Source organism: Streptomyces sp. NPDC049040, assembly GCF_043197715.1.
In the GTDB taxonomy this organism is placed as follows: Bacteria; Actinomycetota; Actinomycetes; order Streptomycetales; family Streptomycetaceae; genus Actinacidiphila.
This window is the reverse complement of sequence record NZ_JBICTO010000002.1, coordinates 57672-113002: the sequence shown is the minus strand read 5'-3', so window position 1 is coordinate 113002 and position 55331 is coordinate 57672. Positions and strand designations below refer to the sequence as shown.

Here is a 55331-nt window from a genome sequence, read left to right as displayed (position 1 = left end):
TGGGCGCGGCGGGCGAAGGCGGCCGGGTTGCGCCGCTTGAGCACCCGGTAGCCGGCCGCGAGCGCGGCGAACCAGATCGGCACCCCGTACAGCGAGATCCGCGCGTCACCGTCGGCGCCGATCAGCACCAGGACCGCGGCGAGGAAGGCCAGTGCCGCCCAGCTGGCGGCGGCGCCGCCGGGCGCGGTGAACCAGGCGGGGGCGGCCCGCCCGGCGCGCACCGCGGCCCGGTAGCGGATGTGCGAGCCGAGGATCACCCCCCAGGTCCACACCCCCGCGACCGTCGCGAAGGCGGTGATGTAGGTGAACGCGCCCGCCGGGTCGACGTAGTTGATCCACACCCCGATGCCCATCACGGCGACCGAGGCGAGGGTGCCGACCGCCGGGGTGCGGCGCCCGGTGAGCCGGCCGAAGGCCTGCGGGCCCTGGCCGTTGACGGCCAGGTCGCGCAGCATCCGGCCGGTGGAGTACATCCCGGAGTTGCAGGACGACAGGGCGGCGGAGAGCACCACGAAGTTCACGATGCCGGCGCCGAAGGGGATGCCGATCTTCGCGAAGGCGGCCACGAACGGGCTGACGCCCGGCCGGAATTCGGTCCATGACACCACGCAGAGGATCACCGTCAGGGCGCCGACGTAGAAGAGCACGATGCGCCAGGGCAGGGTGTTGATGGCCTTGGGCAGCGTCTCGCGCGGGTTCTGCGCCTCCCCCGCGGTCACCCCGACGAGTTCGACCGCGACGTAGGCGAACATCACGATCTGCAGGGTCAGCAGCGAGCGCCCGACGCCGTTGGGGAAGAAGCCGCCGTCGTGCCACAGATGGCCGACGGACGCGGTGTCACCGGCCGCGGACAGCCCCAGGGTCAGCACGCCGACGCCGATCAGGATCATCCCGAGGATGGCGGTGACCTTGATCATCGACAGCCAGAACTCGACCTCGCCGAAGAGCTTCACCGAGATCAGGTTGGCCGCGAAGAGCACGAGCAGGAAGCCGCCCGCCGCGCTCCACTGCGGCACCTGCGGCCACCAGTACGCCAGGTACGTGGCGGCAGCGGTCACTTCTGCCATCCCCGTGACGACCCACATCAGCCAGTACGTCCAGCCGGTGACGTAGCCGGTGAAGGGGCCGAGGAACTCGCGGGCGTAGTCGGCGAAGGAGCCGGACACCGGCCGGTAGGTGAGCAGTTCGCCCAGCGCGCGCATGATCGCGAAGACCGCGACCCCCGCGACGGCGTACATCAGGATCAGGCTGGGGCCCGCCTGGTGGATGGCGCGTCCCGCGCCGAGGAAGAGCCCGGTGCCGATCGCCCCGCCGATCGCGATCATCTGGATCTGCCGGCTGCCGAGGCCGCGCTCGTAGTCCTCGTCGGTCCCGGCGTCGGGCGCCGCGTCCTTCACGTCCGTCATGCCCGGATTCGTACCACGTGCGGGCGGCGCCGAAATCCGCGCTGCGCCACCCGGGGGTTCCCCGGCCGCGCCCTACGGGATCAGCGTCTCGACCAGCGACTCCTGGAGGGCGCCGAGCCACAGGTAGCCCACGACCATCGGCTTGCGCTCGTCGTCGTCGGGCAGGTGGTAGAGCCCGTTCTCGTCGTCCTCCGTGACGTCCAGGTACGCGCCGATGGTCAGCCGCAGGTCGTTGATCGTGCCGAGCCACTGCCGGGACTCCTCCGGCGTCAGCTCGATCACCGGGCCGCCCCGGTCGAGGCCGTGCACCATGGCCAGCGCGTCGTCGCGCTTGCGGGCCCGCAGGTCGTTCTCGGTGAAGCGGCGGAATTCCGAGGCGTCGGCCTGCTCCTCGTACGCGTCGGGGAAGAGCCTGGCGAGGGCCGGGTCCTCAGGCGGCTTGCTCGGGCCCTCGGTGAACAGCTCGGCCAGCGGGTCGGCGTCCGCGTCGGCCGCGCCGGGGCCCGGCCCGACGAGTTCGAGCAGCTGCACCACGAAGGAGCGCAGGATCGAGATCTCGCCGTCGTCGAGCGCGATCGTGGCGCCGCCGCCCTTGGCGGCCTCGAAGTAGCCCGAACGGGCTCGCCGGCGTGCCATCAGCGGTCCTGCGAGAGGGTCGCCCACAGGCCGTAGCCGTGCATGGCCTGCACGTCGCGCTCCATCTCCTCGCGGGTGCCGCTGGAGACCACGGCCCTGCCCTTGTTGTGGACGTCCTGCATCAGTTTGGTGGCCTTGCTCTTGGAGTAGCCGAAGTACGCCTGAAAGACGTACGTCACATAGCTCATGAGGTTGACCGGGTCGTTGTGGACGATCGTCACCCACGGAACGTCCGGTTCGGGGACCGCGGAAGGCGCTTGGCTCGACTCGGTGCGTTCGGTCTCGACGGGCTCGACTGGGGCGACACTCACAGGTTCCATGCTGCCGCCCTTGTGGGGTCTCGCACAAATGGGCGTGCCCGTAAGGGTGTGAGCGCGCGCACAGCAACGACATCTCGTCAGTTTGACGAGATAGGGGGTAGCATCCCGGTCATGAGCACAGGAGAGCTGGGACTGCCGGTGGACGTGCCGTCCACCGCGCTTTTCACCGACCGCTACGAGCTGACCATGCTGCAGGCCGCGCTGCGCAGCGGCGCCGCACAGCGCCGATCGGTCTTCGAGGCCTTCACCCGCAGGCTGCCCGAGGGCCGCCGCTACGGCGTCGTGGCAGGCACCGGCCGGGTGCTCGACGCGGTGGAGAACTTCCGCTTCGACGCGCCCGTCCTCGACTTCCTGCGGCGCGAGGACGTCGTCGACGAGGCCACGCTCGAATGGCTGGCCGGATACCGCTTCTCCGGTGACATCTGGGGCTACCCGGAGGGCGAGGTCTACTTCCCCGGCTCGCCGATCCTGCGGGTCGAGGGCACCTTCGCCGAGGCGGTGGTGCTGGAGACGGTGATCCTGTCGATCCTCAACCACGACTCGGCCATCGCCGCCGCCGCCTCCCGGATGGCCGTCGCGGCCGGCGGGCGCCCGCTGGTCGAGATGGGCGCCAGGCGCACCCACGAGCTGGCCGCGGTCGCCGCCTCCCGGGCCGCCTACATCGGCGGTTTCCGTACCTCGTCCAACCTTGCGGCCGGCTTCCGCTACGGCATCCCCACCGTCGGCACCAGCGCCCACGCCTTCACCCTGCTGCACGACACCGAGCGCGACGCCTTCACCGCCCAGGTGGAATCCCTCGGCCGCGGCACCACGCTGCTGGTGGACACCTACGACGTCGCGACCGCGGTGAAGGCCGCCGTCGACATCGCGGGGCCCGAGCTGGGCGCGGTGCGCATCGACTCGGGCGACCTGCTGCTGCTCGCCCACCGGGTGCGGCAGCAGCTCGACGACCTCGGGGCGAAGAACACCAGGATCGTCGTCACCTCCGACCTGGACGAGTACGCGATCGCCTCGCTGGCCGCGGCCCCCGTCGACTCCTACGGCGTCGGGACCTCGCTGGTCACCGGCAGCGGGCAGCCGACCTGCTCGATGGTCTACAAGCTGGTCGCCCGTGCGGCCGACGACGGCTCGCTGGTGCCGGTGGCGAAGAAGTCGATGGGCGGGAAGACCAGCGTCGGCGGCCGGAAGTGGGCCGCCCGCCGGGTCGACGAGGACGGGGTGGCCGCCGCCGAGGTGATCGGCAGCGGCCCGATCCCCGAGGACCTCGTGGGCCACCAGCTCCTGGTGCCGCTGGTGCGCGGCGGCGAGGTCGTCGGGCGCGAGCCGCTGGAGGCCGCCCGCCTGCGGCACATCGAGGCCCGCGCCGGGCTCCCGGTCTCCGCGACCCAGCTCTCCCGCGGCGAGCCGGTGCTGCCCACGGACCTGCTGTGAGTGGTTTCCGGGCGGGGTCGGAAGCCCTACGCTCGGGTCGTATCCACACCTCCGCCGGAAGGGCAAAATGCACCGCGCACTGATCGTCGTCGACGTACAGAACGACTTCTGCGAGGGAGGCAGCCTCCCGGTGGCCGGGGGCGCGGACGTGGCCGCCGCGGTCACCGACCTGATCGGTGAGACGGCCGGCAGCTACCGGCACGTCGTGGCCACCCGTGATCACCACATCGACGCCGGCGACCACTTCTCCGCCGAGCCGGACTACGTCACCACCTGGCCCGTGCACTGCGTGGCCGGCACCGAGGGGGTCGGGTTCCACCCGAACTTCGCCCCGGCGGTGGCCTCCGGCGCGGTGGACGCGGTCTTCGACAAGGGCGCCTACACGGCGGCCTACAGCGGCTTCGAGGGCCTGGACGAGAACGGCGAGGGCCTCGCGGACTGGCTGCGCGGGCGCGACGTCGCCGAGGTGGACGTCGTGGGCATCGCGACCGACCACTGCGTACGGGCGACCGCCCTGGACGCGGCCAGGGCCGGCTTCACGACCCGGCTGCTGGTCGGGCTGACCGCCGGGGTGTCGCCTGAGACCACGCGGCGGGCGCTGGAGGAGATGCGCGCCGCGGGTGTGGAGATCGTCGGGGACTAGGGCCTGTCGTGTGGATCTCCGCGACGCCGCGACGCCCGGCACGCGCATCTTCCCCCTGCCTTCGGCGCGAGGTGCCCCCGGCGTTGTCGTCGGTCGACGACGCTCATACCCGGTTCAGGGTTGAGATGGGGTGCCAGGGGTCCGATGTCCTGGCGTGGTGGTCCCGCCAGACGAGCCCGTCCGGGTGATGCAGCACCGCGGTGATCTCGTCAGGCGTGGGGGGCTCCGCGTTGCCGGTCAGGCGGGCGCCGCGGAAGCCGAGGTTGCTCAGCCGGGTGAGGGCGCGCTGGCGGTTCAGCGCGTGCACCACGACGCGTACCGCGTGCGCCGGGTCGGCAGGGTGCGGCAGCACGAGCGCCACCACGACGGTGCCGCTCGGCAGCTTGGTGAAACCTCCGACCGCCATGGTCACATCATGGGGCGTCCGGCCGCCGCCCACCAGCAGGCGACGGCCGAACGCGGCATTACCGCAGGTCGAACAGCATGCGACGTCAGCGGTGCGCAGGACCGACCTGGACGGTCATCGTGCTGCCGCTGAGCGGCTCCGCGACGATGGTCAACCGGGTGTTGGTGTCCGGCACCTTCACGCTGCCGTAGGGGTTGCTGTCGTACCAGTACGTGCCGTAGTGGTCGTCGAAGACCGGCGTGCCGAGCTTCGCGCCGACCTTGGCGGCGACCCCGTTGTTGTGCAGGGTGAGGCCCTGCGTCGGGTACCAGCTGAAGGTCGAGTCGTAGGCCTGGATGCGGTTGCGCATCAGCGAGCCATCCGACCATTTCTCCGGCTTGGCGTGGGCGTCGACCGGCAGGATCTCACCGGAGCCCGGGTGCGCGCCGACGTTGTTGTCGGCCTGCGAGGTGTCCCAGAGCCACACGAGCAGCCCGTTCTGGTAGGGGAAGTGCTCGACTTGGGAGGGCTTGCTGTTCAGCCAGCCGAAGTTGTACGGGCCGGTCTTCAGCGTCTGGTCGAAGCTGACGTACTGCCGGTTCTCCGCGATGTAGAACTCGGGGTAGTCGTTGGTGAAGGACGCCCCGATCCGGGTGAAGCCCTTGGCGGTCCAGCCGTTGTCGTCGGTCTCCGCGCCGTCGCTGAGCACCGCGGCGCCGTCGGCGGTCACCGTGATCGCGTCGGCCGTGAAGCCCTTCTGCGCCACACCGCCGTCGGTGAGGTAGCGGAAGCGCAGCTGGATCTGCTTGCCCGCGTAGGCGTCCAGCGGGAAGGACAGGTCCTCGTAGGCGCCGCTGGTGCCGGTCAGCGCCGGGGCGTTGCCGCCGTCACGGGGCAGCGACTTGCCGTTGGCGGTGCCGTCCAGCGCGGTCCAGCTGGCGCCGCCGTCCGCGGAGACCTCGGTGTAGAGGAAGTCGTAGTTCTCCTCGATGTCCCACCACCCCTTGAGGGTGAGCGACGCGGACGACTTGCCGGTGAGGTCCACCGAACGGGTCAGGGTGTTCGCCAGGTTGTCACCGCTGCCTGACCACCACTGCTTGCTGCCCTCGGCGGGCGCGGTGATCGTGGTGGTGACGGTCTTGTCGGGCAGCGAGACGATCAGCGCCTGCTTGTCCTTGGTGTTGTACTCGGCTACGCCCAGCTTGGTGGTGGAGCGCGTCGCGGCCTGGGCGGTGCCGTAGTTCAGCCAGCCCAGCTGCAGCTTGTCCCAGGCGTTCATGTCGTCGGGGCGGTCGCCGATGGCGTTCTTGCCGGTGCCCATCCAGGAGCCGGACGACATCAGCGTCCAGAAGGCGGTGTTGTTCTCGCCGATGTACGTGGTGTCGTACTCGTCGGGCAGGCCGAGGTCGTGGCCGTACTCGTGCGCGAAGACGCCGAGGCCGCCGTTCTCCGGCTGGAGGGTGTAGTCGCCGACCCAGATGCCGGTGTTGCCGATCTGGGTGCCGCCCGCCTTGTTCGCGGCCGGTCCCGTCCGGCCCGCGTCGGTGCCGTACGCGTACCAGCGGTGCGCCCACAGCGCGTCGGTGGCCTGCGCGCCGCCGCCTGCCGACTCGTCCTCGCCCGCGTGGACGATCTGGAAGTGGTCGATGTAGCCGTCGGGCTCGTTGAAGTTGCCGTCGCCGTCGTAGTCGTAGCGGTCCCACTGGTCGTACTGCGCCAGGTCGGCCGCGACCTGCGCGTCGGTGCGTCCCTGCGCCTTCTGGTCGGCGACGTAGGCGGTGGTGGCGTCCCGGATGAGGTCCCAGGCACTGGAGCAGATGGTGCTGCCGCAGTAGTTGGAGCCGTAACGGGCCTCGTTCCAGGGCACCTTGACCCAGGCGGAGACCTCGCCGTCGACCGAGTAGCGGCCCGAGGACTGCTTCTCGTAGTAGGTGGCCAGCGAGTCCTGGCCCGCCTTGTGTGAGAAGTACAGGTCCTTGAAGTGCGCCTGGTTGTAGTCGGCCTGCCAGGCGGTGCTGTTGTCGGTGGCCGGGTCGGGCTTCTCGATGGTGTTGTGCGCCGGGCCCGCGGTGCCGCCGTACTTGGTGACCGGGGCCTCGGGCCCGTCGGGGCCGTCCGGGTCGTAAGTGGTGGTGCTGTCCACCTGGTCCCCGAACTCGGCGAGGATGGTGAAGATCTTGTCGGTCTTCTCCCGGCCCAGCTCGACGTACTTGCTCTTCTTGCCCTTGCCCGAGCCCAGTTGGACGACCTTCGAGGCGCCGATCTGCTGGACCGTCGCCTGTCCGGCGACGACCTGCTGGATGGCGGCGGAGCGCTCGGCCGACTGCTGCTTGCTGAATGGGCCCGGCAGGTCGTGCGCCTGACTCTCCGCCGGATCGTGCGACGAAGCCGCGGGTACGGTGCCGGGTGCCCGGTCCGGCGCCCCCGCGTACGCACCCGCCGCGGTGGCGGTGGGAAGCACGCCCAGGACGGCGACTGCCAGGGCCAGGGCGGCGGGTTGGGTGATCCTCCGCTGATATCTCAAGATTACTTGACCTCCCCTTGGGAAAGGCCATTGCATCGGAGTGGCGGGTGAAAAAACAGACCTTGACTTGAGCATGGCAGGACAGTACGTTTACCGGTTTCGCGGCTCCGCTGACCGGACGTCAGGCCCCGCGGGCGTCCTCGCGCCGCAATTGCGCCGACGGAACCGGACGCGCGTGCGACCCCGTGCGCCCCCTCGTGCACCGCACCACGGGTTAGGTCATGCTTACCGGGTGTTCGCCCCGGGCATGTCGAACACGAGCCACCCGTCAGCGTGCCCCCGCTTCGACGTACCCGAGGACGGTTCCCCCGATGCCACGTCCGACGACCGCGCAACTCGCCTACGGTTCCCTGACCGTTGTCCTGTCCACCCTCGCGACACTGCTGCTGTCCGACGTACGCTCCGGCGCCGCCGTCGTCGCCGTGGCCGCCGGCGGGCTGCTGCTCGGGCTGCTGGTCGCGGTGACCGTCACCATGCCGGCGACCGCCCGCCGCCGCTCCTCGCTCGGCCCCGCGCCACTTCCCCCGGCCGCCGTCCCCGTCCCGCGCTCCCGCGTGGCGAGCGGCGCGGAATCCCGGGTCGGAGAGCGTTCGCTGCGGCGCTGAGCCGCGGATGCGCCCCATCAGACGGCGGTCACGACTACGGTCTTGGCCGCCTTCTCATGCAGCCCCTGTTTGTACGGCTTGTCGATCAGCACCGTGATGCCGATGATCAGGAACCAGAAGCAGCTGCAGCAGAAGGCCGGCAGCCACAGCACCGCCGCACGCGCCGCCGAGGCGTTCTGCGTCGGTACGCTGCCGTCGGAGAGCATCGCCGCCCGCAGGCCCATCAGCTTCTTGCCCACCGTCTGGCCGGTGGACTTCGTCATGTACCACTCGTAGACGAAGCCGAGCACCGCGGTGAAGACGCCGCCGACCGCGGAGCGCCCGGCGGTGAAGTCGTCGCCCTGCACACCGCCGGCCGCCCAGTCCAGCAGCCCGGCCGGCACCAGCACGATGATCACATCGATGATGCGGGCCAGCAGCCGCTTGCCGGACGCGGCCAGCGGGGGCATGCCCTCCAGCGGGTCCCGGCCGCCGCCCGTTCCCCCGCCGTAGCCGTATCCGGAGTCGTAGGGACTCCCCCCGCCCGGTGGCGGGCTCCCGAACGGGTTCCCTGCGGGCGGCTGCTGCGGGGGCGGCTGATCACTGGTCATGCCCCGAGTCAAACCCGGGAACTGACGCTCCGCCCGCTGCCAAGATCCATCCGGGCGACCACCGCCCCGGCGGCCGGGCGGGAGCCGCGACCGGCCTCAGCCGGCTGCCTCAGCCGGCGGCCACGAACGTCCGTGCGGCCTTGTCGTGCCAGCCCTGGCGCCACGGCCGGTCGAACAGGCACCAGGCCACCCCGACCACGCCGACGGCCAGGACGTTGAGCGCCGTACGCGTCAGCCAGCGCCGCAGGCTCGCACCGAAGCCGGGCGGCTGCTGCGCCTCGATGTCGAGGACCTTGAGCCCGACCAGCTTCTTGCCGAGCGTGCGCCCCCACCTGGCGGTCGGCACCACCTCGAGCAGGACCCCGGCCAGCAGTGCCACCAGCAGGATCGCGGCGATCTCCGCGCCGGTCGTGGCGTCCAGCAGCCACACCCTGACCGTCTCCCCGGTCAGCTTGGCCGCGTCCACCTTGTCCTTGGCGTGGTGGTAGGCGGCCGAGCCGAGCGGCACCGCCGCCGCGCCGGTGACGGCGGCGAAGAGCACGGTGTCCACCACACCCGCGGTGAACCGCCGCAGCATCCCGCCCGGCCGGTCCAGGGCGCGGGCGCTGCCGAACGGGTCGGCGGCGACCGGCCGCCAGGGCGTGACGCCCTCCCTGGCCAGCTCGTGCACCTGCTCGGCCCACGGTGCGGGCGTCTGCGCGGGCACCGCCGCTTCGCCGTGCGGTGAGGGCTGGGACCAGGCCGGCGGGTCGGGCGGCGTGGGCTGCGGTGTGACGGTGGGCTGCCGGTACGCCGGCCGCTGCCCTGCCTCCTGCGGGGCTTGCGGCGCCTGCGGGGCCTGGGGCGCCTGGGGCGCCTGGTCGGCCGCGGCCCCCCAGGAGATGGGCGGCAGCCCGCTGCCCGGCGGGCCCTGTGCGGGCACGGGCCAGGCCGGCGGCTGCTGCGCGGCGGGAGCAGGCGGCGGCGGGGCGACCGGCGCCGGTGCGGCCGGGGGATGCGCGACGGGCGCGGGCGGCCGGGCCGGCGCGGGTGCCTCAGGGACGCCCTGTACCGCTGCGGGGGCCGAGGGGTCGGCGTCCAGGAACATCGGGCCCGACTCGTCGAGCGCGGGCGGCGCGGGCACGTGCGGCGCGGCCTCGGGCGCGGGCCTGCTCGTGCCCGGCACCCACGCGGTGCCGTTCCAGTAGCGGATGTAGTTCGGGATCGACGGGTCCGGGTAGTACCCAGGCGCCGGGGACGCGGATGACGAAGAACCGGGGGAGCCAGAAGGAGGTGCGCTCATGGTTCACAGGTTCCGTATCTTCTCGGCCGGGGTGTGCAGCGTCCAGAAATACCAGACCGGCGGACCCGACGGGGCCGCGCCGCCGCACACCACCCTCTCTGACACGTCCTTACCCCCGTACGGCGCCGCGCGCCCCCTGTTCCGGAAATTTGAACCGAATCCCGTGAAGCCGCGTAATGGTGGGAGAGGCACGCGCTCTCTCCAGGTGCAGGCCCCGATCGCGAAACCCGCCAAGAGGGGCCGCCGCGCCAAGGAAAGGACGTCGACTCGATGCAGACCGTGGTGGAACGCGAACTCGAAATGCAGTTGGTGCTGTCGCCCGAGCGCAGCATCCCGGTACCGGCCAGGCTGGCCTACCGCACGGACGACCCGTTCGCCGTGCACGTCACCTTCCATGTGGGCTCCGACACGCCCGTGAACTGGACGTTCGCGCGGGAGTTGATCGTGGAGGGCGTGTTCAGGCCGTGCGGGCACGGCGATGTGCGGATCTGGCCGACGAAGGTCAACGGCCGCAGCGTGCTGTGCATGGCGCTCAGTTCACCGGACGGCGAGGCGCTCCTCGAGGCTCCGTCCTCGCCGGTCGCGTCCTGGCTGGAGCGCACCCTCCGGGTGGTGCCGCCGGGCAGCGAGCACGAGCAGCTGGGCATGGACGACGGGCTGAGCCGCCTGCTCGCCCCCGCCGCCGGGGACGAGCTGTGGCTGCGCGGCCCCTCGCCGGGTCAGGGCCGCCAGGACGACACCCCGGACGCGAGTGCCTAGGCGTCCGCGCGGTCAGAACACCTTGCCCGGGTTCAGCAGCCCGAGCGGATCGAGGACGGCCTTGATACCGCGCTGCAGCTCCAGTGCGGTCGGGCCGAGTTCACGCGCCAACCAGTCCCTCTTCAGCAGCCCCACCCCGTGCTCGCCGGTGATGGTGCCGCCCAGCGCCAGGCCGAGCGCCATGATCTCGTCGAAGGACTCCCTGGCCCGCCGGGACTCGTCGGGGTCGTGCGCGTCGAAGCAGACCACGGGGTGGGTGTTGCCGTCCCCCGCGTGCGCGCACACACCGATCGTGAGGTCGAACCTCGCGGCGACGTCCGCGACGCCCTCCAGCATCTCGGCGAGCCGCCCGCGCGGCACGCAGACGTCGTCGATCATCGTGGCCGTCGAGACCTTCTCCAGCGCAGGCAGCGACAACCGCCTCGCCTGAAGCAGCAGTTCGGACTCCGCTTGGTCCTGGGCGGGCACCACCTCGGTGGCCCCCGCCGCCGTGCACAGCTCGCCGAGCGCGGCCAGGTCGGCCGCCGGGTCCTGCGTGTCGAACGCGGCCAGCAGCAGCGCCTCGGTGGACTCGGGGAGCCCCATGTGCGCCATCGCGTTGACCGCGCGGACGGTGGTGCCGTCCATCAGCTCCAGAAGCGACGGCACATGGCCGCCCTCCATGATCGCGCAGACAGCGGCGCATGCGGCGGCCGCCGAGGGGAATTCGGCGACCAGCGCGAGCTGCTGCGGCGGCGCGGGCTTGAGCGCGACGACCGCCTTCACCACCACGCCGAGGGTGCCCTCGGAGCCCACGAAGAGCCGGGTCAGGTCGTATCCGGCGACCCCCTTGGCGGTACGGCGCCCGGTGGTCAGCAGCCGGCCGTCGGCGAGGACGACCTCGAGGCCGAGGACGTACTCGGCGGTGACCCCGTACTTGACGCAGCACAGGCCGCCGGCCCCGGTGCCGATGTTGCCGCCGATGGTGCACTGCTCCCAACTCGACGGGTCCGGCGGGTAGTACAGCCCCTGCTCGGCGACCGCCCGGGACAGCACCGCGTTGACGACGCCCGGTTCGACCACCGCGATCCGGTCCACCGGGTCGATCTCCAGGATCCGGTCCATCTTCGCCAGCGACAAAACGATGCAGCCGTCCACGGCGTTGGCCCCGCCGGACAGGCCCGTGCGCGCCCCCTGGGGCACCACGGGCACCCGTGCGGCGGTCGCGGTCCGCATGACGTGCTGCACGTCCTCCACGGTCCGCGGCAGCACCACCGCGAGCGGCTCGCCGGCCTCGGAGAAGCTCGCCATGTCGTGTGCGTACGAGGCCATGACCTCCGGGTCGGTCAGCACGGTCCCCGCGGGCAGGCCCGCCGCCAGAGTCTCGATCACGTCACCCATGCCCCCACCCTGGCATTGCGCGGCGCCCTCGCGGAAGGGGTGTCCCCACCGGGGTACGAGGGCGCCGCCGAGGTCAGGGGGGCGCCGAGGTCAGGGGAACAGCCCTCAGAGGTTGCCGCGGCGGGCCTGCTCGCGCTCGATGGCCTCGAAGAGCGCCTTGAAGTTGCCCTTGCCGAAGCCCATCGACCCGTGCCGCTCGATCATCTCGAAGAAGACCGTCGGCCGGTCCTGCACCGGCTTGGTGAAGATCTGCAGCAGGTAGCCGTCCTCGTCCCGGTCGGCCAGGATCTTCAGCCGGCGCAGCTCCTCCAGCGGCACCCTGGTGTCGCCGACCCACTCCCCCAGCGTGTCGTAGTACGAGTCGGGGGTGTCGAGGAACTCCACGCCCGCGGCCCGCATCGCGGTGACCGAGGCGACGATGTCGTCGGTGGCCAGTGCGATGTGCTGGACGCCGGGGCCTCCGTAGAATTCCAGGTACTCGTCGATCTGCGACTTCTTCTTGCCCGCCGCCGGCTCGTTGAGCGGGAATTTGACCTTCAGCGTGCCGTCGGCGACGACCTTCGACATGAGGGCGGAGTATTCGGTGGCGATGTCGTCGCCGACGAATTCCTTCATGTTGGTGAAGCCCATGACCTGGTTGTAGAAGGACACCCACTCGTCCATACGGCCGAGTTCGACATTGCCGACGCAGTGGTCGACGGCCTGGAAGTACTCGCGCTCGGCGGGCGGTTCGACGACCGGCTGCACCGCGTCGTAGCCGGGCAGGTAGGGGCCGTCGTAGCCGGTGCGGTCGACCAGGGTGTGCCGGGTCTGGCCGTAGGTGGCGATCTCGGCGAGCACCACCGTGCCGTGCTCGTCCTTGAGCTCGTAGGGCTCGGCGAGGCCGTGGGCGCCGTGCGAGACGGCGTACTCGTAGGCGGCGCGGGCGTCGGGCACCTCGATGGCGAGGTCGATGACGCCGTCGCCGTGCGCGGCGACGTGGTCGGCGAGGAAGCGGCCGCGCTCGGTGGCCGGCTTGACGACGGATGTGAGGACGAAGCGGGCGCCGCCCGACTCCAGCACGTAGGAGGCGGTCTCGCGGCTGCCGTTCTCAGGACCCGAGTACGCCACCCGGCGCATGCCGAAGGCGGTCGAGTAGTAGTGCGCGGCCTGCTTCGCGTTGCCCACCGCGAAGACCACCGCGTCCATGCCCTTCACCGGGAAGGCGTCCTTGGCTTCCATGGCGTCCTTGGTCTCAGTCATGGCAAAAGCGTCCCGCCGCCGCTCAGGCTGCGCAACAGTTCCGGTTTTCGCTGGACAGACTGTGCAGCACAGGTGACGATCGACGGGTCAATCTGTGCAGGATGACCATGGGGAAGGGGGCGGGATGGGCATAGACGCGCTGGACGGCCGGCTGATCACGCTGCTCGACCGGGAGCCGCGGATAGGGGTCCTGGAGGCGTCACGGCGGCTCGGGGTCGCGCGCGGCACCGTGCAGGCCCGCCTCGACCGCCTGCAGGCGCAGGGGGTGATCCGCGGTTTCGGCCCGCAGGTGGACCCGGCGGCGCTGGGCTACCCGGTGACGGCCTTCGCGACGCTGGAGATCAAGCAGGGGCAGGGCGCGGACGTGCGCAGCCACCTGGTGTCGGTGCCCGAGGTGCTCGAACTGCACACCACGACCGGCGAGGGCGACATGCTCTGCCGGCTCGTGGCCAGGTCGAACGCCGATCTCCAGCGGGTGATCGACAAGGTGGTCGGCTTCGACGGCATCGTGCGCGCGGCGACGGCGATCGTGATGGAGAACCCGGTCCCGCTGCGGATCATCCCGCTGGTGGAGCAGGCCGCAAGGGACAGCTGAGCGGGGATGTGCGGGCGGCGCCTGACGGCCGGGCGGTCAGCAGGCCGGGGTCTTCCTGCCCGCGTCGAGTGCGGCGAGCGCCGACAGGGTGCCGTCCAGGGTGTCGACCGGGATGAGCCGCAGGCCACCGGGCAGCTGGGCCGTGGCGTCCGAGCACTCGGCGCGCGGCACCAGGAAGACGGTGGCGCCGGCCCTGCGGGCGGCCAGCTCCTTGAGCGGCACGCCACCGACCGCGCCGACCTTGCCCGCCGCGTCGATGGTGCCGGTGCCGGCGATGACGCGGCCGCCGGTGAGGTCGCCGCCGTGCCCGTCGCCCGCGACCTTGTCGATGATGCCGAGGGAGAACAGCAGCCCGGCGCTCGGGCCGCCCACGTCCGCGAGCCGCAGCTCGACCGTGACCTTGGAAGGCGAGAGCCCGAGGTGGTTGAGCGCGGCGGCGGTGGCCGCCTCCTGGGAGTCGGTCATCTCCTTGAGGTTGGCCTTCTCGATCTCCTTGACCGAGCCGCCGCTGGGGTAGACGGAGTCGCGCGGCAGCGCCGCCTCGCTGGTGTTGAACCAGGCCTTCGCCACGTCGATGAAGTGCACCGAGGTGTCCGGCGAGGTCGCCGCGATGGTGACCAGGCGCAGCTGCCCGCTGGTGGCCCGCACCGGTGTCCCGCTCACCGTGATGACCTGGGTGCCCGCGTTGGTGCCCAGCACGTCCGCGGTCAGCCCCGGCTCGACGATGGACACCGGCAGGGGTGCGAAGGCGGCCACGGCCACGAGTGCGGCCACGACCGCCGCGCACACGGCGAGGGTCAGGGACCGGCGGGAGAGCGTAGGCATGCGCCCGACCTTATTTCACCGCCGACCCTGCCAGAAAACCGCGGGTTCCCTCACCCGGTCAGCGCAGTGCGTCCGACACCTCGGTCGCCGCCTCGACCACCCGCGGCCCGACCCGCTCGGGCACGGCCTCGGAGAGCATCACCACACCGACGCTGCCCTCCACGCCCGGCACCCCGAGCAGCGGGGCGGCGGCGCCGCTCGCGCCGGCCTCGAGCTCGCCGTGGGTCAGGACGTAGCGGACCTGGTCGGTGGCCAGGCTGGTGGCGACCGAGGCGGTGCCGATCCGCACCATGGCGCCCCCGTCGTCGTCCAGCGGGTCCTGGCCGCCCTCGCGGTCGTCCTGGGCGTCGTGGCCCTCATGGGCGTCCACGAAGCGCTCCCAGCGGCTCCCGTCCGGTGTCGGCTGCATGCCGCGGCCGGCCAGGATGGCCCGGCCCGCCGCGCCCCGGTCCAGCGGGTGGCGGAAGCCGGTGCGGTAGGCGACGTGGTAGTCGGTCCAGGTCGGTTCGACCACGGCGACGGCAAGCGCCTCGCTGCCGTCGACCAGGGTGAGATGGGCGGTGGCCCCGATGTCCTCGGCGAGGGAGCGAAGCGCCGGCAGTGCCGCCTCGCGCAGCAACGGGTGCACCTGGTGGGCGAGTCCGAGCACTCCGAGCCCGACCCTGGCGCGACCGCCGAGGTCGCGGCGGACCAGCGAGTGCTGTTCCAGGGTGGCCAGCAGCCGGTAGACCACCGTCCGGTTCACCCCGAGTTTGGCCGCCAACTCGGTCACGGTCAGGCCGTGATCGGTGTCGGCGAGCAGCTTCAGGACCCGTAGGCCCCGGTCCAGTGTCTGAGACGTCTCCGCGGTCACGACGCCCCCTCCTCATAGAATCGGCGGCGCTTGTCACGGAGACGACGCACCACCGGTCCCGCGGCAGTGCGCGGAGAGGCCGCCGGTTGTCGGCTTACCGGCTGCGCTCCGCGGCGGCTCTGCCACGGCGCGTGCGTGATCGGCACGGTAGCGAGGTTGTACCGCTCAGCGGAAGAGGCCGTCCACAATCCGGGCAGTCCGGTGACGCCTCGTCGCATGTCATATCCGTGTAACACCGCGGAAATCATCGCATTCGGGTGGCCCATTCCTGCACCTTCTTGATCCGTTCACCGAGCTGCCCCGCGGTCGCCTCGGCACTGGGCGGTCCGCCGCAGGTCCGGCGAAGCTCGGTGTGGATCACGCCGTGCGGCTTGCCGCTCTGATGGTTGTACGCGGCCACGAGGGTGTTCAACTGCTTTCTCAGCTCCAGCAGCTGCCGGTGCGAGACCACCGGGCGCCGCTCGGCGGGGAGTTCCAGCAGGTCGGCCTCTTCGTCCGGCTTCTTGCGGCTGTGGGCGATCTGCCGGGCCTGCCGCCTTTGCAGCAGTATCTGCACCTGGTCCGGCTCCAACAGGCCCGGGATGCCGAGGTAGTCCTGCTCCTCCTCGCTGCCCGGGTGCGCCTGCATGCCGAACTCGGCACCGTCGTAGAGGACCCGGTCGAAGACGGCGTCGGACTCCAAAGCTTCGAAGGGCAGTTGGTCGTCCTCGGTGTCCTCGTCCTCGGCCTTTTCCGCGTCGGCGAGGAGCTTGTCCTCCTCGGCGAACGGGTCGTCCTCGCCGGCCTTCTTCGGCTTGTCGAGCACGTGGTCGCGCTCGACCTCCATCTCGTTGGCGAACTCCAGCAGCATCGGGATGGTCGGCACGAAGACCGACGCGGTCTCGCCGCGCCGCCGCGACCGTACGAAACGGCCCACCGCCTGCGCGAAGAACAGCGGCGTCGAGATCGTCGTCGCGTACACCCCCACCGCGAGCCGCGGCACGTCCACGCCCTCCGACACCATCCGCACCGCGACCATCCAGCGGTCGTCGGACGCGCTGAACTCCTCGATGCGCTTGGACGCGCCCGTGTCGTCGGAGAGCACCACGGTCGGCTTGTGCCCGGTCAGCTCCCGCAGCAGCTTGGCGTACGCGCGGGCCGAGTCCTGGTCGGTGGCGATCACCAGGCCGCCCGCGTCCGGGATGCCCTTGCGGACCTCGGTCAGCCGCTGGTCGGCCGACTTGAGCACGTTGGGGATCCAGTCGCCGGTCGGCGCGAGCGCGGTGCGCCAGGCCTGCCCCGTGGCGTCCTTGGTCATCGGCTCGCCGAGCCGCGCGGCGATCTCGTCGCCCGCCTTGGTGCGCCAGCGCATGTTGCCGCTGTAGGACAGGAAGATCACCGGGCGGACGACGCCGTCGGCGAGCGCGTTGCCGTAGCCGTAGGTGTAGTCGGCCGAGCTGCGCCGGATGCCGTCGTTGCCCTCCTCGTACGCCACGAACGGGATCGGGTTCGTGTCCGACCTGAAGGGTGTGCCGGTCAGCGCGAGCCGCCTGGTCGCCGGGTCGAACGCCTCAAGGCACGCCTCGCCCCACGACTTGCTGTCGCCCGCGTGGTGGATCTCGTCCAGGATCACCAGCGTCTTGCGCTGCTCGCACCGGTTGCGGTGCAGCATCGGCCGCACCCCGACACCCGCGTACGTCACTGCGACGCCGTGGTACTCGCGCCCCACAGGACCCGCGCTGTACTGCGGGTCGAGCTTGATGCCTATCCGGGCCGCCGCGTCCGCCCACTGCGTCTTGAGGTGCTCCGTCGGTGCCACCACGGTGATCTGCTGGACCATGTGGTTGTGCAGCAGGTAGGACGCGAGCGACAGCGCGAAGGTGGTCTTGCCCGCGCCGGGGGTCGCCACCGCGAGGAAGTCGCGCGGCTGGCGCGCGACATAGGCGTCGATGGCCCCCTGCTGCCAGGCCCGCAGCTTGTTCGCCGTACCCCAGGGCGCGCGGCCGGGGAAGGCGGGAGACAGGTGGTGGGGGTGCGAGGCGGTGGTAGTCACGGTCTCCGGCGAGGGTAGGGCGGCGGCCGCCCCCGGTCCCGGTGTGCGGCCCGTACGAAAACCGCCTCAGCCTACCGGCCTGCGGCCCGCGCCCGGCCGCCCGACGCCGCCCCCTCGGGGGGTGCGACCCATCTCACACCCGGGCGCCGCCGCGGACGCGGATCACGGCCTGACGCCCCGGGCATCACGGCTCCCGGGAGGGCGCCGCCTCGCGGAGAGGTGTCCCGGCGGGCGGTGGCGTGGCGGCCGCCGTCAGGGGGCGACGCGGGGGGCGACGAGGGCCGAGGCGAAGGCGATGGCCGCGACCGGGACGAAGACGGCGGCGAAGGCCGCGGGGTGGGCGGTGACCGCGGCGGCGGTCGCGGAGGGCGCCAGGGAGCCGCCCCCGAGGGCGGCGAAGACCGTACCTGCGGCGGCGACCAGCACCACGTTGGCGAGGGCGTCGCTGACCTGGAGCGCCGCCGAGTTGGTGCCCGCGTCCTGCGGCCGCGAGATCCGCATCATCAGCACCGTCAGCGTGGAGATCCCCAGCCCCATCCCGAGGCCCGCCAGGCACCAGGCGGCGGCCACGATCCACACCGGCACGGCATGGTCGAGCGACAGCGGCACCACCGCGATGGCGGCGGCCGACAGCACCATCCCGATCTGCAGCAGCCGCTCGCGCGCCGGCTCGAAACGCGGCCTCGCCTGGAGGTACGAGCCCAGCGCCCAGGTCAGGCCGCCGCCGGCGAGCGACAGGCCCGCCATCGTCGCGGACAGGCCGCGCTGGGTGACCAGCATCAGCGGGATGAAGGTCTCCGCGGCGGCGAAGGTGCCGGCCGCGAAGCCGCGCATCAGCACCACCGTGGGCAGCCCCCGCGCCGCACGGAAGGTGCCCGGCGGCAGCAGCCGGCGCGCGGCGGGTACGAGCAGCGCGGCCCCGGCGAGCGCGGGCAGCACGGACACCGGACGCAGGTCCTGGCCCGCGTACTGGAGCAGCACCGCGCCGGCGGAGAGCGCCACCGCGAGCCATATCCGCCGCCCGTCCATCCCCGGCCGCGGCCCCGCCTCCGCCGCCGGGTCCGCCACCGTACGCCGCAGCGCGGGCAGCATCACCGCCAGCGGCAGCACCACGAGCACCGGGATGGCCAGGAAGACCCAGCGCCAGCCCAGTTGCTCGGTCACCGTCCCCGACACCAGCGGCCCGACGATCGAGGGCACCACCCACGACGCGGCGAACGACGCCATCACCGAGGGCCGCAGCCGTTCCGGATACGCCAGCCCCACCACCACGTACAGAGCGACGATCACCATCCCGCCGCCGACGCCCTGCACGGCCCGTCCCAGGACGAAGGTCCACATGGTGCCGGCCGTCCCGCTCACCACCAGCCCGGCCGCGAAGGCGGCGATGCCCGCGGTCAGCGGCGCCAGCGGCCCGCTGCGGTCGCACCACTGGCCGCTGACGACCATCGCGAGCAGCGAGGTGGTGAAGTAGCCGGAGAAGCCGAACGCGTACAGCCCGAGACCGTGCAGATCGCGTGCCGCGATGGGCATCGCCGTGCTGACGGCGGTGGCCTCGAACGCCACCAGCAGCACCACGGAGACCACCCCGAGGGTCAGCGCCCGGTACTCCCGGCCCATGATGCCGCCGGTCCCCTCCTCGGGTATCAGGTGCTCGGCGGCTCGTCCCTCTGCAACAGTCACCGACTCAGCGTAAGGGGCAAAATGGCATTTCACCCCTGCCGTGAGACGGTACCCGCCTCCGCCTTCCGTCCTAGGCAGTCCGGCCCGGGGTCCTTTGTGAACGGCGTATGGCGGTCGTATGGCACCGCCGTCCGCACCATTGACCGGGACCGCTCGGACCCGCCATCGTCGAACCAGACCGCACGACACGGCCGTGTGCCCGAGTGGTCAGGGACTCGTCTGCAAAGCGAGCTACACCGGTTCGATCCCGGTCACGGCCTCCACTTCCGGCTTTCCGCAGGTCCGCGGCGTCGGACCGCTGGACAGTGCCGCGACGGCTGCCCTACCGTACGGCGGCAGCCCATGGCGGGCGCCACAGCGTCCGATGAGGAAAATCCCTTGCCCACGAGGATCCCCCTGCCATCCGAGTTCCACCGCGACGCCGGGCGGCTCGCCGTGATCACCGTGGTGCTGCTGTGCTGCGCGTTCGCCGGCGAGGTCGCCGACATCCTGATCAACCTGCACATCGCGTCGGTGGCCGACGGGCTGGTCCACCAGCCCTCGACGGTGACCACGGAGCAGATCCACCAACTGGAACAGCTCCGGGATTTCGACCGCCTGCTGATGCCCGCACTGATGCTGGCCGCGGCGATCCCGTTCCTCATCTGGTTCCGGCGCACCAGGGAGAACGCCGAGTCCTTCGGACCCGGCGCGATCAAGAGCGACCCGGGGTGGGCCGTGGGCTGCTGGTTCGTTCCCGTCGTCTTCCTGTGGGCGCCGCTTCGGGTGGTGCACGACATCCGCCGGGCCAGCGCCCTGCCCGGCGGCCGGGACGTGCTCACCGCCCGCCTGGTGAACACCTGGTGGACGCTGTGGCTGGCCACGACGATGGGCGCCCCCCTTCTCGGGGTGGTCCTGGACGGGATCTACCTGGACCGGGCGTCGGACACGGCCGACGTCGGCGCGGTCAGCATTGAGGCGAGGGCGGTCGCGAACATCGTGGCCGGCGGCTTCGGCACGCTCGCGGCCGCCGCGGCCGTCCTGGTCGTCCGCGCCCTGACCGCACAGCAGCGGCTGCGGGCCGCCCGGCAGGCGCCGCAGGCCCGTCCCGAGCCGGCGGTGGGGACCGCGGCGGAGAGCGTGTAGCGCGGCAGGGCGGTACGCGGGCACTCCACAGCGGTTCTTTACCCGTCTCTTTACCCGTATCCAGGATCCGGAGCGGCCGGTTCTGCGTCTACCGTCGTGTCGGCCCGTGCCGACGGGCGACGTGTGCTGACGGGGGCGTACGGTGAACGATTTCGCTGGGGTGGATCCGCACCAGGTGCGGCTGCTGGCCGACAGGTTGAAGGACCTGGCCGACGCGTTGCAGCGCGAGGCGCCGAACATCAGGAAGAACTTCGACGAGTGGCACGGCACGATCAACCAGTCGCTGCTCTTCCAGCAGGTCGCCCAGGTGCGCACCGACGCCGGTGACATGGCCAAGCGCGCGGACCTGGCGCTTGAGCTGGCGCATCTGCCGCGCTTCTCCAGCCCGAACGACCCGCACGCGTCCTGGAGCAACATCCCCTGGGACGTCACGAAGATCAACACGTCCCAGGAGGCCATGCGGGAGGCCATGGAGCTGAAGCAGGCCATGGACAACCCGAAGGACCCCGACTCGCGGGCCACCATCCAGGAGGTCTCGCAGTCGCTCGCGGACCACAAGGACGACCCGGCCTACCTGCAGGCGTTCATGGCGAACGGCGGGATGGACCAGGCCGCCCGCGCGGCCGCCATCCTGCACCAGCAGAGCGGCACGCACGACGGCGTGGTCCTGGACAAGCAGTCCGAGGCGATACTCGCGCAGTTCGCCCAGGGCGTGCAGGCCGCCACCACCATGGCCGCGCAGGGCAGGATCACCCTGCCGCAGGACTGGGAGAAGAAGCTCACGCAGCCCGCCGGCGGCGACATGTGGTCGGTCGGGATGCTGTTCAAGTACGGTCCGCCCGGCGACCAGTGGGACTCCCACCTGCTCTCGGACGTCGGCGGCGCCATGCTGGACTGGCGCCAGACCCACGAGATGCGGCCCGACTTCTCCAAGGGGGACCTCCCCTACACGGGCAGCTACGTCGGCGACCGCGACGCCTGGTACACCTCGCTCGGCCTGAAGGTCGACTTCCGCGACAGCGGCGGCCTCCACCCCGCGGAGATCCAGGCCATCGACGCCAACGACCCGTCGATCATCCTGATGCAGCGCGTCAGCGAGAACGCGGACGCCTCCCGCCTGCTGCTCACCGGGCCCAAGGGCGCCGACCACGCCGCCGCGCTGGTCAGCGACAAGTGGCACACGCCGGGCAGCGACTTCGACGACGCCAAGTTCCCCGCGGCGGTCATCAGGGCGGCCACGCTGGACCGGCAGGGCCACCCGAAGGAGTCGGCCGCGGCGGCGGCGAACCTCATCAACGCCGGCGCCGCCGAATACGGCAAGGAGAAGGGCAAGAGCGACTACCAGCTGTCGCAGTACCCGGTGAGCAAGGACATCACCCAGGCGCTGTCCACGGTCTTCCAGGCGTACGTGCCGGACTTCGCCAACTCCACCGGCACGGCGAACCAGCCCGCCGCCCCGTCCGAGAACAAGCCGGGAACGCTGTTCGTCGACCGGCAGCACACCGAGGACTTCCTCGACATGATCATGCAGAACCACGACGAGGCCGGCAACGTCATCCAGTCCATCAACGCCCAGGTCAGCCTGACCGCGAGGGCCGGGCTCGACGACAAGCAGGCCAGCGCGTACCTGAACAACCTGGCGCAGCTGCGCGGCGAGGTGGCGCACGCAGGACAGCAGGTCCACCTGGACGCGGCGGCGCTCACCGACGCCGAGCACAGCAAGCAGCTGCTGTGGTTCAACATCCTGGCCAGCGGCGCCGCCGCCGTCCCCAACCCGTTCACCACGCCGGAACTCGCGCTCACCCAGGGGTCGATCCAGGCCGCCATCTGGGCCGGCATCCCGTACGTCGACACGAAGTTCTCCACGAACAACGTGGCCACCGAGCAGGCCAAGACGCGGTCCCTGATGTACGACGAGGACGCGTCCATGCAGGTGCCGCTCATGCAGGGGCTGGTGCAGTCCGGCCGGATCAAGCCGCCGCCGGGCCATCCGGAGTGGGCCAACGGGCCCATCGTGATCAAGACCGATGCCGACAGGACCGCGTTCAACGACTGGTGGAACTCCACTCGCGGCCTGGACGACTCCAAGCTCGACACGTTCAGCGACGGCATGTCGGACAGCTTCAAACGCGGCTCCGAGTAAGCCGCCCGGGCGCCGGCGGGGCTCGCCCGCGCCCGGCACACCACACCGCGGGACACCGCACCGAGAAGAGGGACCGGATGCCGCACTGGACTTCCCGCGGGCGGGGGCGCGCCCTGACGGCCGTGCTCGCCCTCGCCGCCGTGACGAGCGCCGCCGGCTGCTCGGGAGGCGGCGGCGGATGGAAGGCGCCGGCCAAGGGGCAGGCGGCCGTGCTGCTCGGGACGTCGGCGCAGGACGGCACGTCAGGCGCGGCCTCGCTCGGCTTCGCCGGCAGCATCGACGGCCTCGCCTTCGGTCCCGGCGGCGAGGTCTACGGGCTGGACGCCGACCTGGTCAGGATCGACGCCGACCGTAGGGCGCACATCGTGCTGGACGACCAGGCCAAGGGCGCCCACGGCCTGGTCGCCCGGCCCGACGGCTCCTTCCTCACCGGCCGCGGGGCCACCGTGAGCCTCCTGCGGGCCGACGGCACGGACACGGTGCTGGCCGGCGGCGCCGGCCCCGGGCGCGTCCCGGACGCGCCCGTGCCCGCCACCGCGGGCGCCACCGCCTTCCGCTTCGGCAACACCGGGGCCACCCCGTTCGGCGTCCGGCAGGACGGCTCGGTGCTGCTCGCCGACGGCGACGTCGTCTGGTCACTCAAGGACAGCACGCTCACCCGCGTCTACCAGGCCCCCGGCACCGCGGCCAAGGGCAGGCACCCGGCCGTCATGCCCGGCAGCGCGGTGGACGGCACCGGCACCGCCTGGGTCGCCGCCGGCTCGCTCGACGACGAGGAGAAGGTCGGCGACATCGTGACGATCGCCCCCGGCGGGAAGGCCGCGGAACCGGCACTGCCGGCGAAGGCGACCGGCGCTACGGAGGACCTGGCCTCGCTGCGCCTGCTGTGGCTGGCCGCCGACGGCGCGAACGGCGTCTACGCCCACGCCACCAGCGCGGCGAACGACTACGTCCTCCATCTGCGCCCGGGCAGCGCGCAGGTGGTCGCCAGGCACCGGGTCAGCGCGAAGGACCCGCGCACGTGCGACCTGCCGCACCCGGTGGACGCCACCCGGCTGCCCTGCAAGCTGCCCTACGCGCTCGCCTACCACGACGACCGGCTGGTGCTGGCCGGCCAGGCCACCTTCGTACTCACCATCGCCGTCGCCTGACGTCGCCCGACCACGGGGAGGAACACCATGGGCATACCCGACGAGGACAAGCTCGGCTACATCTGCCGCCAGGACATGAACAGCGTCGAGACATCCGTCTCCGCCATCAACACCGCCATCGCCGCCGTCGACAAGCTCATCAACTCCAACACCTGGGTCGGCTCGGCGGCTGACGCCTGGGGCAACGACTTCCACGGGCGGATGGGGGCGCTCGGCCGGCTGTTCGGCTCCTACAAGGCCGAGGAGGACCGGCTGGTCGCCAAGGCGCAGAAGGACCAGTCCGACATGGACCGCAAGCGGATGGGCGTCTGACTGGCCCACGGTTTGCGGTGCCGAGTGGTACATCCCGGCGGCCCTGCCCGGCCGTAGGGTCTGGCGTATGACGCAGCCAACGAAGGAACGGCAGACGCCCGGGACGAGCGCGGCGGAGGTGCTGCGGGCCCTCCACCACGGGCGGGCGGCCGGCGACCCGCTCGTGCTGCCCGGGCCGTGGGACGCGGCCAGCGCGCGGGTGTTCGCCGACGCGGGCTTCCCCGCGCTGGCCACACCGAGCGCCGGCATCTCCGCGTCGCTCGGGTACCAGGACGGCGAGGGCACGCCCCCTGACGAGATGTTCGCCGCGATCCGCCGCATCACCCGGGCCGTGGACGTCCCCGTCACCGCCGACATCGAGGCCGGATACGGCCTGCCGGCGGCCGAGTTGGTGGAGCGGCTGCTGGAGGCCGGCGCCGCGGGATGCAACCTGGAGGACTCCGACCCGGCCCGCGCCGCCCTGGTCGACCCCGAGCGCCACGCGGAGCGGCTCGCCGCGGTCCGCGCGGCCGCAGGGGACGCGCTGGTGGTCAACGCCCGCATCGACACCTACCTGCGGGGGGAGCGGACGCCCGCCGCCGCGGTGCGGCGCGGCCTGCTGTACGCGGCCGCGGGAGCCGACTGCGTCTACCCGATCCTCGCCCCGGCGACGCACCTCGCGGCCATCGCCGAGGGCGTCGGCATCCCGGTGAACGCCCTCTGCAAGCCGGGCACCCCCTCGCCCCGCGAACTCGGCGTCCTCGGCGCCACCCGCGTCACCTTCGGCGGCGGCCTCCAGGCCGAGGCGCTGGAGACCGTCAGGGCCATGGCGGCCGGCCTCGCCCCCTGACCGGCGGCCCGGGGCCGCACCGGGGGCCCGGCGCCCGCTCCGGTGCGGCCCCCGCGGTCCCTTGTGGCCTTACGCAGGAGGGGGTTTGACGATGGCGGCCTGTGGCCTGATGGGGAGGCGGGCGACGGGTCGGCCGGTGGCCGCGCGGACCGCGGCGGCCACCGCGGCGGGCGAGGTCACCACGGGAACCGCGCTGACCGCCTTGGCGCCGAACGGCGCCACCACATCGCGCTCCTCGACCAGCTTGACGATCCGGACGTCCGGCGCGTCCAGAGCGGTGGGGAGGGCGTAGCCGGTGAGGCTGGGCCGCTTGACGACGCCGCGGGGGGCCCGCAGGTCCTCCATCAGGGCCAGCCCCAGGCCCTGGGTGACGCCGGCCTCGATACGGGCGGCCAGCTGCCGCGGGTTGAGGATGCGGCCCACGTCCTGGGCGACGGCGAGCTCGACCACACGGACCGCGCCCAGCTCGATGTCGACGTCGACGACCGCGCGGATCGCGCAGAAGGTGAGCCCGACGAAGGCGTCGCCCTGGCCGGTGTCGTCCAGGCGGTCGGTGGGGTGCGGGCGGCACTGCGCGGTCGCCCACAGCTCCTTGCCGTCCAGCGTCTCGGCGACGGTCGTGGAGAGCACCCCGTCGTAGGAGGTGATCTTCCCGTCGGCGATGGTCAGCAGCTCCACCGACATGCCGAACTTCGCCGCGAGCGGCTGGAGCAACTGCGTCCGCACCATCTTCGCGGCCCGCTCGACCGCGCCGCCGGAGACCCAGGTGTGCCGGCCGCGGGCGGCAGGTCCCGCGGGCGGCTGGTCGGTGTCCGAGGGCAGCACCCGGACGTCCTCGACGCCCAGCACCTCCTGCACGATCTGCCGGGCCAGCGTGGTGAAGCCCTGCCCGGTCTCGACGGCGGCGCAGATGACGGTGGCGCGGCCGTCGTGGACCCGCACGGTCGCGGTGGACACCTCGTCGGTGCCCTCCGCGCCGAGCACGTGGACCATGCCCAGCGCGTAGCCGACCCCGCGGCGCACCGCGCCGGGCTCGCCCGCGCCCGAGGTGCCGCCCGGCAGCAGCCACTGCGACTCGTCGTCGCCGTCGGGCAGCGGCGGCAGGTCGGCGTCGCGCACGGCCTTCAGCAGCTCGCCGACGGGCGCGGGGCAGGTGACGGTCTGCCCGGTGGGCAGCAGGTCGCCGGTCGCCAGCACGTTGCGCATCCGGATCTCGGCCGGTTCGAGGCCGAGCTTGGCGGCGAGCTTGTCCATCTGGCCCTCGTAGGCCGTGCAGACCTGGAGCGCGCCCTCGCCGCGGACGTGCCCGGAGGGCGGGTTGTTGGTGCGTACCGCCCAGCCCTCGACGAAGACGTGCGGCACCACGTAGGGCCCGGCCGCGAAGGCCACCGCGGCGGCCAGCGCGTCGGAGGACGCGTCGGCGTAGGCGCCGGCGTCCAGCAGGATCTGCGCCTCGACCTTCACCAGGCGCCCCTCCGCGTCCGCGTGGTGGCGGTAGCGGAGCAGGGTGGGGTGGCGGTGGGCGTGCCCGAGGAAGGACTCCTCGCGGGTCGCCACGAACTTGACCGGGCAGCCGGTCTTCAGCGCCAGCAGGCCCAGCGGCAGCTGGATGCCGGAGTCCTCGCGGTCGCCCATCGCGCCGGGCACCCCGGTGACGACGACCTTGACGTGGTCGGCCTCGAGGCCGAAGCAGGCGGCGGCGATGTCGCGGTCGGCGTGCGGGTCGGTGGAGGCGACATAGAGCTCGACGCCGCCGTCCGGGCGCGGCACGGCCAGCCCCGCCTCCGCGCCGATCGGCGCCGGGTCCTGGCGGCCGACGCGGTAGAGGCCCTCGACGATGACCTCGCCGACGGTGTCGGGGTCGCCGAAGCGCAGCGGGATGTGCCGGATCAGATTGCCGTCGGGGTGCAGCGGCTCGGCGGCGAAGGCCTTCTCCGGGTCGGTGACGGGTTCGAGCACCTCGTACTCGACCAGGATCGCGGCGGCCGCCAGCCTGGCGGTGTCGGGGTGGTCGGCGGCGACGGCGGCGATCGGCTCCCCGTGGTGCCTGACGATGTCCCGGGCGAAGACCGGCCGGTCGGCGACCAGCCGCCCGTGCATGGCGTCGCCCGGCACGTCCTCGTGGGTCACGACGGCACGCACGCCGGGCATCGCGGCGGCCTCCGCGGTGTCGATCCTGACGATGCGGGCGTGCGGGTAAGGCGAGCGGAGCACCGCGGCCCACAGCAGGCCCTCGGCCCACAGGTCGGCCGCGTACGGGTAGGTGCCCTGGGTCTTCGCCGGCGCGTCGGTGGACGGCACGGACATGCCGATGCCGTGCGGGGGGCCGCCGGCCAGGGTCTCGGCGACGGGGCCGGGTCCGTCGATGACGCTCATCGGGCGCCTCCGGCCGGGGTGCCCGCGGTGCTCGGCGTGCGGGTGCCCGCCGGGGGGCCCGCGTACGGGCGCGACGTCGTCCGCAGGCGGCCCCGCGGGGGTCTGGCGCCGGGGCCGAGCGGGGCCCGGGGGATGTGGCGCGCGGGGTTCATACGGCCGCCTCCGGGGGCGTGGGGCCGGACTGGGCGGGGATACGGGCGGCCGCCGGTGGATCGTCGGCGTCGCGGGCGGTGACGACCTGGCGGACCGCTTCGATCACACCTCGGTAGCCGGAGCAGCGGCACAGGTTCCCGGAGAGGGCCTGGCGCGCTTCGAGGTCGGTGGGCCGGTGGTTGCCCTCGAGCAGGTCGTGGACGGTCATCGCCATGCCGGGGATGCAGAAGCCGCACTGGACGGCGCCGCACTCCACCAGCGCCTGCTGGACGTCGGAGAGCCGGCCGTCGGCCGACAGGCCCTCGACGGTGCGGACTTCGCTGCCCGCGGCGGTCGCGGCGGGCACCAGGCAGGAGGCGACGAGCCGCCCGTCCACCTGGACCGAGCAGGCACCGCACTCGCCCTGCTCGCAGCCGTCCTTCGCACCGGCGAGGCCGAGGCGCTCGCGCAGCACGTAGAGCAGCGACTCGCCGAGCCAGGCGTCGGTGACGGGCCGCTCGGTGCCGTTGACCCGCAGCAGGTAGGAGGCGAGCGGGTGTTCGCTGCGGGTCTGCTCGACCGGCTCGGGCTCGGGCTCCGGCTCGGGGTCCGGCTCCGCTTCCGCTTCCGGCTCGCGGTCGTCCTCGGGCGGCAGTCCCGGCTCGGCGTCCGCCTCCGCGTCCGCCGCGGCGGGGGCGCCGGCTTCCGGCACCTCGTCGACCACCGCGGACCACGCGGCCTCCGCCGACACATGGTCGACCGGCTCCCAGGGCACCGCCTCGCCGCCGGAGAAGGGCGTCCACCGGCCGTCGGCTTCCGCGGCGGCCGCGGGCTCGGCGGCCTCCGCCGGGGCCTGCGCTGCGGCGGAGGCAGCTGCCGCCGCGCCCTGCCCGAACATCCCGGCGGGGAAGGACTGCGTGGGCGCGGCGGGCGACGGCGCCCGGTCCCACGACGAGGTGAAGGCGCCGACCGAATACTCGCCGGAGTCGCCCTCGACCTCCTCCCTGATGACCGGGATCGTCCACTGGGTGGCCGGGTCGGCCTCGCCCGCGGGGCCGTGCGCGATCAGCGGGTCCTCGCCCGGAGCCGGCTCGGGCGGCAGCTGCGCGGCGAAGGAGACGTGCATGGTCTGGTCGGGGTCGTAGTCCCCGCCGCCCGGAACGGGCTGCCAGGCCCCGGAGTTGCCGGGGGCGCCCGGCTGCTGCGGCTGGTCGGTCATGCCAGGGCCCTCCCGAGCGCTCGGCGGGACAGTGCGGCCACCGTACGGCGCAGCTGGACGGCGGCCGGGGGCAGTTCGACCCCCGGCTGGTCGGGGATGCACGCGGCCGCGACGTACTCGCCGAAGGCGGTGCACGCCTCGGGCGCGAGATTGCGCTCGCCGTCCCAGTCGATGAGGCCGGCCACCCACTGCTCGGCCTCCAGCGGGCGCAGCGGCACCTGGGCGACCGCGCCGACCGCGCACCGCACCTGGCGCCGCGCGGGGTCGACGACGAGCGCCACGGAGGCGACCGCGCGGCCCGGCCCGGTGCGGCCGGTGGCCTTGAGGAAGGTCTGCGGGGCGTGCAGCAGCGGGATGCGGACGAAGGCCAGCAACTCCCCCGGCCGCAGCGGGTCCATGCCGGTCAGCAGGTGGCTGACCGGGATCTCCCGGTCGGCCTCGGGGCCGGCGAGGATGACGCTCGCCTCCAGCGCGGCCAGCACCGGGAGGGCGTCACCGGTGGGCGCGGCGGAGACGATGTTGCCGCCGAGGGTGCCCGCGTTGCGGATCTGCGGAGGCCCCGCCGACCGCGCGGCGGCGGCCAGCGCGGGGATGAGCGCGGCGAAGTCGGGGCGGCCCATGCGCGCGTGGGTGAGACCCGCGCCGAGCAGCGCGGCCCCGTCGGCGTACTGCCAGCCGCGGATCTCGCCGATCCGGCCGAGGCCGACGAGTGCGGCCGGGCGCAGCAGCCCGGCGTTCACCGACGCCATCAGGTCGGTGCCGCCCGCCACGGGCACGGCGCTCGGCATGTCGGCAAGCGCCGCCACCGCCTCGTCGAGCGAGGACGGCAACGTGACATTCTCCGCGGTCTGCTGTGCATACGTGCTCACGCAGCTGCCCCTTCCCGGCCTTCCTCCGTCACGCGGTAGCCGTACCGTACGTGCTGAGCGCCCGGACGTGGCAACTCTGGCACATCTTCCCCCGGGGTCGGCGCGAGGGTCCATGAAGTACCGATCCGTCCGCCACGCGAGCGATCGTACGGCTCCCGCGGAAAACGGCACAGTGCCTGAATTGCCACCCTTCGGGGGTGTTGTGACGGTTGCGAGTCCACGGTGCCAGGTCCGCCGCGGCCTGGTGCGGAAGTTGCAGAATGGTCACACGTTCGTGGGCGGACCGTCTTTCGGGCGCCCCAGGACGCCGGGACGGCGCTGCCAGGGCAGCGGGCCGCCGGGCGGGCGGTATTCGACGCCCAGGGCGTCCAGCCGGGCGTAGTGGGTGCGCATCCTGGCCTCGAAACCGGGCCAGTCCCGCTCGGCGGACGCCGGCAGCCGCGACCAGGCGACCTCGGCCAGCGCGGTGAGCCGCGGGTAGACGGCGTAGTCCACCGCCCGCGCCGAGTCCAGGACTTCGGTCCACACGTTCGCCTGCGTGCCGATGACGTGTTCCGCCTCGGCCGCGGTCAGCACCTCGGGGACCGGCTCGAAGCGGTAGACGTCCTCCAGGGTCCGCACGTGCGCGATCGGCACCGGCTCGTCGGGCCCGGCCGCCTGCCGCCAGTCCAGGTACACCTGGCTCTGCGGGCACATCACCACGTCGTGCCCGGCCCTGGCGGCCGCGATGCCGCCCGCGTAGCCCTGCCAGGACGACACGGCCGCGCCCTCCGCGAGGCCGCCCTCCAGGATCTCGTCCCAGCCGATCAGCCGGCGCCCGCGGTCCGCGAGCCAGCGGTCGAAGTGCCGGATCAGAGCGCTCTGCAGCCCGTCCTCGTCCGCCACCCCCAGCTCGGCGATCCGCGCCTGTGCGGTGGGCGACTCCCGCCACTGGTCCTTGGGGCACTCGTCCCCGCCGATGTGGAAGAAGGTGCCGGGGAAGATGTCCAGCAGCTCGGTGAGGACGTTCTCGTAGAAGCGCAGGGTCGCCTCGGTGGGCGCCAGCACGTTGGGGTTCACACCCCAGTGGGTCAGCACCCCCAGCGCGGCGGTGTCGACGACGTCGGCGTTGCCGAGCTCCGGGTACGCGGCGATGGCCGCCTGCGAGTGGCCCGGGATGTCGATCTCCGGCACCACCGTGATCTGCCGGTCCGCCGCGTACGCGACGATCTCCCGCAGGTCGTCCTGGCTGTAGCAGCCGCCGTGCGGGCGCTCGTCCCACAGCGGGGACTCCAGCAGGCCCACCTTCGTACGCTCCCGCCAGCCGCCCACCTCGGTCAGCCGCGGGTAGCGGAGGATCTCGGGCCGCCAGCCCTGGTCATCGGTCAGGTGCAGGTGCAGCACGTTCAGCTTGTGCGCGGCCATCAGGTCCAGGTGGCGCAGGACGCCGTCCTTGGGCATGAAGTGGCGTGCGACGTCCAGCATGAAGCCGCGCCAGTGGAAGCGGGGCCGGTCCTCGATCTCGCAGACCGGCAGCGTCCAGGGCTCGGCCCCGCGGGCCGGGGCTCTGCGGAAGGCCGCGGGGCCCATCAGCTGGCGCAACGTCTGCGCGCCCCAGAAGACGCCGGCGCTGTCGCCTCCGGTGACCTCCACGGCGTCCGGCGCGACCACCAGCCGGTAGGCCTCGGGGCCGAGGTCCGGGTCCACGGCCAGCCGCACGGGGCTGCCGCCGCCCTGGAAGTCCACGCCGGTCGCCGCCGCGAGCACGCCCCTGATCCACCGGGCGGTGGCCTCCGCCCCCTCCCCCACCTCCAGCCGCGTGTCGGCACCCACCACGAACCTGCCGTCACCTGTCCGCGTACGCCGCGGCTGCGGGATGAGATCCATGCCGCCCATCCTTTCCCCCCACCCCCCAGCCCGCCCCCCTGGGGTCCCCCTCCCCCCACGAGAACCACCTCAGGGACCGGCCCCAGGGGCGCGAGGAACTGCGCGCGCAACCCAGACACACCCCCAGCCGACCACCCACCCCAGGTGCCACCCCCCAAGGGCGCGAGGAACAGCGCGCGCAACCCAGACACACCCCCAGCCGACCACCCACCGCAAGGGCCACCCCCCAGGGGCGCGAGGAACAGCGCGCGCAACCCAGACGCACCCCCAGCCGACCACCCACCGCAAGGGCCACCCCCAAGGGCGCGAGGAACGCCGCGAGCAACCCAGACGCACCCCCAGCCGACCACCCACCGCAAGGGGCTACCCCCAGGGCGCTGGGCCTCTACCCGAGGGGACCCGGGGCCGGGCGCACCCGGGGAAGTTGCGGGGCCGGGCTAGAGAGCCCGGGCACGCATGGCGCGGGCACGCGTCGAGAAGACCCCGGCGGCGGCCCAGGTGGCGAGCAGCCAGCCCGCATGGGCGAGTGCGAGGTCGCGCCACGTGGACCTCGCCGCGGACCCGGCCACCGCGGCAGCGAGCGTCGCTCCGAGCAGCAGCGCGGGCACGACGAGCTGGAGCCGGCCGAACCAGGAGAAGGCGAAGACCCGCCGGGTGAATTCCGCCCCGTACCACCAGTGCACGCCGACCACGGCGAGTGCGACGCCGGCCGCACCGGCCACCGTCACCGGGACGGCGGCCCACAGCGGCCACATCTCCCGCCGCCAGGCCCGGTCGGCGATGAGCCCGGTGGTCAGCAGCGGCGCCATGGGGATGGCGGCGCCGACGTGCGCGGCACGGATCTGCCACAGCCGGTCGTCCGCGGCCAGCTCCATGCGGACGGTCGCCCTGATGCCGCGCAGCCGGGCCCTGGCCCCGGTGCCGGTGCGCCTGCTGTGTACGCGTACGACCACGGTGAGCAGCACCGCGGTGACGAGCAGTACGACGCCCGCCGCGATGAACTGCCAGTTGTCGCCGGTCTCCAGCCGGTAGAGCTGGATGGCCCAGAGCAGGCCGACGGCGAGCCCGCCGGTGACGACACCGGCCCGGGGGGCCTGGAGCTGCCCGGGGTCGGCGCCGAGCATCAGGGAGCGCTCGACGGCCATGCGGTGCTCGGCCCGCAGCCGCCGGGGTATCCGGCCCAGGACGCTGCGTCCCGAGCTGAGCGAGCGGGCCAGCGCGACCTGCGCCTCGGCCTCCTGCGGCGCGATGTCGACGGCGCGCCGGGCGGCCGCGACCGCGTCGGGTGCGCGGCCGAGCCGCCGGTAGACGTCCGACAGCAGCACCGCGGGCTCCCAGCCGTCCGGGTCCGTCCCGGTGGCGCGCAGCGCGACGATCAGCGCGTCGTGGACCTCGTCGAGTGAGAGAAGGACCACACCGGCCAGCACGAAGACGTCGGCCGCCTCCCCGGGGCCGGCCAGCGCCAGCGCCCAGTCGACGGCCTCGCGGGCCTCGGGCCCGCGCTTCTCCTGCGCGAGCACCCAGGCCCGCAGCAGGTAGCCGGCGCTGCCGTTGCGCTCGACGAAGGCGTCGCCGACCACGGCGTGCGCCTCCGCGAAGCGGCCCTGTCCCACCAGTGCGTGCACGCGCTCGCCGCTGGTGGAGTCGTCGTCGGGCGCGTCCGGGGTACCGAACACGCCCCCGTCACCCTCGTCGCCTTCCACGGGCCTCCCCTGTCCGCCGGAAGGGCGTCAGGCGTTGCCGCCGCTGCCCTTGCCGGACTTGTCCTTGTCGCCGCCGCCGCCGAGCGGCATGCCCTCGTAGATCTCCTTGCACATCGGGCAGACCGGATATTTCTTCGGATCGCGGCCGGGGACCCAGACCTTGCCGCACAGGGCGACGACGGGCGTGCCTTCCAGCGCGCTCGCCATGATCTTGTCCTTCTGGACATAGTGCGCGTAGCGCTCGTGGTCGCCGTCACCGTGGGAGAGCTGCGGAGTCGGCTCGACCAGAGTGCCGGTGCCCGCCCCGCGCTCGGGCTCAAGAGTGCTCATAAGACCCAAGACTAGTTGAGAGACGGATCGTCGGGATACGTGGCCACCATCGCCAGCTCGTTGCGCTGCCTGCGCAGCACCGACCGCCACAGCCGTTCGGGGTCGGGCGCGGACACGTCGCCCGGCTCGGACTCGACCACGTACCAGGCCCCGTCGACCAGCTCGCGCTCCAGCTGGCCCGGCCCCCAGCCGGAGTATCCGGCGAAGATCCGCAGGGACCCCAGCTCGGCGGCGAGCAGCTCGGGCGGTGCCTCCAGGTCGACCAGGCCGATCGCCCCGTGCACCCGCCGCCAGCCCAGCACCTCGACCGGCTCGCCGGGGCGCGGCTCGCCCGGCACCACGGCCAGCCCGAGGGCGGAGTCCAGCGAGACCGGGCCGCCCTGGAAGACGACCTGCGGCAGGACGGCGAGCGCGGCCCAGTTCTGCAGCACGTCGCCGACGCCGACCGGGGTGGGGCGGTTCAGGACGACACCGAGCGACCCCTCCGCGTCATGGTCGAGGAGGAGCACCACTGCCCGGTCGAAATTGGGGTCGGCCAGTTTCGGGGTGGCGACGAGCAGCCGTCCGGTGAGCGAGGACACCTCGGTCATGGTCCACATGATCCCGCATGCCGGGCCGCGGCGGGGGGTGGTGCGGGGGATGCGCGCCGGACTCCGGGGTACGCGGTGGTACGGGCCCTCGGGAGGGGGTCGCGGGGCGCATTACCATTTCCTCTGTTCTCCCCTGGCTCTACCCGTTCCGACGATCGCGAGATCCATGACCGACATCGCCGATGTACTGCTTGTCCATGGCGGAACCCCCCTCGAAGGCGAGATCCGGGTCAGAGGCGCGAAGAATCTCGTGCCCAAGGCCATGGTCGCCGCCCTCCTCGGCAGTGAACCCAGCCGGCTGCGCAACGTGCCGGACATCCGCGACGTCAGGGTGGTGCGCGGTCTGCTCCAGCTGCACGGCGTGACGGTCAACGCCGGTGAGGAGCCGGGCGAGCTGGTGCTCGATCCGACCCGGGTGGAGAGTGCGAACGTCGCGGACATCGACGCGCACGCGGGCTCCTCGCGGATCCCGATCCTGTTCTGCGGCCCGCTGCTGCACCGGCTCGGCCACGCGTTCATCCCGGGTCTCGGCGGCTGCGACATCGGCGGCCGGCCGATCGACTTCCACTTCGACGTGCTGCGCCGCTTCGGCGCGACGATCGAGAAGCGGGCGGACGGGCAGTACCTGGAGGCGCCGCAGCGGCTGCGCGGTTGCAAGATCCGGCTGCCGTACCCGTCGGTGGGCTCCACCGAGCAGGTGCTGCTGACCGCGGTGCTCGCCGAGGGCGTCACGGAGCTGTCGAACGCCGCGGTCGAACCCGAGATCGAGGATCTGATCTGCGTCCTGCAGAAAATGGGCGCGATCATTTCCATGGACACCGACCGTACGATCCGCATCACCGGTGTCGACAAGCTGGGCGGGTACACGCATCGGGCCATTCCCGACCGCCTGGAGGCCGCCTCATGGGCCAGTGCGGCCCTCGCGACCGAAGGGGACATCTACGTCCGCGGGGCGCAGCAGCGCTCGATGATGACGTTCCTGAACACCTTCAGGCGGGTCGGCGGCGCCTTCGCCATCGACGACGAGGGCATCAGGTTCTGGCACCCGGGCGGCCCGCTGAACGCCATCGCACTGGAGACCGACGTCCACCCGGGCTTCCAGACCGACTGGCAGCAGCCGCTCGTGGTGGCCCTCACCCAGGCGTCCGGGCTGTCGATCGTGCACGAGACGGTCTACGAGTCCCGGCTCGGCTTCACCTCGGCTCTGGGCCAGATGGGCGCACACATCCAGCTGTACCGCGAGTGCCTGGGCGGCAGCGCGTGCCGGTTCGGGCAGCGCAACTTCCTGCACTCGGCCGTGGTGTCGGGGCCGACGAAACTGGAAGGCGCCGATCTGGTGATCCCGGACCTGCGCGGCGGCTTCTCGTACCTGATCGCGGCGCTCGCCGCGCAGGGCACCTCGCGGGTGCACGGCATCGATCTGATCAACCGGGGCTACGAGAACTTCCTGGCCAAGCTGGAAGGCCTGGGGGCGCACATCGAGCTGCCGGCCGCCGCCGTGCCCGCGCCTGCCGGTTCCACGCCCGCCGTGGCGGTCGCCTGAGGCGGCTCGCTCGGCCCGCGGGCCGAAGGCAAACGGAAGGGCGGCCGTCCCCGGCACCGGGGAGGCCGCCCTTCCAGGCGTCCAGGGGGCTTACTTGCCCTTGGCGGCTTCCTTGAGCTTCGAGCCCGCGGAGACCTTCACGCTGTAACCGGCCGGAATGTTGATCGGCTCGCCGGTCTGCGGGTTGCGGGCGGTGCGGGCGGCACGGTGAGTGCGCTCGAAGGTCAGGAAGCCGGGGATCGTGACCTTCTCGTCGCCCTTGGCCACGATCTCGCCGACGGTCTCAGCGAACGCGGCCAGAACGGCGTCGGCGTCCTTACGGGTCACCTCTGCACGGTCGGCCAGGGCGGCCACCAGCTCACTGCGGTTCATATCTGTACTCCCGTGTTCTTTCTGCCATGGGGGCGCGAGCTCGAAGCTGTTGCTGTGTGCCTCACTGCCCAGGTGTGCATCCTGCCCCCATATATGGGCGGAAAGCCAATCGCCTGCCCGCGCGAGTCGCGGAAAAAGCGTTGCGGCACCGCGGGGATGACGGATTGTCGTCACATGCTCGACGCTCGGAATACGAATCCGGGCGTTTCCCGTCTCACAGCCCCTGGGTCGCCGGGGCGGCCGCGGCGGCGGACACCGCGGGGCCCTGCGCCCTCGCCGCGTCGCGTACGGCGTCGGCGACGGCACCCGCCACCTTGTCGTTGAAGACGCTGGGGATGATGTAGTTCGCGTTGAGCTCGGCGTCGGCGACGACGGCCGCGAGCGCCCGGGCGGCGGCCAGCATCATGTCGGTGTTGACCGTGCGGGACTGTGCGTCCAGCAGGCCGCGGAAGACACCCGGGAAGACCAGCACGTTGTTGATCTGGTTGGGGAAGTCGCTGCGGCCCGTGGCGACCACGGCCGCGGTCTGCCTGGCCACCGACGGGTCCACCTCGGGGTCCGGGTTGGCCAGCGCGAAGACGATGGCGTTGTCGGCCATCGCCGCGACGTCGGCGCCGTCCAGCACGTTGGGCGCGGACACGCCGATGAAGACGTCGGCCCCGGCGACTGCCTGCTTCAACGTGCCCGTCGCGCCCTCGGGGTTGGTGTTGTCGGCGATCCAGCGCAGCGCCGACCCGGCGGGCGCGTCGACCAGGTCCTCGCGGCCGGCGTGCACCACGCCGTGGATGTCGGCGACCACCGCGTGCTTCACGCCCGCCGCGATCAGCAGCTTGAGGATCGCCGTACCGGCGGCGCCGGCCCCCGACATGACGACCCGTAGGTCGCCGATCTGCTTGCCGACCACCCGCAGCGCGTTGGTCAGCGCGGCGAGCACCACGATGGCGGTGCCGTGCTGGTCGTCGTGGAAGACCGGGATGTCCAGCGCCTCGCGCAGCCTGGCCTCGATCTCGAAGCAGCGCGGCGCGGAGATGTCCTCCAGGTTGATGCCGGCGAAGCCGGGGGCGATGGCCTTGACGATCGTCACGATCTCGTCGGTGTCCTGCGTGTCCAGGCACAGCGGCCAGGCGTCGATCCCGGCGAACCGCTTGAAGAGCGCCGCCTTGCCCTCCATGACCGGCAGCGCGGCCTTCGGCCCGATGTTGCCGAGGCCCAGCACCGCGGAGCCGTCGGTGACCACGGCGACGCTGTTGCGCTTGATGGTCAGCCGGCGGGCGTCCTCGGGGTTCTCAGCGATGGCCATGCAGACCCGGGCGACCCCGGGGGTGTAGATCATGGACAGGTCGTCACGGTTGCGGATCGGGAGCTTGGACTGCATCTCGATCTTGCCGCCGAGGTGCATCAGGAACGTACGGTCGGAGACCTTGCCGATCACGACACCCTCGATGCCGCGCAGCTTGCCGACGATCTCGTTGGCATGCTCGGTGGAGCTCGCGGCGACCGTGACGTCGATCCGCAGCCGCTCGTGCCCCGACGCGGTGACGTCCAGACCCGTGACCGATCCGCCGGAGGACTCCACGGCGGTGGTCAGCGCGCTGACCGCGGTCCCGCCTGCGGGGACCTCCAGTCGCACCGTGATCGAGTAAGAGACGCTTGGCGCCGTTGCCATGACGACCTTCTTCCGGTTCCTGCTGAGGGTGGTTCGTACCCGTGGAAGACTACTTCCACGATGTGAAGGCGCGGCAACACCCCGGTTTTGCCCTCCGCGGGAAGAGTCTCCGCCCACCGTTTGTTAGCCTGATTACGACACCGGCCCGATCCAAGCCCCCGGGCCCAACCTTAGGCGCTTCGAGCGCCCACTTGCCGCGAGGCGAGCATGGCGGGTCGGTGTCACCTACTTCGACCTTCAGGCCCCCGCCGGGGGCCTGAAGGCGTTTCCGCCCCGGCCCCCGCGCCGGCGGCGGCGGGTGGATCAGGTCAGCGGCCTGAGCAGGTCGGGGACCCCGGCCGAGTCGGGGGCGTCGCGGTCGCCCGCGAGCACCGTGAGCCGCTGCGTCGCCCGCGTCAGCGCCACGTACAGCACCCGCAGCCCCGCGGGGGACTCCTCCGCGATCTCCGCGGGCGACACGACGACCGTGGCGTCGTACTCCAGGCCCTTGGCCTCGAGGCTGCCCAGCGCGACGACCCGCTCGCCCAGGCCCTCCAGCCAGCCGCGGGCCTGCGCCCGCCGGTTCATGGCGACCACGACACCGACGGTCCCGTCGACCTCGTCCAGCAGCCGCGCTGCCGAGGCCCGCACGCTCGCGCCCAGGTCCGGTCCCGCGACCTCGTAGCGCGGCACCACGCCCGTGGAGCGGACCGCACGCGGCGACTCCATCCCCGGCATGGCGAGCGCCAGCACCGTCGAGGCGACCTCGGCGATCTCCGCCGGGTTCCGGTAGTTGACAGTGAGCGTGAAGCGGCGGCGCGGCCGGCTGCCCAGCGCCTCGTCCCGCGCCCTTGCCGCCTCCTCCACGTCCGACCAGGAACTCTGCGCCGGGTCCCCGACGATCGTCCAGGTGGCCGTACGCCCGCGGCGGCCGACCATCCGCCACTGCATCGGCGTCAGGTCCTGCGCCTCGTCCACGATGACGTGGGCGTACTCGGTGCGCTCCTCGTCCAGCCGCTCCGCGCGACCGCGCCGCCCGCCGGGCATCCGGTCGGCGTAGGTGGTGACCTCGTCGAGGCCTGTCAGCTCGTCGAGCGGGTCGGCCTCGCGGCGCTTGGGCCTGGGCGCGGGGCCGAGCAGCGTCTCCAGCTCGTCCAGCAGCGCCACGTCGTGCGCGCTCGCACCCTCCCTGCGCAGCGACCGCGCCACCCGCCGCACCTCCGGCGGCGACAGCACCCGGCGCGCCCAGCGCGCCAGCCGCTTCTCGTCCGCGAGCGAGGCCAGCACCCCGCGCGGCTCCAGCACCGGCCACCAGGCGTCGAGGAAGTCGATGAAGTCCTGCTCGGTGGAGATGTCCTCGTCGAAGCCCTGCCGCTCCTCCGCGGCGAGTTCTGCGTCGTCGAAGCGCCGGCCGGTCTTGCGCCACAGCATGTCGAGCAGCAGCCGCCGGGCGCGCGGACGCAGCAGGTTCACCGGTGCGGTGCCGCCCAGCGCGTTGTGCCGCACATCGGACAGCTCGCCGGCCGACAGCTCCACCCGCCGCCCGAAGGCGACCACCCGCAGCGTCGCGGGGGCGCTGCCCGGCTGGTCGAGGCAGCCGCGGGCCGCGTTGCGCAGCACCTTCTGCATCCGCAGGGACCCCTTGACACGGGCCGTGGCGGGCTCGTCGTAGAGGTCGGCGGTCACCCCGTCGACCAGCGAGCCGACCGCCCTGATCGCGACCTGCCCCTCCTCGCCGAGCGAGGGCAGCACACCCTCGGTGTAGGCGACGAGCAGCGGCGTGGGGCTGACGCACAGGATGCCGCCCGCGTAGCGCCGCCGGTCCTGGTAGAGCAGATACGCCGCCCGGTGCAGGGCCACCGCCGTCTTGCCGGTGCCAGGACCGCCGGTCACCTCGGTGACGGACGCGGCGGGCGCCCTGATCACCAGGTCCTGCTCGGCCTGGATGCTGGACACGATGTCCCGCATCGTGTGCGTCCTGGCCTGGCCCAGCGCCGCCATCAGGGCACCGTCACCGACCACCGGGAGTCCGGTGGTCAGCTCCGGGCGCAGCAGGTCGTCCTCGACGCCCAGCACCCGGCGGCCCTTGGACCTGATGACCCTCCGCCTGACCACCCGGCCGGGCGCGACGGGCGTCGAACGGTAGAAGGGCGCGGCTGCCGGCGCCCGCCAGTCGATGACCAGCGGGGCGTAGTCGGTGTCCAGCACGCCGATCCTGCCGATGTGCAGGGTCTCGGCGATGTCGGCCGTCGCGTCCTCGCGGATCGCGTCGTCGGCCGGGTCGACGGAGGTGAAGGCGCCGTCCGCGCCCTTCTTGCCGTCCTTGCCGCGCAGCAGGTCCACCCTGCCGAACAGGAAGTCCTCGAACTCGCTGTTCAGCCGGTTCAGGTGCACCCCGGCCCTGAAGACCTGCGCGTCCCGCTCGGCGAGCGCGCCGGGGGTGCCCACCTGGCCCCTTTTGGCGGCGTCGTTCATCAGGAACTCCGCCTCGTGGATCTTCTCCTCCAGGCGGCGGTACACGCGGTCGAGGTGCTCCTGCTCGACGGCGATCTCCCGTTCCCTGACCCCGCCGCCCCCCTGCCGGTCCTGAATTGCGGTCTGCGCGGCCACGCAGGACCCCCTTCGTCATGTACGTCATGCGCCGCCCCGCGCGAACCGATCCGCGCGAGGGGCAGCCTGCAACCGTACGCGACCTGCGCGCTTCTGCCCACCCGGCGCCTCCGGCAAGGTCCGCGAATTCGCCCCGCGGGAGTCACCGTCAGGCGTTGCGCAGCGCCGGTCCCGTACGGCGGCGGTGCCGGGCGACCCGCTCCCGGTTGCCGCACACCTCGCTGCTGCACCACCGGCGGCGGCGCCCCCTCGAGGTGTCCAGGTAGACAAGGGCGCAGTTCTCGCCCTCGCAGCGGCGCAACTGGGAGCGGGCGAGGGGGTCGGTGAACAGGTCCACCGCGTCCCGCGCCACGGCAGCGAGCAGGCCCGCCGCGTCGAGTGGCGCCGCCAGTGCCCTGGTCAGGGCGCCGTCGTCGCCCACCACGGCCCGCGGTGCGGGCGGGGCGGCGGCCTGTGCGGCCTCGTTCAGCCCGGCCACCGCCTCCGGCGGCGGTGCGGTGCCGGCGAGCTGGGCGGCCACCAACGCCTCCAGGTGCCTGCGGAGGTCCTTCAGGCCCCGCGCCCAGTCCTGGTCCGCGGCCACCGGTGTCCCCCGCGGGACCAGCCCCGTGCCGTACACCCAATCGACCACGCGCTCGACCCGGTCGAGCCGCTCTCCCACGGGTCGCGCCATCCGCGTCGCCACCAGGTCAAGACACACCCGCCCCCCGTCGAACCTCAACTCCCCCATCGCCCCCTCCCTCTCATCCGTCGCCGCCCCCAGAGTGCCGGTACCTCCCGGTCGGGGGCTAGAACCCTGCATCACCGTGCCGTGAGCTTCTGCCCCTTCCCCGGCCGGCAAATGCGGCTCCCCCGCTCCCGGCCACGGATGACGGCCTCTCCCGGCGGGCACCGCCCCGCCGTGGCCGGACCCGGCTCCTCCCCGGGCTCCCGGGTGCCCTCGGCAGCACGCCGGTGGGTGCCCCCAGGCGATACCTCGGGGCTGAGCCGGGCGGGGCCCGGGGGCCGGGCGCCCGGCGGGTCGCGGCGCTCGGAAGGGGGTACCGGCGCGACCGCGGCGGGCAATGCCTGGCCCGCGGAGCAGCGTCGTGGCGACGGCCACGAACGCCGTACTCGGGGGAGGCACCCCCGGGGCGCGGGCGCGGTGTCCCCCGAGGCGCCGGGTGCGGCGTCGTCCGGGCGCGGCCGGGAGGGGTCAGACGGCGTCCGAGGCGTATTTGTCGGCGTGCGGGTCGAGGGAGAGCCGATAGCCCCGCTTGACCACCGTCTGGATCAGCTTCGGCGACCCCAGGGCCGTGCGCAGCCGCGCCATCGCCGTCTCGACGGCGTGCTCGTCCCGCCCCGCCCCCGGCAGCACGCGCAGCAGGTCGGCCCGGGAGACGACCCAGCCGGGGCGCCGGGCGAGGGCCCGCAGGAGGGCCATCCCGGCCGGCGGCACCGGCCGCAGGGTGCCGTCCACGACAGCCGCCTGCCCGCGGATCTCGACCTGGTGGCCGGCCACCGGCAGCGGGCGTACCCGCCCCGGCAGCTCCCTGGCGAGGAGTTGCACCAGCGGCCCGAGCCTGAACCGCTCGGGTTGCAGCGTGGGCACGTCGTGCGCCTGCAGCGGCATCGCCGTCATCGGCCCGACGCACGCGACGAGCACGTCACGCCGGAAGGCGGTGATCAGGTCGTCGAGCCGTCCGCGCTGGCCCGCGCGGCCCAGCAGCGACGCCGCCGCGGGCGCGCTGGTGAAGCTCACCGCGTCGAGCGAGCGCGCGAACACCGCGTCGAGCAGCCGGTCGACGGGCCCGAGGTCCTCCGGCGGCATCCAGCGGTAGACGGGTACGGCCACCACCCGCGCCCCGGCCACCCGCAGGGACTCGATGAAACCGGGCAGCGGCTCCCCGTGCAGCTGCACGGCGACGCGCCGCCCGTCGACGCCCTCCTCGAGGAGCCGTTCCAGCACCTCCGCCATGGATTCCGAGGCGGGCGACCACGCCTCGGTGAGCCCGGCCGCGCGGACCGCGCCGCGTACCTTCGGGCCGCGGGCGAGGAGTTCGACGCCTGCCAGCCGCCGCAGCAGCGCGTCGCCGAGCCCCCACCCGTCGGCGGCCTCGATCCAGCCGCGGAAGCCGATCGCCGTGGTGGCGACGACGATGTCGGGTGCGTCGTCGAGCAGCTGCTTGGTGGTGGCCAGCAGCTCCGCGTCGTCGGGCAGCGGCACGATCCGCAGCACCGGTGCCCGCAGCACGGCCGCGCCGCGCCGTTCGAGGAGCGCGGCCAGTTCGTCGGCGCGGCGGGCCGCCGTCACTCCGACGGTGAATCCCGCCAGCGGTGCGACCGCCCCGGGTCCGCCGTTCCCGCTCGCCTGCTGCGCCTGCATCGTTCCGCCCCACTCTGCTGCCGGATTTCCGTTCGCGTCCCGCCACCCCGCCGGGTACCGGCATCGTCGCAAGGCGGGGTGACGGGTTCGGTTCGCCGGGATTTCCCGGGTGTTACGTACCTGTCCGCCCCGCTCACACCTCCGCGTAGGCTGCCGCGCCGGTGGGGGCGCTCTGCTCGGCGCCGGCCGCCGGGCCCGCCGCCCGTCGCAGGTATACGGCCCAGGTGACCACGAAGCAGATCCCGTACCAGGCCAGGAAGGACACGAAGGCGGGTGTGCCGGACTTGGTGTCGAGGAAGCTCTCGCGGAAGGCCAGGTTGATGCCGACTCCGCCGAGCGCGCCGACCGCGCCGATCAGGCCCATGGACGCGCCGGACAGCCGCCGCCCGTGCGCTGCCGCGGCCTCCCCTGTGAGGCCCTTGGCCTCGGCCTTCTTCTGGAAGATGCCGGGGATCATCTTGTACGTGGACCCGTTGCCGAGGCCGCTGAGCACGAACAGCGCGATGAAGCCGGGCAGGAAGAGGCCGAGCGACTTCTGCTGCGACGCCATGACGACGACGCCGGTCGCGGCGGCCATGGCCAGGAAGTTCCACAGGGTGATCCGCGCACCGCCGAAGCGGTCGGCGAGCCGGCCGCCGAGCGGGCGGATGAGCGAGCCGAGCAGCGGTCCGATGAAGGTCAGGTAGGCGGCGTGCAGCGGGGTGCGGCCGAACTGGTTCTGCAGCACGAGGCCGAAGGCGAAGCTGTAGCCGATGAAGGAGCCGAAGGTGCCGATGTAGAGGATCGCCATGATCCAGGTGTGCGGGTCCTTCGCGGCGTCGATCGCGGCCCCGGTGTCGTTGCTGACCGCCGTGAGGTTGTCCATGTAGAGCGCGGCGAGCGCGGCGGCGACCACGATCAGCGGGATGTACACGGCGAGGACGACCCGGGGGTGGCCGGCGCCCGCTGTCGCGATGACCAGCAGGCCGACCAGCTGGATCGCGGCGACGCCGATGTTGCCGCCGCCGGCGTTGAGGCCGAGCGCCCAGCCCTTCTCACGCAGCGGGTAGAAGGAGTTGATGTTGGTCATGGAGGAGGCGAAATTGCCGCCGCCGACGCCGGTGAGGGCCGCGACCACCATCAGGGTGCCGTAGGAGACCCCGGGCTTCATCACGACGGCCGCGGTGACGGTCGGGATCAGCAGCAGCAGCGCGCTGGCGATCGTCCAGTTGCGGCCGCCGAATTTCGCCACCGCGAAGGTGTACGGCACCCGCAGCACCCCGCCGACCAGCGTCGGCATCGCCACGAGGAAGAACTTCCCCGCGGGATCCACGTGGTATTCGGGGCCCATGAACAGCACCATCACCGACCACAGGCTCCAGATGGAGAAGCCGATGTGCTCGGACAGCACGGAGAAGACCAGATTCCGCAGCGCGACCTGCCTGCCGCCGCCCTCGCGCCAGAACCTCTCGTCCTCGGGGTCCCACTGCTCGATCCACCGGCCGGTCCATCGACTCATGGTGCCTCCCTGTGACCTGGTTCCCGCCTGCTGCCGGGTGTTGCCCCGACAGTAGGCACGGCACGTTACCTCTTCGTGCTCGCAGGTCACATGAGCGCAACCGCGACCTCATTCGGTGCGGAGGGGCGTTGTGAGGCCGGAAACGCCGAACGGCGCCCCCCGGCTGGGAGGCGCCGTCCGGCGCATGGGATGAGTGGAGATGGCGGGAATCGAACCCGCGTCCTGTGGTGCGGAATCAGGGCTTCTCCGAGCGCAGTCCGCTGTGCTTTTCTCGGCCCCGGCAGTCACGCGGACAAGCCGCCGACGGGCCCAGTCACTGTTTGATTTCCTTACCGGACCCGCGACCGGTCCGGTAAGTTTAGATCCCTTGATGATGCCAGGATCCGGGTCGGGATCACCCCCGGGCTGACACTTCGCAAGTCGCTACTTAGGCAGCGAGGGCGAAGGAATCGCGCTTGGTGTTGGCGATTATTGGTTGCGACATATGGTTAACGAGATCATTGCCGCTTCCTCGGCTCGCTTCCCCTGCTTCGACATCCCCAGTCGAAACCGATCATCCCCATGTGGTGTTTTCAATGTGCACACCGGGCTCACCATGGCCCGGTGCTGCTGACTCCATCGTACGTGATCAGCGCGCGGCACGGCCAGCGTATTCCCGCGGCGTCGGCCGTACGGGTCAGCTGTACGGGTCAGCCGCGCCGGGTCGTACTCGGGCCCGCGGTCGCCTGACCGGTCAGGAGCGCTGGCGGCGGCGGGCCGCGGAGACCGCGCGGTCCGACTCACGGCGGTCCTGCTTCTCCCGCAGCGTCTGGCGCTTGTCGTACTCCTTCTTGCCCTTCGCGAGCGCGATCTCGACCTTCACCCGGCCGTCCTTGAAGTACAGCACCAGCGGCACGATGGTGTGGCCGGTCTCCTGGGTCTTGTGGACCAGCTTCTCGATCTCGGCGCGGTGCAGCAGCATCTTCCGCTTCCTGCGCGCCGAGTGGTTGGTCCAGGTGCCCTGGGTGTACTCGGGGATGTGCACGTTGTGCAGCCACGCCTCGCCGTCGTCGAGCTGGGCGAAGCCGTCGACGAGCGACGCGCGGCCCATGCGCAGCGACTTGACCTCGGTGCCGGTGAGCACCAGGCCTGCCTCGTAGGTGTCGAGGATCAGGTAGTCGTGTCGCGCCTTCTTGTTCTGCGCGATGATCTTGCGACCGGTCTCTTTTGCCATAGCCCCGTCATTCTCCCACTAGGAGGGGGTGCCCAGGCCAGCGATTACTTCGCGTGCCTCGACGGCGGGATCCTCGCCGCCGGTCACCTGGACGTCGGGCTCGATGCCCCGGCCGTCGACGCCGCGGCCGTCCGGCAGGCTGTAGTGGCCGACGGTCAGCTCGGCGACCGAGCCGTCCGGCAGCGTGCTGGGCATCTGCACCGAGCCCTTGCCGAAGGTGCGCGAGCCGACGACGACCGCCCGGCCGCGGTCCTGGAGCGCCCCCGCCAGCATCTCGGCGGCGCTCATGGTGCCGCCGTCCACCAGCACGACCAGCGGCTCGGAGCTGGCGCCGCCGGCGGTGGCGTACAGCGCCTGCTGCCGGCCGTGCACGTCGTAGGTGGCGACGAGGCCGCCGTCGAGGAAGGCGGACGCCACGGAGACGGCCTCCTCGACCAGGCCGCCGGAATTGCCGCGCAGGTCGAGCAGCACCCCGTGCTTCGCGGTCCGCACCGCGGCCCGCACCTGCTCGCCGGTGCCCAGGGTGAAGGCGTCGATGGCGATGTCGGTGGGGCCGTCCTGGCCGCCGGGGCTGCTGACGGTGACCGCCTCGGTGGCCAGGGTGGCCCGCTGCATGGTGACGGTCCAGTCGCGGTCCGCCCGCCGCATGCGGAGCGTGACGGTGCTGCCGGGCACGTTGCCGCCGCGCAGGTCGGCGACGACCTCGGTGACGGCGAGGCCGTTGCACATGGTGGAGTCGATGGAGTCGAGCACGTCGCCGACCCGGATGCCCGCGCGCTGCGCGGGGCTGCCCGACTGCACCCGGGCGATCTGGATCCGGCCGCCGTCGATCCGCCGCACCCACAGGCCGACGCCCACGTAGCGCCCGTCCAGCGCCTCCTGGAGGCCGGCGTACTCCTGCGCGGTGTAGAAGGAGGACCAGCGGTCGCCGCTGCGGCTGACCAGCTTCTGCACGGTCTTCGCGCCGACCTTGCCCTGGGCGATCTCCTGGGCGATGCGTTCGCTGTCGACCGGTACGCGGTCGGCGTCCGTACCGGCCCTGTTCGAGGGGGCCTTGGCGTCGGCGGCACCGCTCGCGCCGTCCGTGGGCGCCGTCTTGGCGCCGTCGTGGCCGGATTCCGCGGCCGGGGCGGCCGCGATACGGCTCCTGGGCCGCTGCTGGGGCTCCGCCAGGCTGCCCGCCGCGGCGCCGGTGGCGAGCAGGGTGCCGAAGACCAACGTCAGGGTCGCCCCGCGGCGGATGCGGCGGGGCGTCCCGAACAGCAACGGGCCGGACATGGCGGGAAGTCTAGGCCAGAAACGGTCGTCGTACGGAAAGAAACGACGACCGCCGGACGGCCCGGCGAGCCATCGCGCCGGGCCCGGTCAGACCCTCAAGTACCGCCGCAGCGCGATGAACGCGGCAAGCGCGGGCATCAGGAAGCCGATCAGCAGCACCAGCGGCAGCACTTGGACGACCGAGTCCCAGCCGAGGAAGGACACCAGCGGGATCTTGTCCTGGAGCTTGAGGCCGGCGTCGATCATGAAGTACCGCCCGCCGAGCAGCATCACGCAGGCGACCGCGGCGCCGACGAGGCCGGCGAAGGCCGCCTCCATGATGAAGGGCATCTGGATGTAGAAGCTGGAGGCGCCCACCAGCCGCATGATGCCGGTCTCCCGGCGGCGGCTGAAGGCCGACACCCGCACGGTGTTGATGATCAGCAGCATCGCGACGGTCAGCATGAACGCCAGCACCACGTATGCCGCGGTGGTCATACCGTTCAGCAGCGAGAACAGGTTCTTCAGCACCGCCCGCTGGTCCTCGACCGACTGCACGCCGGGACGCCCCTGGAAGGCGCTGGCGATGACGGTGAACTTCGTCGGGTCCTTGAGCTTGACCCGGTAGTTCTCCGGCATCTGGTCGGGGGTGATGGAGGCGGCCATCGGCGAGTTCTTGAACTGCTGCTGGTAGTTCTTGTAGGCGCCCTCGGCGCTCTCGTAGTAGACCTTCTCCACGATCGGGAGCTTCTTGAGGTCCGCGAGGATCTGCTTCTTCTGGTCGTCGGTCACCGCGCCCTTGGCGCAGCTGGGCGTGGAGCCCGCGTCGCTCTTGTTGCACATGTAGACGGTGACCTGGACCTTGTCGTACCAGTAGCCCTTCATCGAGTCGACCTGCTTGTTGGCCAGCAGGGCGCCACCGGCGAGGGCGAGCGAGAGCGCCACGGAGATGATCACGGCGAAGGTCATCGTCAGGTTGCGACGGAGGCCGACGCCGATCTCCGACAGGAAGAACTGGAGACGCATGGGGGTCGAGGTTCCTTTCGGAAGGGGGGACGGTGTCCTGCGGCCTGCCGGCTAGTGCTGGTAGCCGTAGACACCGCGCGACTGGTCGCGAACCAGCCGCCCCTTCTCCAGTTCGATGACGCGCTTGCGCATCTGGTCGACGATGTTCTGGTCGTGGGTGGCCATCACCACGGTGGTGCCGGTCCTGTTGATCCGGTCCAGCAGCCGCATGATGCCGACCGACGTCTGCGGGTCGAGGTTTCCCGTCGGCTCGTCCGCGATCAGCAGCATGGGCCGGTTCACGAACGCGCGGGCGATCGCCACCCGCTGCTGCTCACCACCGGACAACTCACCCGGCATCCGGTCCTCCTTGCCGGCCAGGCCGACCAGGTCGAGGACCTCGGGCACCGTCTTGCGGATGGTGCCGCGGGCCTTGCCGATCACTTCGAGCGCGAAGGCGACGTTCTGGGCCACCGTCTTGTTCGGCAGCAGCCGGAAGTCCTGGAAGACCGTGCCGAGCTGGCGCCGCATGTGCGGGACCTTCCAGTTCGACAGCCGGGCCAGGTCCTTGCCGAGCACGTGCACCATGCCGGTGTCGGTGCGCTCCTCACGGAGGATGAGCCGCAGGAACGTCGACTTGCCCGAGCCCGACGAGCCGACCAGGAAGACGAACTCACCCTTCTCGATCTCCAGCGACACATCCCGCAGCGCGGGACGGTTCTGCTTGGGGTATGTCTTGGTGACGTTGTCGAATCGGATCACGTTCGCACCAGGGGTTTGCGGGGAGAGCGGACAGGGGATGAGGGCGACACTACGCGACAGCGCAAGTCGTGCGCAGTCGTCGTAGCGGGTTGGTGGGCCGTCCCACAGGGCATATTCGGGCAAGCCCGTCATTCCCACTCCTGCCGTCCCGCGGGCACGGTGCCCGGGAACCTGGGACAGTGGATACTACGTACGCGGTGCCGCCCGGAGGACTGGAGCAGACCCCCCTCGGGAACGATTCACCCACCGGTAGCGTTCACCGGACGGAGTGAGGAGATCACCATGACAGTCGATCGGCTGGTGTGCGCGAACTGTTCCGGCCCGGTGGCCGAAGGCCGCTGCCCCGTCTGCCGAGCCAACCGCGCCCGCATGCAGCAGGAGCCGGGCTGGTCCTCGATATCGCCCGCGGCACTGATTGCCCTCCTTGTGGCCCTCCTGGCCGTCGTCCTGGTCGTGGAGCACGCCACGGCGTGACCCGCCCGCGCCCGGGATCGGGCGCCCTCGTGTACCCCGTGACCACACCTCCCGGCGACTCGCCGGAATGAGCATCCCGTGGTAGGCGTCGACCCTCACCGCGCGCCAGGCCGGTGCTCCCTTTGCACTCCTTACTCACACCCTTCGCGCTCCTCGCTCCTCTTCCTTTGCGCTCCTCGCGCGGCGCTCCCCGCTGCTGCCCGGGTGGACGGCCCCGGGCAGGACAGCCAGGTGGATCAGTCCGCCAGCGGGACCGCGACGGTGACGGCGCCCCGCATGTCCAGCCATGCCGTGTCGCTGCCGCGTACCAGGCGGAGCACCACGCCGGAGCACGTGGAGCAGCGGGCGGTCAGGCCGGGCCCGCGGGCGTAGACCCGCAGGCCGGCCACCGGGCCGGTGGAGCCGCAGTGCGCGCAGCGGCTGACCGCCGCGGTCACGTCCACGGCGAACAGCTCCGACAGCGGGCCCGCCAGGGCGTTGCCGTCCAGGTAGTCGTCGTGGCCGTCCTCGGGCACGGTCGTGGTCATCTCAACCTCCGCTGGGGCCGAAGCGTTCGGTGCGGATGCGCTGCGGGTCGTGGCCCAGGGCCAGCAGCTGGACCGCGGCCGCCTCCACGAAGCCGGTGGGCCCGCAGACGTAGACCGTGGGTTCGAAGTCCGCGGGCCACCCCCACTGCGCCAGGTCCTCAGGGGTGAGGCGACCGGCAGGCCGGGGCGAACCCTCGGGGGCGGCGCGGGTGTGGATGTAGGTGACGTCGAGGCCCGGAGAGCCGCGGTCCAAGTCCGCCGCGTACAGGCGGTCGGCGGGCTCCCGCAGCGAATACAGCAGCCGGAAGGGCACCCGGCTGCCCGCCGCGTCCCGGGTCCTGATCATGGCCATCAGGGGCACGAGACCAGAGCCGCCCGCGATCAGCAGCACCGGTTCCGTCTGCTCCGGTCGCCACACGAACCAGCCGCCCACCGGCCCGCGGATCTCGATCAGGTCGCCGACCTCAAGGACGTCGGTCAGATACGGCGACACCTCGCCGTCCCCGATCCGCTGCACGGTCAGCTCCACCTTGCCGTCGTCCCGGGTGGACGCGAGGGAGTAGCTGCGCTGCGTGCTGTAACCGTCCTCCGCGGTGAGCCGCACGTCGACGTGCTGGCCCGGCAGGCTTCCGGCCCAGCCGGGCACGTCCAGGAGCAGCGTCTGCGCGGAGGCGGTCTCCGCACGCCGCTCCAGCAGCTCGGCCGCCTGCCAGCGCAGCCGCGTCGCTAGTCGCCCTGGTACCGCTGCTCGCGCCATGGGTCTCCGTAGTCGTGGTAGCCGGCGCTCTCCCAGAACCCCGGTTCGTCGTTCAGGAGGAGCTCGATCCCGCGCACCCACTTCGCGGACTTCCAGAGGTAGAGGTGCGGCACGAGCAGCCGCGCCGGGCCGCCGTGCTCGGGCGCCAGGTCCTCGCCGTCGTAGCGGAAGGCGATCCAGGCCTGGCCGTCACGCAGGTCCTCGAGCGGGAGGTTGGTGGTGTAGCCGCCGTAGGAGTGCACCAGCGCGTACTCCGCCGCCGACCCGACGCCCTCCAGCAGGGTGTCCACCGAGACGCCCTCCCAGTCGGTGCCGAACTTCGACCACTTGGTCACGCAGTGCAGGTCCACCGTCGGGCGCTGGCTGGGCAGCGCCATCAGGTCCGCCCACGACCAGGTGCGACGCTCACCGGTCTCCGCGGCGACCGAGAACTCCCAGTCCTCCCGGGACACCCGCGGTGTCGGCCCCGCCGACAGCACAGGGAAGTCATGGGTCTCGTACTGCCCGGGAGGCAGCTTGTGCCCCGGCTCGGGCCGTCGGCCGTGGAATCCGCGCGAAACGATGGGCATGATCGCTGTCGACCTCCAGCGGGCCGGGCCCGCGAGATACCTGATCCACCGGCGTCCGGACCCGCGCCGACCCGCGCCGGTGCGGCGGACGGCGCGTGCGCCGGCATGCGGCGAAGCGTCTCCAGCCCACGCTAGGCGCGGCCCTCCGAGGCTGCCAGTCGTGGCCGCCCGCCGCGACGCACCGCGGGGGCCCGCGACGGGCGACCGGCGCCGAGCGTCAGGCTTCCATCGCCGCCCGGTCGGACGCGCTGCGCAGCACGCAGAATTCGTTGCCCTCGGGGTCCGCGAGGATCGCCCAGCCCGAACCGTCGGGCTTGCGGTGATCGGCGACGAAGGCCGCGCCGAGAGCCAGCAGCCGCTCCACCTCCTCATCCCGCGAGGTCTCGGGGCGCAGGCACAGGTGGATCCGGTTCTTGCCCGTCTTGGCCTCCGGCACCTGGTTGAAGTGCAGCACCGGCCCGTCCTCCGACAGCAGCACCTGGGCCTCCGGGTCGCCCGGGAAGTCCTCCGGATGCAACGGCCGCCCGGTCACCCCGCTCCAGAACCGCGCCAGCTCATACGCGTCCGCACAGTCGATCGCCACGTTCTGCACCACTGAAACCATGCGCGCGAGCCTCCCCGATTCCGGCCCGAAACGCCACCGGCCGGCGAGGGCTCCTTACAGAAAGTACGGTTTGGCAAGCGAATCCACCGGCACCACAAGGACGCCGCGGCCGATCGGTCCGAGTGCGTCGCGGTAGGCGCACAGGTCATCGGGATCAGAGGTGACGATCATCGCCTGCTCATGGCGTCCGGCCACGACCGCGACAAGGGCGTCCACGGCATCGGGACGCTTCCTGGCGGGCAGTGAGGCCACCGCGGCGACCGCTCCCGCACGCTTGGCGTCATCGACGGTGTGCCCTGCCATGCACACCCCGCACGCCGGAGGTGTGCGGTCGGCCGCGAAGACGGTGCAGGTGGGCAGGACGCGGCTCAGCGCCGTCCAGTGACCCGGCTGGGGACGCCACGCCTGCGCGAGCACTGGCACCAGCACGACAGGGGGATGCTGCCCGGGCCGCGCCACAAGCCGGTTGTGGAACTCGTGGGCGTCGGGGTCACGCCGCTCCAGCGCGATCAGCGCACCCGTGTCGTAGACACAGACCGTCACGCGGCAGCGCCACGCGTGCGCCGGGCGGCTTCCGCATCGGCCGCGTCCAGAAACGCGTCCACAGCGGAGGTCTGCTCCGGCGAACTCTCCGGCATGTCCGCGGCCGGCGCCTCCTCGGCCGCCTGGTTGAGCCGGTCGATCTCCGCGAAGCCCTGGGTTACGCGGTCCATCCGCGCCACCTCCGCGAGCGCGGCGATCCGGAGGAACGCGGACAGGTCCAGCCCCATGGCATCAGCGGCTGCCCGGATCGCTTCCTCTTCTTCCGCCTCGAGCGTCAGAGTCATGCGGTGCTTCGCCATGGCCACAGCGTATGACGCCGTAGGACGCACGGGCAACCGACCCGGCCACGAGCGTGCGACCGGCTCTCTCCCCACCTCGACCGCACGCCCCCGCATTTCCGGGGCACCCTCACCGCGCGGGTGGCCAGCGCAGTGCGAGCATGTCGCTTGGGGAACCCTGCGAGAACCCGGCGTTCACCACCGTGTCCCGGAAGACCTCGTAAGGCCACTCCTCGACACCTCCCGGCTGTGCCCCTTCACCACAGACCAAGCCGCGCAACAGCCAGCCCGGTCCGTCGGATCCGATGAACCGCACGGCCATCACGTCGGCCGAGCCGTCCCTCTTGCGCACCGGCTGCTCGGCCCTGACCTCGCTCCCGACCGCGCCCGCCCACTCCGTCGCCGTACCGCCGGAAGCGAGCACAGCATCGCGGAGTTGGCCCCGGACGATGTCCCAGGGCCGTTCGACAGAAGCCCGGAACGCCTGCAACTGCAGTGCCGTCCGCTCCCCGAACAGGGTCACCGCGACAACCGTGCCTCCGCCACGGGCGTCCATCGGGTCCAACCTGACGTCAGGACCTGATGTCTCCCCGTTCCGCACGACGGAACCACCGCATCGAAAAAACATAGGCCAGCCATCACAGGAATTAGCGAGACTTTCCCACTTCCTCTGCTTTTGTTCCCAAATTACCTACGCCCCGTACCCGGGTGCAGCGATAAGCGCCGACTCGAAGTACCGCCCATCGTCATCGCCAGAGATCTCGGGAAGTGTCCTTCTCCAAAGCCCGATGAAGACGTCGGGAGCCATAACATTCAACCCATCGTCTTCGATTTCGAGCTGGAACATTTCGGATAGCCGCGAGATAACGACGTCGGCAGGTTCCTCGAACAGAGACAGTCCGCGGAAGGTGACCTGAACGTTTTCGTCGGGGCGGAACAGCTCAATGGCACGCACTACTCCACGGGGATCGAAATCAAGAGAAATCGACAGCTGGGAGTCATAGTGAGCAAATCCCTTATTCCTGACCTCCCCCACTGCGGGGGGAACGAACCCCGGCAGTTCCCTGAGGGCCTGCTCGGCGGCTTCGATCGGCATGCCGATCTGCAGGCTGCCAAATCCCCGGGGAGGGTCGAGATCGATGACCATGAATCGCCTCCAGGACGGTACCTGCGGTGGCCTACCACAGGGTCAGTTGCACGTGAACTTGTTGAGGGACGCCGCGCAGCGCTTGGTACTGCGCGTTTCCACTTAGGCCGCCAATCATATCGCCGATGGCGTTGTTGTACTTTCCGGGGAAGCGCGTAAGGACGTCATTGATGTCATTCATCATGGCTGCATCGATGCGGCCGGAGTTTACGAGATCCGTCTGCATCATCCTCCAGGCTTTGGGCTCCGCGCGACTGCCCTGCCCCGTCGACCACACCTGCCGATGGTCCGCCTTTTCCATCCGGATTGCCGGTCCCTTGCCGTACGAGATGGCACTTCCGGTCGAGGCATCTTGCGGCATGTGATTGATCTCTTGGGGGCCGTTAAAGCCCGGCTGGTTCGCCGGCTTCAGGCTGCCATGCGTCCCACCGACGTTACTTCCACCGCAGTTGTGGACCAGGACCGGCGTGGCCCCCGCCAGGACATAGTACGAGTGGAGGTCCGCGACCGTGAGGTCGTAGGTGACCGCTTGGCGGTGGTAGTTGCGGACCGTGGCGACGGTGACCGTGGTGCCGTCGGGCTGGCGGAGGTGGGTGCCGGGGGTGAGGGACTGGGCGTCGGTCCAGCGGTGGTGGGTGGCGTCCCAGAAGGGGTGGTGCCAGGTGGTGGTCAGGTGGGCGGGCGGGGCGTTGGGCCGGGCGTCGTCGGTGGTCAGGGTGAGGTCGGTGAAGTCCTGGTCGGTGTGGGTGACGATGACCTTGAGGACCTTCTCCGGGCGGGTCACGCCGGTCTGCGGGTCGGTCGCCTGGACCGTGTCACCCGCCTTGAACTGGGAGATGGCCTTCGTCTCCCCGCCGGCCAGGGAGACCGGGGTGTCGGCGAGGAAGCTGTGCACGGAGCATGACGGCGCCGGGCTCGGGGCCTCCTTCGCGGCCGCGTCCGCCGCGGCGTCCGCGTCGTTCATCGCCGCCGCCGAGGCAGCCTCACGTTTCGCGGCCAGGACGTCTTCCGCGACGTTCACCGCTTCCTGGGTGTCCTTGACGAGGCTTTCCGCCTTCTCCACCTCGCGCCAGACCTTGAACGCCTTGACCCCGACCTTGAAGGCCTTGAAGACCTTCGTCCACGGGACGCTGCCGAGGGCTGTGTTGATGCAGCCCATCACGTTGCCCTCGGTGAAGCAGCTGATCGCGTCGTTCACGCCGATGAGGTCGCCGACCAGGTGGACGATCTTGCTGACCAGGCCCTCCTTGTGCGCCCTGGCCGCGGCGGCGACGTGGTTCGCGGTGTCGGCGGCGCGCTGGGCGGCCGCGGCATCGTCGTGCGCCTTCTGGGTGCTCGCGGACGCGCTTGGCTTGCTCGACCCGCCGCCGCCACCGCTGCTGTCGTTGCCGCTGCCCGGCTGATGCGCCCGCTTGTCGCCGAAGACGAACTGGCCGTTGTGGTAGTGGCACTCGTAGTAGAGGCAGTCCTCCGGCTGGTTTCCGCTCGGATCGGACAGCGTGACGGGGCTGTTGTCCGAGTAGGCGTAGGCGTTCAGCGACTGCGGGTCGCCTGGTGCGAGGATCGGGTCTGGGGTCAGGAAGCGGCCGGTGGTGGCGACGATCTGACGGTACTCGTGCCCCCGCAGGTCGCCACGCCCTGACGGCGCTCAGCGCACAGAGGGCGGGGCCGGAACGCGTCGTGCGTTCCGGCCCCGCCCCTATGGTGCCTGTGCGTGCTGTGCGTCAGGCCACGTTGCGGCGGCCGGCCGCCAGGCGCGGGCTGAAGCGGAAGCCGATGCCGCCGGCGATCAGGGTCGCGGCGCCGATCAGCAGGAAGGTCGTGCCGTTCGAGCCGGTCTCGGCGAGCTGGCTCGTGGTGTCGCCCTGCGGGACCTGCTGGGTGTTGTCGGTGCTGGGGTTGTTGTTACCGCAGTCGACACTGTCCCCGGTCAGGGTGCAGGTGTTGTTGTTGCCGTTCGGGTTGGTACCGCTCGGCGACGTCGGGTTCGAGGAGGAGCCACCGTTGGCGTTGCCGCTGGTGGTGCCGGTGGACGGCTGGCCAGGTGTGGTCGGCTCACCCGTCGGGTCGGTCGTCGGGTCCGTGGTGGGATCCGTGGTCGGGTCCGTGGTCGGATCCGTCGTGGGGTCGGTCGTCGGGTCCGTGGTGGGATCCGTGGTCGGGTCCGTGGTCGGATCCGTCGTGGGGTCCGTCGTGGGGTCCGTCGGCGGGGCAGTCGTCGGCTCGCCCGTCGGTCCCGCGTCCGTGCCGTTGATGGTGGCTTGCGAAGGTCCGTCCAGAACGGAGATCGGCGACCTCGGCGCGCCGTCGTTCGATACTGCCTGGG

At 72.0% G+C, this 55331-nt stretch carries 53 protein-coding genes, 1 tRNA gene, 1 other RNA gene and 1 pseudogene (2 of these 56 cut by a window edge); 14 read left to right on the top strand and 42 right to left on the bottom strand.

Going from position 1 to position 55331, the window contains the following annotated elements; genetic code table 11:
• The 3 genes from ACGFMP_RS05405 to clpS form a co-directional block, all read right to left on the bottom strand.
• Window positions 1–1406, bottom strand: the 5' portion of a protein-coding gene (locus ACGFMP_RS05405) for an amino acid permease (RefSeq protein WP_393670441.1). Its footprint begins 67 nt before the window's first position; only the first 1406 of its 1473 coding nucleotides appear in the window; its start codon is at window positions 1404–1406; the stop codon falls past the left edge of the window.
• A gap of 72 nt (window positions 1407–1478) precedes the next feature.
• Entirely contained in the window at window positions 1479–2042 is a 564-nt protein-coding gene (locus tag ACGFMP_RS05400) for a DUF2017 domain-containing protein (protein ID WP_393670439.1), read from the bottom strand.
• The gene (clpS, locus tag ACGFMP_RS05395) at window positions 2042–2362 is read right to left on the bottom strand and encodes an ATP-dependent Clp protease adapter ClpS (RefSeq protein WP_393670438.1); all 321 of its coding nucleotides are present in this window, start codon (window positions 2360–2362) and stop codon (window positions 2042–2044) included. The genes ACGFMP_RS05400 and clpS overlap by 1 nt, the downstream gene beginning before the upstream one ends.
• A 111-nt stretch (window positions 2363–2473) precedes the next feature.
• On the opposite strand from clpS, the gene ACGFMP_RS05390 reads away from it, so the two are divergent.
• Together ACGFMP_RS05390 and ACGFMP_RS05385 are read left to right on the top strand one after the other, a co-directional pair.
• Window positions 2474–3793: a nicotinate phosphoribosyltransferase gene (locus tag ACGFMP_RS05390; protein ID WP_393670436.1), complete on the top strand. Its 1320-nt coding sequence runs from the start codon at window positions 2474–2476 to the stop codon at window positions 3791–3793.
• A 67-nt stretch (window positions 3794–3860) separates the two neighbouring features.
• Window positions 3861–4436 (top strand): isochorismatase family protein, encoded by a 576-nt coding sequence (locus ACGFMP_RS05385; protein ID WP_393670435.1) that lies wholly within the window; start codon window positions 3861–3863, stop codon window positions 4434–4436.
• A gap of 103 nt (window positions 4437–4539) precedes the next feature.
• On the opposite strand, the gene ACGFMP_RS05380 is transcribed toward ACGFMP_RS05385, so the two are convergent.
• Together ACGFMP_RS05380 and ACGFMP_RS05375 are read right to left on the bottom strand one after the other, a co-directional pair.
• On the bottom strand, window positions 4540–4842 hold the full coding sequence (locus ACGFMP_RS05380; RefSeq protein WP_393670434.1) for a hypothetical protein: 303 nt from the start codon (window positions 4840–4842) through the stop codon (window positions 4540–4542).
• A gap of 85 nt (window positions 4843–4927) precedes the next feature.
• Window positions 4928–7345 carry an immune inhibitor A domain-containing protein gene (locus ACGFMP_RS05375; RefSeq protein WP_393670433.1) on the bottom strand — a complete coding sequence of 806 codons (2418 nt, stop codon included), beginning with the start codon at window positions 7343–7345 and terminating at the stop codon, window positions 4928–4930.
• 311 nt (window positions 7346–7656) lie between these two features.
• Between ACGFMP_RS05375 and ACGFMP_RS05370 the strand changes: the two genes are divergently transcribed.
• Window positions 7657–7950, top strand: a complete 294-nt coding sequence (locus tag ACGFMP_RS05370) for a hypothetical protein (RefSeq protein WP_393670431.1) — start codon at window positions 7657–7659, stop codon at window positions 7948–7950.
• 17 nt (window positions 7951–7967) lie between these two features.
• Here ACGFMP_RS05370 and ACGFMP_RS05365 read toward each other — a convergent pair whose 3' ends face one another.
• Window positions 7968–8540 carry an RDD family protein gene (locus tag ACGFMP_RS05365; protein ID WP_393670430.1) on the bottom strand — a complete coding sequence of 191 codons (573 nt, stop codon included), beginning with the start codon at window positions 8538–8540 and terminating at the stop codon, window positions 7968–7970.
• 109 nt (window positions 8541–8649) lie between these two features.
• Window positions 8650–9822, bottom strand: a complete 1173-nt coding sequence (locus tag ACGFMP_RS05360; RefSeq protein WP_393670429.1) for an RDD family protein — start codon at window positions 9820–9822, stop codon at window positions 8650–8652.
• Window positions 9823–10092: 270 nt separating this feature from the next.
• On the opposite strand from ACGFMP_RS05360, the gene ACGFMP_RS05355 reads away from it, so the two are divergent.
• On the top strand, window positions 10093–10581 hold the full coding sequence (locus ACGFMP_RS05355; RefSeq protein WP_393670428.1) for an SsgA family sporulation/cell division regulator: 489 nt from the start codon (window positions 10093–10095) through the stop codon (window positions 10579–10581).
• Window positions 10582–10593: 12 nt separating this feature from the next.
• On the opposite strand, the gene ACGFMP_RS05350 is transcribed toward ACGFMP_RS05355, so the two are convergent.
• Both ACGFMP_RS05350 and hppD read right to left on the bottom strand, forming a co-directional pair.
• On the bottom strand, window positions 10594–11961 hold the full coding sequence (locus ACGFMP_RS05350) for an FAD-binding oxidoreductase (RefSeq protein WP_393670427.1): 1368 nt from the start codon (window positions 11959–11961) through the stop codon (window positions 10594–10596).
• Window positions 11962–12066: 105 nt separating this feature from the next.
• The gene (gene hppD, locus ACGFMP_RS05345) at window positions 12067–13203 is read right to left on the bottom strand and encodes a 4-hydroxyphenylpyruvate dioxygenase (RefSeq protein WP_393670425.1); all 1137 of its coding nucleotides are present in this window, start codon (window positions 13201–13203) and stop codon (window positions 12067–12069) included.
• A gap of 124 nt (window positions 13204–13327) precedes the next feature.
• On the opposite strand from hppD, the gene ACGFMP_RS05340 reads away from it, so the two are divergent.
• The gene (locus ACGFMP_RS05340; RefSeq protein WP_393670423.1) at window positions 13328–13798 is read left to right on the top strand and encodes an Lrp/AsnC family transcriptional regulator; all 471 of its coding nucleotides are present in this window, start codon (window positions 13328–13330) and stop codon (window positions 13796–13798) included.
• A 36-nt stretch (window positions 13799–13834) separates the two neighbouring features.
• Here the strand turns inward: ACGFMP_RS05340 and ACGFMP_RS05335 are convergent, their stop codons facing one another.
• From ACGFMP_RS05335 to ACGFMP_RS05320, 4 genes are all read right to left on the bottom strand, one after another.
• A complete protein-coding gene (locus ACGFMP_RS05335; RefSeq protein WP_393670422.1) occupies window positions 13835–14623 on the bottom strand; it encodes a S16 family serine protease in 789 nt (262 codons plus the stop codon).
• 58 nt (window positions 14624–14681) lie between these two features.
• A complete protein-coding gene (locus ACGFMP_RS05330; RefSeq protein WP_393670421.1) occupies window positions 14682–15476 on the bottom strand; it encodes an IclR family transcriptional regulator in 795 nt (264 codons plus the stop codon).
• 244 nt (window positions 15477–15720) lie between these two features.
• Entirely contained in the window at window positions 15721–17508 is a 1788-nt protein-coding gene (locus tag ACGFMP_RS05325) for a DEAD/DEAH box helicase (protein ID WP_393670419.1), read from the bottom strand.
• 252 nt (window positions 17509–17760) lie between these two features.
• Entirely contained in the window at window positions 17761–19191 is a 1431-nt protein-coding gene (locus tag ACGFMP_RS05320; RefSeq protein ID WP_393670418.1) for an MFS transporter, read from the bottom strand.
• 189 nt (window positions 19192–19380) lie between these two features.
• Between ACGFMP_RS05320 and ACGFMP_RS05315 the strand changes: the two genes are divergently transcribed.
• From ACGFMP_RS05315 to ACGFMP_RS05290, 6 genes are all read left to right on the top strand, one after another.
• Window positions 19381–19454: transfer RNA gene (locus tag ACGFMP_RS05315), tRNA-Cys, on the top strand.
• Window positions 19455–19569: 115 nt separating this feature from the next.
• Window positions 19570–20316, top strand: coding sequence for a DUF4328 domain-containing protein (locus tag ACGFMP_RS05310; RefSeq protein WP_393670417.1), 747 nt, complete (start codon window positions 19570–19572; stop codon window positions 20314–20316).
• Between the two features lie 142 nt (window positions 20317–20458).
• Complete coding sequence (locus ACGFMP_RS05305) at window positions 20459–22459, top strand: hypothetical protein (RefSeq protein ID WP_393670416.1); 2001 nt, start codon at window positions 20459–20461, stop codon at window positions 22457–22459.
• A 77-nt stretch (window positions 22460–22536) separates the two neighbouring features.
• The gene (locus ACGFMP_RS05300; protein WP_393670415.1) at window positions 22537–23610 is read left to right on the top strand and encodes a hypothetical protein; all 1074 of its coding nucleotides are present in this window, start codon (window positions 22537–22539) and stop codon (window positions 23608–23610) included.
• 27 nt (window positions 23611–23637) lie between these two features.
• Window positions 23638–23922, top strand: a complete 285-nt coding sequence (locus ACGFMP_RS05295; protein WP_393670414.1) for a hypothetical protein — start codon at window positions 23638–23640, stop codon at window positions 23920–23922.
• 67 nt (window positions 23923–23989) lie between these two features.
• Window positions 23990–24751, top strand: coding sequence for an isocitrate lyase/phosphoenolpyruvate mutase family protein (locus tag ACGFMP_RS05290; protein WP_393670413.1), 762 nt, complete (start codon window positions 23990–23992; stop codon window positions 24749–24751).
• A gap of 69 nt (window positions 24752–24820) precedes the next feature.
• On the opposite strand, the gene ACGFMP_RS05285 is transcribed toward ACGFMP_RS05290, so the two are convergent.
• The 7 genes from ACGFMP_RS05285 to ACGFMP_RS05255 all read right to left on the bottom strand — a co-directional run bounded on the left by ACGFMP_RS05285 (window position 24821) and on the right by ACGFMP_RS05255 (window position 33836).
• Window positions 24821–27127 (bottom strand): xanthine dehydrogenase family protein molybdopterin-binding subunit, encoded by a 2307-nt coding sequence (locus ACGFMP_RS05285; protein ID WP_393670412.1) that lies wholly within the window; start codon window positions 27125–27127, stop codon window positions 24821–24823.
• Between the two features lie 148 nt (window positions 27128–27275).
• Window positions 27276–28478 (bottom strand): (2Fe-2S)-binding protein, encoded by a 1203-nt coding sequence (locus tag ACGFMP_RS05280; protein ID WP_393670411.1) that lies wholly within the window; start codon window positions 28476–28478, stop codon window positions 27276–27278.
• Complete coding sequence (locus ACGFMP_RS05275; protein WP_393670410.1) at window positions 28475–29347, bottom strand: FAD binding domain-containing protein; 873 nt, start codon at window positions 29345–29347, stop codon at window positions 28475–28477. Before ACGFMP_RS05275 ends, ACGFMP_RS05280 begins: the two co-directional genes overlap by 4 nt.
• A 264-nt stretch (window positions 29348–29611) precedes the next feature.
• Entirely contained in the window at window positions 29612–31213 is a 1602-nt protein-coding gene (locus tag ACGFMP_RS05270; RefSeq protein ID WP_393670409.1) for a beta-N-acetylhexosaminidase, read from the bottom strand.
• Window positions 31214–31650: 437 nt separating this feature from the next.
• Entirely contained in the window at window positions 31651–32889 is a 1239-nt protein-coding gene (locus ACGFMP_RS05265; RefSeq protein WP_393670408.1) for a hypothetical protein, read from the bottom strand.
• 54 nt (window positions 32890–32943) lie between these two features.
• Window positions 32944–33246 (bottom strand): DUF3039 domain-containing protein, encoded by a 303-nt coding sequence (locus ACGFMP_RS05260; RefSeq protein ID WP_033176250.1) that lies wholly within the window; start codon window positions 33244–33246, stop codon window positions 32944–32946.
• 11 nt (window positions 33247–33257) lie between these two features.
• Entirely contained in the window at window positions 33258–33836 is a 579-nt protein-coding gene (locus tag ACGFMP_RS05255) for a YqgE/AlgH family protein (protein WP_393670406.1), read from the bottom strand.
• Window positions 33837–34002: 166 nt separating this feature from the next.
• Between ACGFMP_RS05255 and murA the strand changes: the two genes are divergently transcribed.
• Entirely contained in the window at window positions 34003–35379 is a 1377-nt protein-coding gene (murA, locus tag ACGFMP_RS05250; protein ID WP_393670404.1) for a UDP-N-acetylglucosamine 1-carboxyvinyltransferase, read from the top strand.
• A gap of 90 nt (window positions 35380–35469) precedes the next feature.
• Here the strand turns inward: murA and ACGFMP_RS05245 are convergent, their stop codons facing one another.
• The 11 genes from ACGFMP_RS05245 to ftsE form a co-directional block, all read right to left on the bottom strand.
• Entirely contained in the window at window positions 35470–35751 is a 282-nt protein-coding gene (locus ACGFMP_RS05245; RefSeq protein ID WP_016645140.1) for an HU family DNA-binding protein, read from the bottom strand.
• Window positions 35752–35965: 214 nt separating this feature from the next.
• Entirely contained in the window at window positions 35966–37417 is a 1452-nt protein-coding gene (locus ACGFMP_RS05240; RefSeq protein ID WP_393670402.1) for an NAD-dependent malic enzyme, read from the bottom strand.
• Window positions 37418–37720: 303 nt separating this feature from the next.
• A complete protein-coding gene (locus ACGFMP_RS05235; protein WP_393670401.1) occupies window positions 37721–40006 on the bottom strand; it encodes a HelD family protein in 2286 nt (761 codons plus the stop codon).
• Window positions 40007–40154: 148 nt separating this feature from the next.
• Window positions 40155–40736, bottom strand: coding sequence for a CGNR zinc finger domain-containing protein (locus ACGFMP_RS05230; protein WP_393670400.1), 582 nt, complete (start codon window positions 40734–40736; stop codon window positions 40155–40157).
• 465 nt (window positions 40737–41201) lie between these two features.
• Complete coding sequence (locus ACGFMP_RS05225) at window positions 41202–42371, bottom strand: uroporphyrinogen-III synthase (protein ID WP_393670398.1); 1170 nt, start codon at window positions 42369–42371, stop codon at window positions 41202–41204.
• A gap of 133 nt (window positions 42372–42504) precedes the next feature.
• Window positions 42505–43869, bottom strand: coding sequence for a nitrate/nitrite transporter (locus ACGFMP_RS05220; protein WP_393670397.1), 1365 nt, complete (start codon window positions 43867–43869; stop codon window positions 42505–42507).
• Window positions 43870–44060: 191 nt separating this feature from the next.
• Window positions 44061–44430, bottom strand: a transfer-messenger RNA (tmRNA) gene (gene ssrA / locus ACGFMP_RS05215).
• A 172-nt stretch (window positions 44431–44602) separates the two neighbouring features.
• Entirely contained in the window at window positions 44603–45082 is a 480-nt protein-coding gene (gene smpB / locus ACGFMP_RS05210) for an SsrA-binding protein SmpB (protein WP_393670396.1), read from the bottom strand.
• Between the two features lie 18 nt (window positions 45083–45100).
• Window positions 45101–46360, bottom strand: a complete 1260-nt coding sequence (locus tag ACGFMP_RS05205; protein WP_393670395.1) for a S41 family peptidase — start codon at window positions 46358–46360, stop codon at window positions 45101–45103.
• A gap of 87 nt (window positions 46361–46447) precedes the next feature.
• Window positions 46448–47365 carry a permease-like cell division protein FtsX gene (gene ftsX / locus ACGFMP_RS05200; protein ID WP_393670393.1) on the bottom strand — a complete coding sequence of 306 codons (918 nt, stop codon included), beginning with the start codon at window positions 47363–47365 and terminating at the stop codon, window positions 46448–46450.
• A gap of 51 nt (window positions 47366–47416) precedes the next feature.
• Window positions 47417–48106: a cell division ATP-binding protein FtsE gene (gene ftsE / locus ACGFMP_RS05195; protein ID WP_393670392.1), complete on the bottom strand. Its 690-nt coding sequence runs from the start codon at window positions 48104–48106 to the stop codon at window positions 47417–47419.
• Between the two features lie 282 nt (window positions 48107–48388).
• Between ftsE and ACGFMP_RS05190 the strand changes: the two genes are divergently transcribed.
• Complete coding sequence (locus tag ACGFMP_RS05190; RefSeq protein ID WP_033176262.1) at window positions 48389–48580, top strand: hypothetical protein; 192 nt, start codon at window positions 48389–48391, stop codon at window positions 48578–48580.
• Window positions 48581–48816: 236 nt separating this feature from the next.
• Here the strand turns inward: ACGFMP_RS05190 and ACGFMP_RS05185 are convergent, their stop codons facing one another.
• From ACGFMP_RS05185 to ACGFMP_RS05145, 9 genes are all read right to left on the bottom strand, one after another.
• Window positions 48817–49107, bottom strand: a complete 291-nt coding sequence (locus ACGFMP_RS05185) for a DUF6510 family protein (RefSeq protein WP_393670391.1) — start codon at window positions 49105–49107, stop codon at window positions 48817–48819.
• Window position 49108: 1 nt separating this feature from the next.
• A complete protein-coding gene (locus ACGFMP_RS05180) occupies window positions 49109–49864 on the bottom strand; it encodes a ferredoxin reductase (protein ID WP_393670390.1) in 756 nt (251 codons plus the stop codon).
• Entirely contained in the window at window positions 49834–50433 is a 600-nt protein-coding gene (locus ACGFMP_RS05175; protein ID WP_393670389.1) for a sulfite oxidase-like oxidoreductase, read from the bottom strand. Before ACGFMP_RS05175 ends, ACGFMP_RS05180 begins: the two co-directional genes overlap by 31 nt.
• Before the next feature lie 217 nt (window positions 50434–50650).
• Window positions 50651–51037: a VOC family protein gene (locus ACGFMP_RS05170; RefSeq protein ID WP_393670388.1), complete on the bottom strand. Its 387-nt coding sequence runs from the start codon at window positions 51035–51037 to the stop codon at window positions 50651–50653.
• Window positions 51038–51091: 54 nt separating this feature from the next.
• Window positions 51092–51580 (bottom strand): hypothetical protein, encoded by a 489-nt coding sequence (locus ACGFMP_RS05165; protein WP_393670387.1) that lies wholly within the window; start codon window positions 51578–51580, stop codon window positions 51092–51094.
• Window positions 51577–51879, bottom strand: a complete 303-nt coding sequence (locus tag ACGFMP_RS05160) for a hypothetical protein (protein WP_393670386.1) — start codon at window positions 51877–51879, stop codon at window positions 51577–51579. The genes ACGFMP_RS05165 and ACGFMP_RS05160 overlap by 4 nt, the downstream gene beginning before the upstream one ends.
• Window positions 51880–51988: 109 nt before the next feature.
• Window positions 51989–52414 carry a DUF3710 domain-containing protein gene (locus tag ACGFMP_RS05155; RefSeq protein WP_393670385.1) on the bottom strand — a complete coding sequence of 142 codons (426 nt, stop codon included), beginning with the start codon at window positions 52412–52414 and terminating at the stop codon, window positions 51989–51991.
• A 135-nt stretch (window positions 52415–52549) separates the two neighbouring features.
• Entirely contained in the window at window positions 52550–53005 is a 456-nt protein-coding gene (locus ACGFMP_RS05150; RefSeq protein WP_393670384.1) for a hypothetical protein, read from the bottom strand.
• A 31-nt stretch (window positions 53006–53036) separates the two neighbouring features.
• On the bottom strand, window positions 53037–54203 hold the full coding sequence (locus tag ACGFMP_RS05145) for a polymorphic toxin-type HINT domain-containing protein (RefSeq protein WP_393670382.1): 1167 nt from the start codon (window positions 54201–54203) through the stop codon (window positions 53037–53039).
• 31 nt (window positions 54204–54234) lie between these two features.
• On the opposite strand from ACGFMP_RS05145, the gene ACGFMP_RS05140 reads away from it, so the two are divergent.
• Complete coding sequence (locus ACGFMP_RS05140) at window positions 54235–54408, top strand: hypothetical protein (RefSeq protein ID WP_393670381.1); 174 nt, start codon at window positions 54235–54237, stop codon at window positions 54406–54408.
• 89 nt (window positions 54409–54497) lie between these two features.
• On the opposite strand, the pseudogene ACGFMP_RS05135 reads toward ACGFMP_RS05140, so the two are convergent.
• A pseudogene (locus ACGFMP_RS05135) lies at window positions 54498–54632 on the bottom strand (hypothetical protein); the annotation flags it as partial.
• Window positions 54633–54729: 97 nt separating this feature from the next.
• Window positions 54730–55331: the 3' portion of an LPXTG cell wall anchor domain-containing protein gene (locus ACGFMP_RS05130; protein ID WP_393670379.1), read on the bottom strand. It continues 91 nt past the right edge of the window; 602 of the gene's 693 nt are visible here — the last part of the coding sequence; its start codon lies beyond the right edge, outside the window — the gene reads right to left on this strand; the stop codon is at window positions 54730–54732.

Coding starts and splice junctions, on each gene's coding strand:
- ACGFMP_RS05400 (WP_393670439.1), bottom strand. CDS start 2,042: ATGGCACGCCGGCGAGCCCGTTCGGGCTACTTCGAGGCCGCCAAGGGC.
- clpS (WP_393670438.1), bottom strand. CDS start 2,362: ATGGAACCTGTGAGTGTCGCCCCAGTCGAGCCCGTCGAGACCGAACGC.
- ACGFMP_RS05390 (WP_393670436.1), top strand. CDS start 2,474: ATGAGCACAGGAGAGCTGGGACTGCCGGTGGACGTGCCGTCCACCGCG.
- ACGFMP_RS05385 (WP_393670435.1), top strand. CDS start 3,861: ATGCACCGCGCACTGATCGTCGTCGACGTACAGAACGACTTCTGCGAG.
- ACGFMP_RS05380 (WP_393670434.1), bottom strand. CDS start 4,842: ATGGCGGTCGGAGGTTTCACCAAGCTGCCGAGCGGCACCGTCGTGGTG.
- ACGFMP_RS05370 (WP_393670431.1), top strand. CDS start 7,657: ATGCCACGTCCGACGACCGCGCAACTCGCCTACGGTTCCCTGACCGTT.
- ACGFMP_RS05365 (WP_393670430.1), bottom strand. CDS start 8,540: ATGACCAGTGATCAGCCGCCCCCGCAGCAGCCGCCCGCAGGGAACCCG.
- ACGFMP_RS05360 (WP_393670429.1), bottom strand. CDS start 9,822: ATGAGCGCACCTCCTTCTGGCTCCCCCGGTTCTTCGTCATCCGCGTCC.
- ACGFMP_RS05355 (WP_393670428.1), top strand. CDS start 10,093: ATGCAGACCGTGGTGGAACGCGAACTCGAAATGCAGTTGGTGCTGTCG.
- ACGFMP_RS05350 (WP_393670427.1), bottom strand. CDS start 11,961: ATGGGTGACGTGATCGAGACTCTGGCGGCGGGCCTGCCCGCGGGGACC.
- hppD (WP_393670425.1), bottom strand. CDS start 13,203: ATGACTGAGACCAAGGACGCCATGGAAGCCAAGGACGCCTTCCCGGTG.
- ACGFMP_RS05340 (WP_393670423.1), top strand. CDS start 13,328: ATGGGCATAGACGCGCTGGACGGCCGGCTGATCACGCTGCTCGACCGG.
- ACGFMP_RS05335 (WP_393670422.1), bottom strand. CDS start 14,623: ATGCCTACGCTCTCCCGCCGGTCCCTGACCCTCGCCGTGTGCGCGGCG.
- ACGFMP_RS05300 (WP_393670415.1), top strand. CDS start 22,537: ATGCCGCACTGGACTTCCCGCGGGCGGGGGCGCGCCCTGACGGCCGTG.
- ACGFMP_RS05295 (WP_393670414.1), top strand. CDS start 23,638: ATGGGCATACCCGACGAGGACAAGCTCGGCTACATCTGCCGCCAGGAC.
- ACGFMP_RS05290 (WP_393670413.1), top strand. CDS start 23,990: ATGACGCAGCCAACGAAGGAACGGCAGACGCCCGGGACGAGCGCGGCG.
- ACGFMP_RS05285 (WP_393670412.1), bottom strand. CDS start 27,127: ATGAGCGTCATCGACGGACCCGGCCCCGTCGCCGAGACCCTGGCCGGC.
- ACGFMP_RS05280 (WP_393670411.1), bottom strand. CDS start 28,478: ATGACCGACCAGCCGCAGCAGCCGGGCGCCCCCGGCAACTCCGGGGCC.
- ACGFMP_RS05270 (WP_393670409.1), bottom strand. CDS start 31,213: ATGGATCTCATCCCGCAGCCGCGGCGTACGCGGACAGGTGACGGCAGG.
- ACGFMP_RS05260 (WP_033176250.1), bottom strand. CDS start 33,246: ATGAGCACTCTTGAGCCCGAGCGCGGGGCGGGCACCGGCACTCTGGTC.
- ACGFMP_RS05255 (WP_393670406.1), bottom strand. CDS start 33,836: ATGACCGAGGTGTCCTCGCTCACCGGACGGCTGCTCGTCGCCACCCCG.
- murA (WP_393670404.1), top strand. CDS start 34,003: ATGACCGACATCGCCGATGTACTGCTTGTCCATGGCGGAACCCCCCTC.
- ACGFMP_RS05245 (WP_016645140.1), bottom strand. CDS start 35,751: ATGAACCGCAGTGAGCTGGTGGCCGCCCTGGCCGACCGTGCAGAGGTG.
- ACGFMP_RS05240 (WP_393670402.1), bottom strand. CDS start 37,417: ATGGCAACGGCGCCAAGCGTCTCTTACTCGATCACGGTGCGACTGGAG.
- ACGFMP_RS05230 (WP_393670400.1), bottom strand. CDS start 40,736: ATGGGGGAGTTGAGGTTCGACGGGGGGCGGGTGTGTCTTGACCTGGTG.
- ACGFMP_RS05225 (WP_393670398.1), bottom strand. CDS start 42,371: ATGCAGGCGCAGCAGGCGAGCGGGAACGGCGGACCCGGGGCGGTCGCA.
- ACGFMP_RS05220 (WP_393670397.1), bottom strand. CDS start 43,869: ATGAGTCGATGGACCGGCCGGTGGATCGAGCAGTGGGACCCCGAGGAC.
- smpB (WP_393670396.1), bottom strand. CDS start 45,082: ATGGCAAAAGAGACCGGTCGCAAGATCATCGCGCAGAACAAGAAGGCG.
- ACGFMP_RS05205 (WP_393670395.1), bottom strand. CDS start 46,360: ATGTCCGGCCCGTTGCTGTTCGGGACGCCCCGCCGCATCCGCCGCGGG.
- ftsX (WP_393670393.1), bottom strand. CDS start 47,365: ATGCGTCTCCAGTTCTTCCTGTCGGAGATCGGCGTCGGCCTCCGTCGC.
- ACGFMP_RS05190 (WP_033176262.1), top strand. CDS start 48,389: ATGACAGTCGATCGGCTGGTGTGCGCGAACTGTTCCGGCCCGGTGGCC.
- ACGFMP_RS05185 (WP_393670391.1), bottom strand. CDS start 49,107: ATGACCACGACCGTGCCCGAGGACGGCCACGACGACTACCTGGACGGC.
- ACGFMP_RS05180 (WP_393670390.1), bottom strand. CDS start 49,864: ATGGCGCGAGCAGCGGTACCAGGGCGACTAGCGACGCGGCTGCGCTGG.
- ACGFMP_RS05175 (WP_393670389.1), bottom strand. CDS start 50,433: ATGCCCATCGTTTCGCGCGGATTCCACGGCCGACGGCCCGAGCCGGGG.
- ACGFMP_RS05170 (WP_393670388.1), bottom strand. CDS start 51,037: ATGGTTTCAGTGGTGCAGAACGTGGCGATCGACTGTGCGGACGCGTAT.
- ACGFMP_RS05160 (WP_393670386.1), bottom strand. CDS start 51,879: ATGGCGAAGCACCGCATGACTCTGACGCTCGAGGCGGAAGAAGAGGAA.
- ACGFMP_RS05155 (WP_393670385.1), bottom strand. CDS start 52,414: ATGGACGCCCGTGGCGGAGGCACGGTTGTCGCGGTGACCCTGTTCGGG.
- ACGFMP_RS05150 (WP_393670384.1), bottom strand. CDS start 53,005: ATGGTCATCGATCTCGACCCTCCCCGGGGATTTGGCAGCCTGCAGATC.